We start from the raw sequence: 57,671 nt of genomic DNA, 5'->3' as shown, positions 1-57,671 counted from the left end.
CACCGGCGACCTGATGAAACAGTTGACTGATCAACAGGTACGTCTCTCCGTGGTAAGCGCACTGGAACAATACCTGGAAGATAATAAGAATGCTACGCATGTGGTACCATCCGCCCTCGTGGTGGCTGATCCTACCTTCGTTGGGTTGATAGGTAAGTACAATACCCTGCAGATGGAGCGCGACAGACAGTTGCTTACCAGTACAGAGGCCAATCCGTTTATAAAGAATATCAACGAACAGCTGGTAGGCTTGCGGGCAGATTTGCGGAGCAACCTGTTGTCCCTGAAGCAGGGCATACAAGTGAGCATCAATGAGCTGCAACAGAATGTTGGGGTGGTAAACCAGAAGATAGGAAAGGTACCGGCCACGGAAAGGGTGTTCCTGGATATCTCCCGGCAGCAGGCCATTAAACAGGAATTGTACTTATTCCTGCTAAAGAAAAGGGAAGAATCCGCGATCTCAAAGTCCTCTAACCTGGCGATCAGCAGAATCGTGGATCCGGCCAAGAGCGACGCCAAACCGTATAATCCTAATCCGTTGATTATCTATTTGTTGTCGTTTATTTTAGGGGTTGGTTGCCCGGCTACTATCTTTTACCTGAAAGAACTACTGAACAGACGGATTTTCCATAAGAAAGACGTCACCGACCAAACACCGGTACCAGTGATCGCGGAAATCGGGCATAACAACGGACAACAGCTCATTGTGGCCACGGCGAAGTCGAATTCCCCGGTAGTAGAGCAGTTCAGGGCTATGCGTACCAATTTACAGTTTATCCTTACCCGTGCCGGCGAAAAAGTGATCATGCTGACTTCCAGTATGAGCGGAGAAGGAAAATCTTTCGTAGCTACCAACCTGGCCGCAGTACTGGCTTTATCCGGTAAAAAGGTAGTGCTGCTGGAAATGGACCTGAGAAAACCCCGGATCTCTGCCAGCCTGGACATCCCCAACAACGTGGGTTTTAGTACCTACGTAATCGGTAAAACCCCGCTGGATCAGATTATCCGGCCTTCCGGTATACACGATAACTGTTGGCTGATTTCATCCGGCCCCATTCCGCCAAATCCGGCTGAACTATTATTGCAGGAGGAAACGGCGAAATTGTTTGAGACACTACGGGAACGGTTCGACTATATCATCGTGGATACCGCGCCCATAGGCCTTGTAACGGACGGGCAGCTGATCGCCCGGTTCGCGGATGCCACCCTGTTCTTAGTCCGTCAGAGCTATACTTTTAAAGAACAGCTGAAATTATCCAGGGATCTTTATATCCAGCATAAAATGCCCAAACTCAATATTATCATCAATGATGTGAAGACAGCTGGTACCTATGGATACGGCTATGGGTACGGTTATGGGTATGGGCATGATGGAATGGAGAACAAAAAAAGTACCTTTAGGAGATTAAAAAACATATTTAGAAAAAAATAACTACAAACGTACAACTCATATGGACGTAAAAATTGCAATTATTGGACTGGGATATGTAGGATTACCACTGGCGGTAGAATTTGCCAAAAAGTATAAGGTAGTTGGATTTGATATCAATGAAGCACGCATTAAAGAACTGAATGAAGGAGAAGACCATACGCTGGAATTGTCTTCCGCTGACCTGCAGCGGGTACTTACCACAGACAAAGCCGGTATCGGACTTTTCTGCTCCAATCAGTTGGACGATATAAAGGATTGTAATTTTTTCATCGTCACTGTACCTACACCGGTAGATAAAAACAACAGGCCGGATCTGACACCACTGATCAAAGCAAGTCAAACGGTAGGAAAAGTATTGAAAGCAGGCGACATTGTCGTGTACGAATCTACCGTGTATCCTGGCGCTACAGAAGACGATTGCGTACCGGTATTGGAAAAAACGTCTGGTCTGAAATTTAACAAGGACTTTTTTGCCGGCTATTCACCGGAACGTATTAACCCGGGAGATAAAGAACATACCGTATCCAAAATACTGAAAATTACATCTGGCTCTACCCCTGAAGTAGGAGACAAGGTAAACGATTTATATAAATCTGTGATCACCGCAGGTACTTACAAGGCCAGCTCTATCCGCGTGGCAGAAGCAGCCAAGGTGATCGAGAATGCACAACGTGACATCAATATTGCTTTTGTGAATGAGCTGGCAAAAATCTTCAACTGCCTGGGCATAGATACGGAAGAAGTACTGAAAGCGGCTGGCACCAAATGGAACTTCCTGAACTTCAGACCCGGTCTGGTAGGAGGACACTGCATCGGCGTAGATCCTTATTACCTCGCCCAAAAAGCGCAGGAAGCTGGTTACCATCCTGAAATCATCCTGGCAGGACGCCGGTTAAATGATAGTATGGGAGCATACGTATCTCAGGAAGTTATTAAACTGATGGTGAAAAAAGATATTGCTGTAAAAGGTGCGAAAATACTGGTGCTGGGCATTACGTTCAAAGAAAACTGCCCGGATGTACGTAATACCAAGGTAGTGGATATTCTCAAAAACCTGGCAGACTACAACACCAACATCACCATCCTTGATCCATGGGCGGAACCAGCAGAAGTAGAACATGAATACGGCTGGCAATCTGTAAAAGAACTTGCAGCAGGCAGCCAGTTCGACGCCGTAGTACTGGCCGTTTCCCATCATCAGTTTAAAACACTCGACATAAAACAATTGTGCAAACCTACCGCAGTGATTTACGATGTAAAAGGTACACTGCAGAGAGAGATTGTAGATGGCAGATTATAATTAAAAATAAACACAGGTATTTCAGGAATATTCGACAAACAGAAAATTATGTACAAACAGGCATATCATCAAAAGGACTTATCAGCATATAGCTTTTTAATCACAGGCGGCGCCGGCTTTATCGGTTCTAACCTGGTAGAATATCTCTTGAAATACGGTGCAAAAAAGGTACGGGTGCTGGACAATTTCTCTACTGGCTCCAGGAACAATATCGCGCCGTTTCTAAATAATCCGCATTTCGAACTACTGGAAGGAGATATCCGCCAGCAGGAAGATTGCCGGAAAGCGATGGACGGAATTGATTATGTATCACATCAGGCAGCCCTGGGCTCCGTACCCCGCTCTATCAATGATCCGGTAACTACCAACGAGGTGAACATCTCCGGCTTCCTGAACATATTGGTGGCTGCCCGTGATGCCGGTGTAAAAAGAATGATCTATGCAGCCAGCTCCAGCACATATGGAGATCATCCGGGATTGCCAAAAATAGAAGATCAAATCGGCAATCCATTGTCTCCCTATGCAGTCACAAAATATGTAAACGAATTATATGCGCAGGTGTTTTCCCGCACATATGATTTTCATACTGTTGGCCTCCGTTACTTTAACGTGTTTGGCCCCCGGCAAAATCCCAAAGGCGCTTATGCCGCCGTTATTCCCTTGTTTATTGATGCCGCCTTGCGTAAAGAAGTGCCCACTATTAATGGGGATGGCGAAACCAGCCGCGATTTTACTTTCGTTGAAAACGCAGTACAGGCCAATATTAAAGCCCTGTTCGCCGACGGGATCACCACTGCCGAAGTGATTAATATCGCCTTTGGCGAACGTACTACCCTCAATGAACTATGGGAAAAAATAGGTGCTATTACAAACTTTGTAGTACCTCCAACATATAAACCAGAACGTAAAGGCGACGTGAAACATAGCCTGGCAAATATCAGCAAAGCCCACCAACTGGTAGGATATCAGCCGGCATTTTCTGTAGCAAGCGGACTGGAAATTGCGGTGAACTGGTATCGCGATAACCCAACTTTTTTCTAACAAAAAAGACACGAATAGCAGCAAATAATATTTAAGCATTTTACTGGTATAAATTTGTTATGACAGGCAATCGAACTTACCTGAGGGGATACTATGGCCATAAAAACATAGGAGACGACGTATTCTGTGTAGTGGCAGACTGGACTTTTAAAAATAAGTTCGGCCTCCGGAACGCGCATGTGCAGGGTTTAAACCTGCCCCAACTGAAATATATACAGTCATCAAAGCTCTCTGCCAACAAGTATATCAAATACGGGCAGCTATATATGGAAGCATTGAAAAGCAGTAACATTATTCATGTTGGCGGCTCTACCTTCGGCGATGGCGCCACTTCCATCGTAGACGTGCGCAACATCTACCAATATAAAAATTTATACGCGCTCGGTATCTCTGTTGGACCTTTTAAAACAAAAGCGGATTTCAACTACATCAAAAACTATCTGAATAAATTCAGATACGTGTCTGTAAGAGATCAGCAGTCCATGGACTATATACAGGAAATGAAGCTGGAAGGTAAAGTGGAAAAGGGTTTCGATGTGGCTGCTTTGCTGCCGCTCATCGGCAATGATACTTCCTATGCCACCAGCGAATCTGCTGATACTTCCGACAATAGCCGGAAGGTAATCGGCATCAGCGTATGCAATTATGAGAAATACCATAACGGCAACCTGCAAAAAGAACAGGAACGGGAAGAACAACTCCTGCTGCTCTTGTCGTCACTACAGGAAATGTACTGTGGCGAAATAGAATTCCGCTTTTTCATTTTTAACGCCAATGAACACGTAGGCGATAAACCCCTGACGGAGCGCATCATTAGCCATGTGAAGGCATACAGAAGAGTTACCATCAGCCTCGTGGATTATGACCGCGATACACTCGGCTTCTGGGAGAATATGAAGAAATGTGATCTGTTCATCGGCTTCAGACTGCACTCTGCTATCATGTCGTACATCGCAGATATTCCCTTTATGTTGTTTGAATATCACGCAAAATGTACCGACTTCCTCAAGTCGGTAGGATATAACCCGGCATACCAGGTAGCAGCGCTTACTGCGCAGGACAACGCTGGCAGAAACAGCCTGCTGGACGACCTGGTGCATAAAAGAGCAACGCTCACTACCTTACCACAAGCCACCGCTACTAACATTGTATACAAAAATTTAGAAACATGCGCCAGTATCATTCAGCAGCAGTAGCTGATGCATCCATTGCATCCGAAGCGCCCAAACCGGCCATGGTATCCATTAAAACGGATATTGACTATAGAAGCAACTATAAAACAAACCTCTTTAGCAATGTAATGATCTTCGTATTGAATATCATCATCGGTTTGTTGTTGCCCTCTTTTTTTGTAAAATCACTCGGGGTAGCAGTATTCGGTATTGTATCCATCGGGTTGTCTTTGTATTCCTACGTGAACATTATCACTATTGCCATCAATGGTTCCCTGTCGAGGTTCCTCATGATGGATATGCAGCGCGATGATGTAGAAGGAATCAATCATACTTTCAATACCGCTTTCTGGACACAACTGGCCACCATTGTGGTGCTCGTCATCCCGGTGTTTTCTTTTTGTATTTTTTATGTAGACAGGTTACTCAACATCCCGGCAGGACTGGCAAATGATACCCGGGAGTTATATATACTGATGAGCGTTTCTTTTTCCCTGCTTATCATTGCTGGTGTATTTACCGCCATTGCGAATGCATACAACAAAGTATACCTCAAAAATATTGCGGACCGCATTGCCCTGCTGACCTACGCTATCCTGTCGCCCTGCCTGATCCTGCTGCTGGGTAAGTCTATTGTATACATCGGCATTGCTTATGCCATTGGTTCTGTAGCTACCTTGCTTTACAGTATCCGGATATGGAAAAGACTGTCGCCCTATATCAGCATCTCCATCAAAAGTTTCCGCAAGGAGAAACTGAAAGAAATTTTTGGTCTCGGAGGCTGGCTTACCGTGAATCATGTGGCTACGGTGTTATTTCTCAACATGGACTTGTTTATCATCAATATTTACCTCGGTCCTGCGGCGTCCGGGAAATTTGCAGCCGTAATGCAATGGGGCGTGTTGATCCGTGCATTGGGAGCCGTTGTATCCGGAGGAATTGGTACGGCACTGGTATTATTGTATACCCAGGGTAAAACAGAAAAGATGGCGGAGTTATCACAGCGTATTGTTCGGCTGCTGGCCATATTCCTGGCTTTCCCGGTAGGGATCATCTGTTGTTTCTCTAAATCTATTTTATTTTTCTGGTTGGGGAAAGACTACGTAGTGCTTGCACCACTCATGAATATGCTCACGCTGCACCTGATTGTAAATGTTTCTGTGATCCCGTTGCTCTCCATTTTCCAGGCATATAACAAAGCCAAAACACCTGGTATCATCACCCTGATATTGGGCGTGGTTAACTTCCTGCTAAGCCTGGGATTGGTGAAGTATACCAGCCTGGGTTTGTATGCAGTGGCAATAGCGAGCATGATTGTACTCACCATGAAAAACCTGCTCTTCACCACATGGTATGCATCGCGACTGATGCAGGTGAAAAACGGTTATTTCAAAGCCTTGCTGCCGGGGATTATTACGCTGGCAGTTATTGGTATACTAGGTACGGGGTGCTTATATTTTGTAAACCAGCACAATATTTTCCAGGTGGGATTATCGCTGGCAGTAGCAGGTGGGGGCGCTGCTTTGGTGGCCTATAAGTTTATTATTCCTGCAAACGACCGGCAATTTATCCTGGGAACATTTCTAAAAAAGAAAGCAGCATAGCAATGGCATATACACCTAAATTTTCTGTGGTACTTCCACTCTATAACAAGGAAGAAAGCATCGGAAAAACGATTCAATCCGTATTGGCGCAAACGCTGGGAGATTTTGAGTTGCTGGTAGTGAATGATGGCTCTAAAGATAAAAGCCGGGAAGTAGTGGCTGCTATTGCAGATCCACGGATACGGATTGTAGATAAGCCCAATGGCGGCGTATCCAGTGCGCGTAATACGGGTATCCGGGAAGCGCAGACCAGCTACATCGCATTCATTGATGGCGACGATTTATGGGCGCCGGATTTTCTGGCTACCATACAACAACTGATTATGAACTATCCAACCGCCAGCGTATTTGCTACAGGATTTGCCGGCATGACACGCAGCGGTGAAATAGGCAAACAACATATCGTGGCCGGCGGCGGCATTATTGGCAACTATTTCAAGCTGGTGCTGGATGGTGCGGTAATCCATTCTTCTGCTGTTTGTGTGAAGAAGGAAGCATTCAATAGCATACTGCCGTTTAATGAGAAAATTACGCATGGAGAAGACCTGGATGTATGGGCACGGCTGGCACAGCATTTCCAGGTGGCCATGAGCCCGGAAGTAAAGTCGTACTATATACAGGACGCGGAAAACAGGGCCTCCGGCAGGTTACCCGCCCCGGATAAGTCGCTGGTGTATTACATCGATACCGAAAATGTACAGGAACATTACCAGAAGAAATACTATCAGCAACTGATTGTAAGAAGGGTGATGAAATACCTGCAACATAAAAAAGTGAAATGGGCCCTGGTTATTGCAAAGAAATATAACCACTTTTTGGGAATAGGGGATTATATCCATTTCACATTTAGTATCATGAAAAAAGGATAGGTGTAAATAATATGCAGGTATTTTTTTGGGAAGATATTGTAGGCTACTTATTCGCTTTTTTTCTGGCGCTGCTATATGTGCTCAAGCTGGATATAAAGCGATGGAACGACAAGGGATTTGATAATCTCATTGCAGGCGTGATTGTGGCCTATATTATCCTGGTATTTGGTAGCCGTTCGGCGGATGTGGGAAAAGATACCGCGGCTTATATCGACACCTTTAACCGGGTGGCCGGTATGGGCAATCTCACCCTGGCTTTGCAAGGGGTAAAAGGGGATTTGCTCTTTTATGTATTTACGTATATCTGTAGCCGTTTCTTCAGCAGCCAGATCTACCTGGCTTTGATGGTAGTACTGCTGATGTGGCCGGTGACAGCCTTTACCTACAGGGTAACCGCTACCAAAAGATCTTTGTTGCTACTGACGTTTGTCAGCTTCTTCTTTTTCCAGGCGATTGGGATCAATATCATCCGTAATGGCGTGGCATTAGGGTTCACCATCCTGTACTTTGGGATGCACCGCAAAGAAGATACGTGGAAGAAAATACTTTGTGCTGTAGTGGCATCATTTTTTCACCTGTCGGTATTGGCTATTTTCCTGGCGGACCTCGGCATCCGGAAAATAAAGGATATCCGGCTTTTTTACGCCCTGCTGGCAGTAGTGTCTGTAGCGGCTTACCTGGGATTTGGATTTAATAACATTCCTTTTATATCAGAAGTAGCTTCACTGGACCGGATTTCAGGGTATACAGATAACGGGAGCGACTATAAGGTGGGGTTCCGTATTGATTTCTGGGCGTTCAATATCATTTTTGCGATCATTGGCCACTTCGGTAATCAGCTGGAGAAGAATGAATTTTACACGAGGATTTTTAAGCTGTACCTCGTAATGACAGCAGTGTTTTACCTCTGCTTTAACTTTGCTTTTTCTGATAGATTCGGGTTGTTATCCTGGATATTTATTCCGGTAATATTGTTTTACCCATTGTTGAAAATGCGGGCACCAGCGTTTAAACATTTTTATTACCTGCTTTTTATTTTAGCAATGAAACTGTTTTCGATTACATTTTTTAAATAAACCATCACTGACCATATCCGGTGATGACGCATAGAAGAACCTAAATAATTAAGTGATGACTGAGAAAATATATCAGCGTCTTCCTGCTGTGTTCCAGAACGGCCTGGTGACCCTATTTGATGTGCTGCAGTATAGGAAAAGGCATTCGGGCAATTATTCCAACTGGATGGAATATTATGAGGCCGCCCGGAAATTTGACCTCGCTAAGCTCCAGCGGTTCCAGCTGGAAAAACTGTTTGCCTTCGTAAATTTTGCTGCCAGGGAATCCGGCTATTATAAGCAAATATTTGCGCAACTAGGTTTAACAGAAATAACTACCCTGGAACAATTCCACCGGCTGCCGATACAGTCGAAGGAAGATATCAGGGCCAATATTGATGCCATCTATACCATTGGAAAAAAACAGGCAATTCTTTCCAAAACCGGTGGTACTACTGGTAAATCGCTCGAAGTAAGATTTACCTACGATGATATGCAGCACCGCTTTGCTACCCTCGACTTTTTCAGAAAAGGTTATGGATATAAGCTGGGAAGTAAGGTGGCCTGGTTCAGTGGTAAATCACTGCTCACCCAAAAAGATACTTTGAAGAACAGGTATTGGAAATATGACTGGCGCTATAGAATCCGCTACTATTCTACCTTCCATATCAACGCTGTTACAGCAAAATATTATATCGACGACCTGAATAAGCTGCAACCCTTGTATGCAGTGGGGTTTCCGTCCAGCATGTATGAAATCGCCAAATGGGGGCTGGCCAATAATTATCACCTGGCTTACCGCATGAAGGCGATATTTCCTACTGCCGAAACCGTGATGCCGCATGAACGCGAAGCCATCGAAACCTTTTTCGGCGGCGTAGTAGTGAATCAGTATGCTTCCTCAGAAGGAGCACCGTTTATACTGGAATGCGAGCAGGGAAAACTACACATGGAACTGCTCACCGGCTATTTTGAAATAATGGATGAAAACGGCCAGCCCGCCAATGAAGGAGAATTGGTATTCACATCCTTCACCACACACGGCACACCGCTGGTTCGCTATGCCATTAAAGATAAAATCAAATTGTCGGCCGAAACCTGCACCTGTGGCAATCATAACCCGGTAGTAGAAAGCATCCAGGGTAGGATCAACGATTTCGTGTATTCGGAAGAACGTGGCAAAATCAACCTGGGCAATATTTCCAATTGTGTGAAGTATGTAAAAGGGGTGGTGAAATTTCAGATCATACAAAACACCACAGATCATATCCAGGTAAAAATAGTGAGAGACAATACGTTTACGGACAAGGATGAGAAAATGTTTTTGCATGAATTAAGAGAACGCCTGGGTACCCGCATGAACATTGATGTTACCTATGTAAAGGAAATCCCCCGGGAGGCGAGTGGAAAGTATCGTATCGTAAAACAAGGACTAACAGTATAAGGTTGGAACTAAAATATTTTGGAGATGAAAAATGCACAACGGTTATTTATGGTGGTGAATGTTGACTGGTTCTTCCTTTCACACCGGCTGCCGGTAGCGCTGGCTGCCAAGGCGGCTGGATATGATGTAACAATTGTTACCTGCGATACCGGCAGGGGGAACGAGATTAAAAGCCATGGGCTCAATTTTATAGATCTCCCGTTTAAGCGGTCTGGTACAAATATCATGTATGAAATGAAGTGTATCCGCTTGCTGAGGGAGGTATATAAGAAACATAAACCAGATCTCCTGCACCACGTTACCATTAAGGTAGCGTTGTATGGCAGCATTGCTGCCCGGTTGAGCAAAACCGGTGGTGTGGTCAACGCCATTAGTGGCCTGGGATATAATTTTACCGGCGACCGGAAAGGCTTCACTCAAAAGGTACTGTTGATGATGATGAAGTTTGGATTTAAACGAAAAAATATGCACTTCATTTTTCAGAATGAAGATGATATCAATACATTCAAGTCGTTGAACCTGGTGGAAGACAAACAGGTGAGCCTGATCAAAGGTTCAGGAGTAAACCTGCAGGAGTTTACAGCTACGCCGCTGGGCCATGCGAACGGGAAAGTAAAGGTAGTATTACCCGCCAGGATGCTGTATGATAAAGGTGTGATGGAGTTTATTGAAGCTGCGAGGTTACTGAAAAATCAATTGTTGGATAAAGCAGAGTTTATATTGGCGGGTGATGTAGACAAAGAAAACCTCGCTGCCATACCTGATGAAAAAATACAGGGTTTGATGGATGGGAACTACCTGCGTTGGATCGGTTTCCAAAAGGATATGGTGGGGCTGTTACAGGCGGCAGATATTGTGGTATTGCCTTCCTACCGGGAAGGATTACCCAAATCGCTGATAGAGGCGGCAGCTATCGGTCGCCCGATTATTACCACGGATGTACCTGGCTGCAAGGAGTGTGTGGTAGATGGTTACAATGGATTCCTGGTGCCGGTGAAAGATGAACATCGCCTGGCAGGCGCCATGCTCGAACTGATTAAAAACAGGGAGCTGCAGGTCGAAATGGGGAAGCATTCCCGCCTATTGGCAGAAAGAGAGTTCTCTATCGATAAAGTGATCCGCGAAACAACCGCTATTTATTCAGCACTTACTTTAAACTAACTATGGAAATAGCCATCACCGGACACACGGGTTTTGTAGGCAACTATTTATTGCAGGCCAATGCGGGTCGGCACCTTTTTCATGGTATCGCCAGAATAAAAGACGACCATAACCCACTGCTGCAATCATGCACTACCTGGGAACAGTTGTCGGTGGCTGACCTGGACAAAGCAGACGCCGTATTGCACCTGGCCGGTAAAGCACACGACCTGAAAAATACCAGCAATGCGGAAGCTTATTTTTTAGTCAACCGGGACCTGACGATCAAACTGTTTGATCTCTTTTTGCAAAGCAGCGCCAGGGATTTTATTTATTTCAGCAGTGTAAAAGCAGTGGCCGATAAAGTAGAAGGCATTTTGCGGGAGGAAGTGATACCTGCGCCTGTTACGCCTTATGGTCAATCAAAGCAGGAGGCGGAAGCCTACCTGTTGTCCAAACAACTGCCCGCAGGTAAACGATTATTTATTTTTCGCCCCTGCATGATTCATGGGCCGGGAAATAAAGGAAACCTGAATTTATTATATGGATTTGTGAAGAAGGGAATCCCTTATCCATTGGCTGCTTTCCGGAATAAACGCTCTTTTTTATCGGTAGATAACCTGTCGTATATCGTAAACCAGGTAATCAGCGATGAAAAAGTGGCTTCAGGTATTTACAACCTGGCGGATGACGAAAGTTTGTCGACCAACGAAGTGGTACATATCATTTCCGGCAGTCTGCAAAAAAAGCCGCGTTTGCTGGCGCTGCAGGTAGGTGTTGTAAAGGCTATGGCGCGGTTGGGAGACGTGATAAAACTCCCGTTGAACACTGAAAGATTAAATAAACTAACGGAAAGCTATATTGTTTCCAACGATAAAATCAGGAAAGCCTTAGGCATCCGTGCCTTGCCGGTTAATGTAGCAGATGGTTTGAGTAAAACCATTGCCAGCTTTAGTCAGTCGTAATATTCAATTGTATGATGTACCTTATTTTAACCATACTCTTTTTTGCAGCTATGCTGGCATATTTCGGAATTGCCAGGCGTTTTAATATCATTGATAAACCTAATGAACGTAGTTCCCACCAAACGGTGACCATTCGCGGAGGAGGGATCATATTCCTGGTAGCGGCTATTGCGGCGGTGGTGTTGTATCCACAAACTTTTTGGCCGGCAGCGCTGGGTATGCTGGTGATTGGTGGGGTGAGCTTTGTGGATGATATGTATAGTTTACCTAACAAAGTGAGGGTGTTGTTCCATTTCACGGCTGTTACCCTGATGTTTTACTACCTGGCAGCATTTTCTTTGTTCCCGGTGTATGTGATCGCACTGCTGTATATATTGGTCATCGGCATTATCAACGCGTATAATTTCATGGATGGCATCAATGGTATTACCGGTTGTTACAGCCTGGTAACATTGGCTGCACTACAATATGTCAACTACCGGCAGGTACCTTTTATAGAGACAGATATTATTTGGTTGCCGATGTTGGCCAGCGCTGTTTTTCTTGTTTTCAATTTCCGCAAAAAGGCCCTTTGCTTTGCGGGCGATGTAGGTAGTGTTACCATTGCTTTTTGGATCATTACCTTGTTGCTGAAACTCATTTTTGTAACAGGAGATTGGAAATATTTATTGTTCCTGGCGGTTTATGGCGTAGATGCCATACTTACCATTGTGCATCGTTTGTTATTGAAGCAAAATATTTTCAAAGCTCACCGGCTGCATTTCTACCAGTTACTGGCCAACGAACGTAAGTTGCCACATTTGGCGGTAGCAGCGGGCTATGGCATATGCCAGTTATTGATGAATGCATTTATAATAAATAACCAGGCTTCGTTGTTGTGGACGATGTTAACGGTATGTCTGCCGTTGATATTGATTTATGTGCTGATCAAGCCCGGGTTGATGAATACTAAAACGATCTGATGATATGAAGGAATCAATTGTTATTTATGGGGCAGGCGGACATGCCAGTGTATTGTCGGACCTGGTGCGGAGCAACGGTGGTGAAGTACTGACGTTGTTTACTGACCAGGAAGGCCATGCCTCCGCTGTGCATTATGAAACATCGCTTTACCCGGATGCACCGCTGGTAATTGGTATCGGGAATAACCAGGCAAGGGAAAGACTGGCAGGCAGTGTAGCGCATAATATTGCCTCACTATTTCACGCGGATGCCAGTATCGCGACAGACGTTACCATAGGAGAGGGAACGGTGGTGTTAGCCAGGGCGGTGGTGCAGTCAAACTGCCACATTGGAAAGCATGTCATTATCAATGCCGGGGCTGTAATAGATCATGATGCCATCATTGGCGATTTCGTGCATGTGGCAGCCAATGCCTACGTAGGTGGTGGTGCGCAGATAGGAAAGGGTGCATCTATTGGCGCAGGCGCCATTATCATGCGGAATGCTGTTATACAGGCGGGCTCTGTGATTCCGCCACTTACAGTAGTGGCATAATATATGTTGCAATTACAGGTCTTAAAAATATTGTTTCATGAAAGGGTCTATTATTTTACTGTTTGCGGTATTGCTCGCCGGAGGCTACGCTTGTGAAGGGCAGGGCAATAAGTTTGATTACAGAGCACTGCCCAAAGCTTACCTCGCAGCAGATTCTCCGGCGTTTCGTCAGGAAGCTGCCACCCTGATGGGTAAGGCATTTGACCTGACTACTTTGCTGCCGCCAGGCTACGTGAAAGACGGCTCCGTAGATTATACCAGTTATCTACAGGCAGGAATAGACAAACATGAAACTGTAGTATTCCCGGATTTTCCGGTACTGATCAACGCAAAAGGCCTACAAACACATAGCAACAGCAACCTGGTTTTCAAGCCGGGCGCTAAATTATTACTGGCTCCGAATAATCAGGAACGTTATGCCATGCTAAGTATCACCGGCGTAGAGAACGTGAATGTGTACTATCCGGTACTAATAGGCGATCGCGACAAGCACCAGGGAAATACCGGTGAGTGGGGGATGGGTATTGATATCCGCTCCTCACAAAATGTCAATATCATTCATCCCAATATATCCAATTGCTGGGGCGATGGGATTTGTATCGGCCAACTAAAATTGAAAGATACCGGACCAGGTGTAAAATCATTCCCCGTACAAAATATCGCGATCTACAATGCGCAGCTGGATTATAACCGGCGCAACGGTATCTCGGTGGGATGTGTGAATGGCCTGAAAATCATTAAACCCGTTATCTCCAATAGTTATGGTACCTCACCAATGACGGGCATCGACATTGAACCCAACAGCAACCGCGATTTTGTAGATAATATTGAAATAGATGATCCCATCACGTTTAATAATGCACAACATGGTATTGCGGTACATCTCACTGCATTGCCAGGACAGCAGGCCAGGGAAGTAAATTGCTCCATCAAAAATCATATCGACGATGGATCACAAATTGGATTTTTTATTTCAGGATATAAAGAGAAGTATGCTAACCTTGCTGCCGTGCAACCACTCACAGGAAAGATAGATGTTTCCAACCCGGTATGGAAAAATAATAAATTCCCTTTCCGGAACGGGAAGTCTAACGGCTATTCACCTGCCGTAAAATTCAGCGGGGTATCTGTCATGAAAACCGGTACTGACGGCAGGATAGAACGGAATAGTAACTACATGATGGAGATGAAAAAATCATTAACGCAGGAAAAAAATATCAGTGTTCAATAAATCTTCTTTTAATAAATAATATATTTGCATAATCATAATATATATGAGTGGGAATATCTTTTAAAAGCAATAATTGAAAAACCGACGCGTTTAGTTTTTTACGAATAACTATCTATGAATAATTTGCTATGCTTAGTCCATAGCCTGAAATCATGTGAGAAGAACCATATCGGAAGACTATCAACTGGCCTGTATCTGCTACTAAGCAAAGTATTTATTTTAATAATGCTGCTAAGTATTGGTACCATTGTTTACGGCCAGGATATTCCTTTGAAAAATCCATCGCTGGAAGGAACGCCTGCGGAAGGAAGGGTACCTGTCTCCTGGATAAAGGCCGCAGGTACACCGGATATTCAACCGGGCGTCCATGCTATTAGTGTTCCTGCATCTGATGGCAACACCTATATAGGTTTGCACGGTCACGCGCAATGGGCAGAAGCAATTGCGCAAGCTGCGGCGCTGAAAGGAGGACACACCTATACCGTTTCTTTTGACCTCGCATTCATTATTCATTACACTTACGACGCCTGCTACGGCAATCTCGCGATTTATGCAGGCAACGCGCCTGGCGACTCTGCAGAATTATTATGGAAGTCCGGCCAGTTCTATCATACCAACTGGAAACAATATAACCCTGTTTTCAGGCCGTCGAAAGACTACCGGTACATCTCCTTCTGGGCAGATGGAAAGATACCTTGCGACAAAACGGAGTTTACTTCCAATGTGTTGATCGATCATTTTTCTCCTACTATCAGGGAAGTACCACAAGTAGTGATTACGGCCCAATCCACCTGCAAAGGAGTGAGTACGGGAATGGCTACCGCTAACGTAAATGGTGGGATTCCTCCCTATACTTTTCAGTGGCGGCCAGGCGGACAAACCAGCCCACATATTGAACAATTAGCTGTGGGTAATTATTCCGTTACAGTCACCTCCGCCAATGGTACCAGCACAACAGCAACGGTTACCATCAGGGAAACGGATTTGAAAACTGACGTCACAACGGTAGGCTCTCCCTGTCACGGTGATAACCTGAATGAAATTCAATTGGCTACCACCGGCGGCATACCGCCTTATCGTTATTATTTTAACGGCGCCACCACACCCAGTTATACGCCGTTGTTTAAAGCACTGCCACCAGGGAAATATAAGTTGATAGTGAAAGATGAACAAGGCTGTGAAGACAAACTAAACGACATCACACTCACGGAACCTGCGCCACTGCAAATTACCGCCATCAACACAAAAGATATCAGCTGTGATGAAACCACCGATGGAAAAATAACAGTACAGATGGCAGGAGGTACCACTCCTTATTCCTTTAAATTAACGCCTGGCAATTGGCAACCGGATAATGCGTGGCTACACCTCGATGAAGGGCATTATTATTTCGAAGTGAAAGATCAACACAATTGCGCTACGCATGGATCTGCAGGTATTACCAGGAATCATCGCAATTGCGCTGTATATGTGCCAACTGCGTTTAGCCCTAATAGTGATGGACTCAATGATTTGTTTCGCGCAAAGGTAAATGATGAGGTGAGTGATTATAAAATGGAAGTCTACAATCGCTGGGGCACGCTGGTGTTTCGAACTACTGATCCGGAAGGCGCCTGGGACGGAGGGCAGCAGCCTATGGGAGCATATATTTGGGTCCTCGTATACACTGATAGTAAAAAACAGGCGCGTAAACAAACCGGTAATTTGATGTTAGTGAAGTAAAGTCGTCTACAAGAAAATTTTGTAGCAATGCGACATGACAGAAGATCAGAAAAACGCATTTGAAAAAGCAGGCACTTCTACTACTACCATGGGTGGTATGACTATGAAAGTGACGACTAAATGCACCAAGAAATAATGGTAGCTGAATGATGTAATGGCAGTAATGGAACAGGATTTAAAGGTCTTGTTCTGTTACTGCATTTTCTTTTGACGACTCCTAATAGAACCAGGTTACGGTGCTCACAGTGTTGCATTCTTAAATGGATATTGCTCTAATACCATTCGCAGCTTTTTATTTTTACTGATATCGCTAATCGCCTGCAGGTGTTTTTCATGATGCAGGTCGGTGCCGATGTAATCGATCATATTTAGTTCCATTAGTTTTTCGGCCGCCTGCTGAATATGTTTGCCATAGTAGCCGGTGAGCGATAACAGGTTTACCTGGAACAAGCACCCCCATTGTTTAAACTGCTGATACAATTCAAAGTTTTTATGGCAATAATTATAGCGCTCCGGATGCGCCAATAAGGGAGTATAACCTTGTGCACCCAGTTCAAAAAGCCACCCATGTAACTGTGGAGGGGGCGACATGAAAGAAATTTCCACCAGTACCAGTTCCCCGTTGAGTGTTAGCAGCGGCGCTGTCATCAACGCTTCAAATTGTTCATCCAGGTAATATTCGGCGGCGTAATGGAAGGGGAGGGTCATATTTTTTTGAGACAGGGACTGCTGCACCACCTCGTAGGGGGCGGTCATCGTATCCGGGGAATTCGGATAACGATCCATCATGATGTGTGGGGTAGTAATAATTTTTTTGATGCCCAGGTGCTGCAGCTGTGCTATAAACTGCACAGCTGTAGCTACATCAGGTACCCCATCATCGATGCCGGGCAGGAGATGGGAGTGGATGTCTGTCTGCATAAAAGCCAACAAATCATTCGGAAGTGCTGTCTCTGTATTTTTTTTTCGAAAAAATAGCATAATGGTTTCTCCGTAAAATAATGACACAAAATGTGGTGGTCCTATAACACAATCAGTGCCACAATTTCTTCCAGGAATTGTTGATCTGTTGTATCAAAATGAGAAAGATGTTCGCTATCTACGTCCAGGATGGCTTTTACTTCACCGTCGCGGATCAATGGTACTACTATTTCAGACCTGGAAAGACTACTGCACGCAATATGTCCCGGAAACGCTTCCACATCGGGTACAATAAGGGTAGCTGCCTGTGCCCAGCTGCTGCCACATACGCCCCTGTTCTTACGGATACGGGTACACGCTACCGGTCCCTGGAAGGGGCCCAGCACCAATTCATCTCCTTTTACCAGGTAAAATCCCACCCAAAACCATCCGAACTGCTCTTTTAACGCAGCGGCTACGTTGGCCAGATTCGCCACCAGGTCTGTTTCTCCTTCCAGTAAACCCTTGATTTGCGGGATCAGGGAGGTGTATTGCGTGGCCTTATTCCCCTGGATAATATGTAAGTCTTCTGCCATAATCGTTGTTGTTGTACTGCAAAAGTCCGGAAATTTATATATATTTAGCGTAGTAACCGTTAAAGTCATTGTTGTTAACCATTCAACCAATATTTAGCTATAAACAGCGTTGTTTTTGGCAGTTTATCCTATTTTTCCATCTGCCGGAAGCGTAATTAAAATATATTTGTGATACTATGAAATCACCGGACGTAATTTTAGTGAACGAGCAAGACGAAGCTATTGGTACAATGGAGAAGATGGAAGCGCACTATAAAGGACTACTCCATCGCGCATTTTCCGTATTTATCATTAATGATGCCGGAGAGATATTATTGCAACGCAGAGCGTTGGAGAAATATCATTCTCCCGGGTTGTGGACCAATACCTGCTGTAGTCATCCTTATCCGGGGGAATCTACAGCGGCAGCCGCTCATCGCCGTTTGCAAGAGGAGATGGGCTTCGATTGCGACATGCAGGAAATTTTTACATTCACCTATAGAGCGGAATTCGATAATGGGTTAACCGAACATGAATTTGACCATGTGTTGCTGGGGACTTTTAACGGCAACATATCCCCTAATCCATCTGAAGTATGTGATTACCAATATTTGTCTTCGGGTCATATTATCGAATTAATGGAAAAAGATCCCGATTCATTTACCGTTTGGTTTCATCGTGCTTTGCCCTTGGTATTGAAGTATATGAATATCCCGATCAATGCCACCGGTGCGTAATTTGTTTTGTTTAGCTATGCCAGTTTAATATTTACCAAGCGTTGTTTAGGAAGTAAAATTTTCATCACCCATCTGCCGGCTGCCTGACAGGGCGGTCGTTGTTATGCCATTTAGCTTTCCTGCCGGGAAAAGCCCGGTTATGCCTATGCTTTTTTAGTACCCTCAATAATTAACTATTAAACCAAAGACACATGACAACCATTCAAATGCCTGATATCGGGTATCCCTTCCCCGCTGGTATTATTTTTATCGCCCAGCTGCCGGCTGCCTGAAATAGCGGTTGGTCGTTGCTATGCCATTTAGCTTTCCTACCGGGAAAAGCCCGGTTATGCCTATGCTTTTTAGTACCCTCAATCATTAACTATTAAATCCAAAGACACATGACAACCATTCAAATGCCTGATATCAGGTATCCCTTCCCCTCTGGTATTAACCAACATGTTAACCAAGCCCAGGATCACGTAGCTGCCTGGGTAGCATTTCACGGCTTGCTCACCACCGAAAAAGCCTGGCAACGTTTTCACAAGGCCCGCTTCGCCTGGCTGGCAGCAAGGGCTTTCCCCGATGCCGCCCTCCATGAGCTTTGTATTGTAGCTGATTTCAATACCTGGCTCTTTATTTTAGACGACCAATGCGACGAGGCCTCCGCCGGACGCAGGGCCGATTACCTGAAAAGTATCATGGCAGGGTTTATGGACATCCTGCAATCCAACCGGCTCGTAACACCGGAAACCGGTGGTCCCTTGCCGGCGGCCCTCAGCAGTATCTGGGAAAGGATGCGCGTCATTGGCAGCCCCGCCTGGCGCCTCCGCTTCATTCGCAGTATGGAGGATTATTTCAGGTCCTGTATCTGGGAAGCAGAAAACCGCGAAGCCGGACTGGTACCTTCCGTGGAAGACTATGTACACATGCGCCCCTTTACCGGCGCCCTCCTGGCGGATATTGAAGCCATCGAAATCATCGAGAAAATTTATCTCTCCCGTACCATTATTGAACAACCCTTGTTACAGCGCATGATCCAGGCCTGTAATAACATCGTATGCTGGTCCAACGACCTCTTCTCCTGCACCAAAGAAGCACGCCAGGGCGATGTACATAACCTGGTGCTGGTATTGCAGCATCACCGGCAGCTTAGTTTACAGGAAGCCGTGAACCAGGCCGCCCGCATGCACAATGAAGAAGTTGCCATTTTCATCACCCTGGAAAAACTGTTGCCACTAAAAGGAGATGAAAGAGATTATGAATTGCTCCGTTATGTATCCGTACTACGGTCATGGATAACCGGTAATTTCGACTGGAGTATCAGCGATACCAGTCGCTATGGCCTGGCGGCACAGCAAGTGGCCGTAGCGTAGAAGGCGCCTTTGACGCTTGTCTTTGTTCAGGATTATACTGATTATACTGATGTCAGTTTTGATCATTTAAAATCAAAATAAAAAAATCAGTTTAATCAGTCTAATCCTGTCCTAAGACAATATCCGTGGTATTATCCCCGCCTCATCCGCTTTTCTATCAGTCGCCCTACCCACCAAAAGGAAATGGCGAGTATCCCGAAGAAAAGCCCTTTATTCGTGTGATCCCAGAGATACTCGAAGTAACGGGTATACAAGTCCAGTAAAAGGAAAATAACGCCCAGGTCGCGTAAAAGGTCATCCTTCATCCGGATGCCCAGCAGCAGTACGCCCACACATAATACGGTGTAAATAATCACCCATTGCAACAAGTGTACCTGCCGTAGCTGTTGCCATTCGTCCCACGTCCCACAGTTACCGAAAATAGAGATGAGCCAGCCTGAAATGATCAGCAACAGCCAGCCGCCGCTCCAGGTAATATTTTTGATCGGTGTATATACTTTCAGGGGACGTAGTATCCAGGCTACACCCACCAGCAGACCGCCCAGCACCGCCATCCGGCAGGGGAGGTTCATACCCAGGAAATAAGGCGCATCGCTGGTAAGAAAGTAGGTAAGCTTCACATAAGCCGGTATCAGGCACAAAAGCGTGGCAATCCACATCAGCCGGGAATGAAGCGTAAGGCCCAGTATACCGAAAGAGGCCGTTGCCACCAGCCAGAAAATGCCATAATTGCCATCCAGGTAATTGACGCTTTTGCCCAGGTACACCACGCTAACGCCTATACTGAGTATGGGTAACAGCCAGAAAAGCTCTCGATTGAAAGAAAACACCGGCTGCCGCTTATTCCGCCGCCAGCCTTCATAACATAAAAAGATGGTGAGCCCGGCAAACAGGAGCGCAATCACGCTATCGGTCAGTGAAAACTTTTTCCGGATAATTTCTATCCACTTTTCATCCAGCACCAGTGAGCCGAAAGCCATCAGGGCACAGGAAATGGCGGCGATGAATATATACAGGGTAATGGTTTGCCAGTCGGTATTCACTACTTTATAGCTCTCCTGCAGCTTGCCAGCCTGCTCAGCGCTGATGAGTTGCTCCTCCTGCCATTGATGTATGGCACGGCGGAGTAGCTGGGCTTCCTTTTTATCCAGTTCCATCATAAGCTACCGTTTCTGTTTCAATTGTTGGCCTCTACTTTATGTACAAGGCGGAGCGTATTGCGTTTCTTTATCTTTAAACGAAAATAATTAAACAGCCCCAGCGCCGGAATAATCATATAACTGATACGCTGATACGCAGTATTCTCCGGGTACAGGAAATAGGTCATGGCAATACAGGTAAAACCCGTTGCCGCTGTGAGAAATCCATATTTACACCGCTGGTACAACAACTCCTTTTCTGTATGATGCCCCGCTACCGCCAGTTGAGGATTTTTCTGAAATACATAATAACTAATCCAGAATAAGGCGGCCAAACAGCCTGTCAGGTTACACAGGTAGATAAAAAAAGGCAACATAAAATGAGCCGTTGTATGCAAAATCGCCGAAGTGGAAAAAGGAAATGATACAATAAAAAATAAAAAGAAAAGATTGCGATGAATCAATCCTTCGTTGTAATTTTGGAAAAAGCGGCATAACTGAAGATGCCGTACCCAAAAATTTCCAATAAATACAAAGCTGGCTGCAAAAATCAGAAATTCAATAGCAGTTGGCCGTAACAGATCCCAGTAGCCACTGGCAGGCATTTTCCCCGGTATAGCAGGCAATTTGATTTCGATGATCAATAAAGTAATGGCAATGGCAAATACCGCGTCACTGAATAGGATTAACCGCTCCAGCTCAAACTCACGATGAAAGGGTTTGGGTTCTTTTATAACAGACATAGACATAGTTAACAGTAACTTTTCTGAAAGATACGAAAATAGCGATTAGCCAACTGCTATTAGCTATTAGCATGCAGCCTTCGTTTTTGTAGCCAGGTGGCCACAAAAAGGGCACAACCTTTTTACCTGTTCGTTGTTAAGTATTTATCAATCATCATATACTTTCAAAGTAATAAGTATGCATTGTCGTTTTTTTCTCTTCACCCTTCTTTTATTACCAGGAATAATAGCTTACGGGCAGGCAGATACGACGCAGCCTGGCAGCTATGCCTATAACCTGGTGAATTGCATACAATACGGACTGGATCATCAGAACGATGTGGTAAATGCCCGGCTGGATGTACAATTCTCCCAGGAACAGATAAAAGAGGCTACCGGTAAATTTTTACCCCACGTTAATATTACCGGGGGACTGATAGACAACATTAAACTGCAAACCTCCCTGATCCCGGATCTCACCGGCGCAGACCCCAATAAGAGAACGCCCGTACAGTTTGGTACCAAATGGTCTTCTTCTGCTACCGGGCAGGTTGATCAGGCCATCTTCAACAGCGACTACTTCCTGGGACTCAAAGCCTCCAGGGTGTATGGCGACTTGTCGAAAAAAGCCTATAAACGTACAGAAATAGATACCAAAGTAGCCATCACCAAAGCATATTATGCTGTGCTGGCCAATGAGGAGAATATCCGCCTGGCTAAATCCAATATGGCCCAACTGAGCAAAACCCTTTCCGATACCAAAGCCCGCTATGATGTAGGCGTTGCCGAAAGGGTAGATGTAGACCGCATACAGGTTTCTTACAATAATATTGTTACCGACATAGAAACCCAGATCCGTGTTCTCGTGTATACGATGCAGTTATTGAAGTTCCAGATGGGCATGCCGCAGGAGGCAAAGCTAACACTTACCGAAACCGTGCAGGACCTGAACGTGGATGCCTATATTGCTGATACACTCGATTACCAGGTGCAGGACAGAATTGAATACAGTATTCAAAGCACCCAGATTGCCCTGAATGAACTGAGCCTGAAAAGCAAAAAGCTGGGGTATCTTCCTACCCTTAACGCCTATGTGAACTATGGGTTTAACTATTTCTCCCAAAAATTCGGAGACCTGTATAAAACAGGTTATGGCGCTTCCGCACTGGGTTTAAGTCTTTCCTGGCCCATTTTTGCCGGTACAGAAAGGCTCCACCAGATCCGGGAAAACAAGATTACTTTAAAGAAGTCGCAAAACGACCTGGACTACCTGGCCCAGCAAATTAAAGTAGACGTGGCCAATTCAAGTACCCAATATCTCAATAACAAATCGCGGTTTGTAACACAGAAAACCAATATGGGCCTTACGCAGGGAATATATGACCGCATTGTACTCAAGTTTGAACAAGGTGTGGCTACCAGCCTGGATGTTACCTCCGCAGAAAGTGACCTGAAACAGGCGCAGGTAGATTATGTGCAGGCCTTGCTCAATACCCTGATCAGCAAAACAGACCTGGATAAAGCCATGGGCAAAATCAAATAAGCAGTTGTATTCGTAATTCGCAATTAATTTCTCCTATGTATCTAATAAACTATAAGCGGAACTTCTACGTGGCAGGTATGATACTCTGTGTAGCCTGTGGCAACAGCAAAAAACAGCAACAGGCCGGGATGATGGGAAAGATGAAACCTACGGTAGTAGCCGCGGATGTGGTGCCTGCCGTGTATACTGTGGCCGAGAAATTTCCGGCTACCCTCCAGGCACATGATGTAGTGGAACTCCGCCCGGATGTTTCCGGCTACCTCGAAGCCATCCGGGTACCTGATGGCAGCAATGTAACCAAAGGGCAACCTTTATATGATATAGACCGGAGCCGTGCCGCCGCTGCATACGGTCAGGTAGCCGCCACCCAGCAACAGGCGGAAGCCGATCTGGCCCAGAAGAAAAAAGATTATGAAAGGTATAAAACCCTGCTGGACCACGATGCCATTTCCAAACAAACCGTAGACCAGGCGTATACCGCCATGCTCTCTTCCCAGGCCAACCTGGCCGCCGCCAAGGCTGCTGTTGCCAGAGCCGGTACAGACGTGAACCACGCAGTGGTAAAAGCACCGGTCACCGGTAAAATAGGTATCGTACAAATTAAAGTAGGCGATATCGTGAATGCAGGCCAAACATTGATCAATACTATCGTGAACGAACACCCCATGTTTGCTGATATGGATATCCCACAGGCCCGCCTGCCGGAATTCCTCCGCATCCAGAAAGGTCAGGGCGATGAGAAATTCCTGATCCAGTTTGGAGACGGTACCCGCTATGGGGAAGAAGGCAAAGTACTTACCATCAACAATATCGTTGATGCACAAACCGGTACCGTCCGGGTACGCCTCGTATTCCAGAACAAAGACGGTATGCTGAAATCCGGGATGAGCATTGTAGTGGTGATGCAATATGGTACACCGGCTACCCAGCTCGCTATTCCCGCTAAGGCTATCATTCAGAATCTTTCTGAAACCAGCGTATATACTCTCAGTAAAGATAATGTAGTGACGCCCAAAGACATTGTGCCAGGCGCCGTTACAGACACCATGATGCTGGTACTCGACGGACTGAAAGCCGGCGACCGCATCGTAGTAGAAGGCATACAACGCGTAAAACCCGGTGACACTGTGAACATTGCAGGCGCAGGCGCAGGAGCGGCAGGGAAACAATAATAATAAATCACTATCACAGTATGATCTCAAAAACCTTTATAGAGCGTAAGAATACTACTATCGTAATTGCTATCATAATTGTGATTGTAGGGCTCATCTGCATGTTTAACCTTCCCATTGCACAGCTGCCGGACATTGCACCTCCGGTAACAGATGTAAGGGCCAATTACGTGGGCGCCAACTCCACTACGGTAGAAGAAACAGTGACCACGCCCATAGAAAACCAGGTAAACGGTACCCCCGGCGCTATGTACATACAGTCCGTGAGCGCCAACGACGGCTCCATGAGTATCACCGTCACCTTTAACCTGGGTACCAACCCCGATATCTCTACACTCGACGTACAAAACAGGGTGAGCCTGGCACTGCCCAGTACCCCCGATGAAGTACGGCGTGTAGGCGTAACGGTGAAGAAGCGCTCTAACGACATGCTAATGGTAATTGCGCTGAATTCACCCAAAGGAAAGCATAGCCGCGAGTTTCTCGATAACTACCTCAACATCTACCTGAAACCTGAATTGGCCCGTATCGTCGGAGTAGGGGATGTGAACGCTTTCTCACAGGACTATAGTATGCGTATCTGGCTCAACCCCGACAAGATGGCCGCCCTCGGACTTACTGCCGGAGATATTTCCAGGGCCATTACCGAACAAAACCAACAGGTACCCGCTGGTAGTATCGGTGCACCACCTATGGGCAAACAACAGGCATTTGAATATACTGTAAGCGTGAAAGGCCGCCTCGCCACTTCTGAAGAATTCGGCAACGTGGTAGTAGCTACCAGCAAAACCGGTAGCCTGGTAAGGCTCCGGGATGTAGCCCGCATCAACCTCGGCTCCTTTACCTATGCCATCGATGCAAAGGCAGATGGTAAAACCGGTAGCGGGATGGCTATTTACCTCTCGCCAGGCGCCAACGCCCTCGATGTGAACGATAAGGTAATGGCCAAGATGAAGGAAATGGGAAAGAATTTTCCGGAAGATGTACAATGGCTGGTGCCTTTTGAAACCACGTCCTTTGTGCGGATCTCTATTGATGAAGTAATCCAGACCTTTATTGAAGCCCTCGTACTGGTGGTAGTAGTGGTGTTCATATTCCTGCAGAACTGGCGGGCCACCCTCATTCCCATCCTGGTAATTCCTATTTCCCTGATTGGAACGTTTATATTCTTCCAGCTATTGGGCTTCTCTATTAATACCCTCACCCTGTTCGGTTTCGTACTCGCAATCGGTATTGTGGTGGATGATGCCATTGTGGTGGTGGAGGCGGTGCAGCATCATATTGATGCGGACCTGATGTCGCCCCGGGACGCTACTTTTAAAGCCATGTCAGAGGTACAGGGACCGGTAATTGCCATCGCCCTCATCCTGGCAGCGGTGTTTGTGCCGGTAGCTTTCATTCCCGGCGTGAGCGGACGTTTGTATCAACAGTTTGCATTGACAATCGCTTTTTCGGTGCTGTTATCCGCTTTCCTCGCCCTGACGTTTACGCCCGCATTAACAGCCATCCTGCTGAAGCCTGCCCATCTTACCCAAAAATCCCATGGCCTCAATAAGCTCTTCTTTAAATTCAATGAATGGTTTGCAAGAGTCACCAACCGCTACGGAAAGGGGGTGATGTTTTCTATCCGGAAAACGCCGGCAGTACTCATTATCATGGGATTGATCTTCGCAGCCGCATTCTACTTATTCAAGAAAACGCCTACCACCTTCGTACCGCAGGAAGATATGGGTGCTTTGTTTATAGCACTGGAACTGCCGGAAGCCTCTTCTACAGAAAGAACGAAAGAAGTGGTGGCGCAGATCAGCGAAATCCTGACGAAAGACAGCGCCGTAGCACACTTCTTCGGCATCACCGGTATTAACTTCGTGGCCAATGCCACCAAGCCCAACTCAGGTACCTTCTTCGTGAGTCTTAAGCCCTGGGATGAACGCTATAAACACGGCGATAATATCAACGCGGTATTAGGCCGTATCCAAATGTCCACGATGAGAATCATCGGCGCCAATATCATTTGTATTCCCGCACCCACCCTGCGTGGGTTAGGTACTTCCGGCGGGTTCTCCTTTATCCTGGAACAGCGGAGCAATCCGGACATTAACCAGTTCCTGCAAGTAATGGGACAATTCCTCATGGCTGCCAACCAACGGCCGGAAATAGCGCGGGCATACGCTTTCTTTAGCGCCAATACACCACAGTTTAATGTGGAAGTAGATCGTGATAAATGTAAGCAACTCGGTGTAGCCGTAAGCGATGTATTCAATGCGCTGCAAACTTTCCTCGGCGGATTGTATGTAAATGACTTCACCAAGTTCAGCCGCAGCTTCAGAGTAGTACTACAGGCCGATTCCCTGTATCGTACCAGCATCAATAACCTGAATACTTATTATGTAAGAAATAACACGGGTTCAATGGTGCCACTCAGCGCCCTTATCACCACCTCGAAATCCGCAGGAGCTCCAGTCATCAATCACTTCAACCTGTATCGTTCCGTGGAAATTGACGGGGATAGTAAAACAGGCTACAGTAGTGGTGATGCCATTGAAGCCCTGAAAGAGGTGGCGGCTAAAGTATTACCGGAAAACTTCGGTTTTGAGTGGGCCAACGTATCCTTGCAGGAAATTGAAGCGGGTAACAGTAGTGTACTGATTTTCGCCTTATCTATCCTGTTTGTGTTCCTGTTGCTCACCGCATTGTATGAAAGCTGGTCAGTACCATTTTCCGTGTTGCTGGCAGTACCTATTGCGTTATTTGGCTCTATCCTGGCCCTGTCGCTCACCAAACAGGCCAACTCCGTATATTCCCAGATTGGTTTGATTACCCTCATTGGTTTGGCCGCGAAAAATGCCATCCTGATCGTAGAGTTCTGTAAAGAACGTGTGGATAGAGGTATGCCGCTACTGGATGCTACTTTAGAGGCGGTGAAGTTGCGTTTGCGTCCTATCCTCATGACTTCCTTCGCCTTCATACTCGGGGTAGTGCCCCTGTGTTTGGCGAAAGGTGCTGGTGCTGCTTCCCGTGTAAATATAGGCTTTACCGTAGTAGGCGGTATGCTGGCCGCTACGTTGCTCGGTATTTTCACCGTGCCCGTGCTGTATGTGCTCATTACTAAAATGGCCTACGGTAAGAAGAAACTGGCCGAACTGGAAGAACATGGTAGTGAAGACAAGCGCCCTAAAGGTTTAGGAGAATAACCTTAACTTCAGTATCATGAAAAATACCGAACGTTTTAGTACCAGGGTAGATAACTATGTAAAATACCGGCCACATTATCCGGTGGCTATTATTCCTTACCTGGCTGCTGCTACGGGTTTAACCCGCGCAACGATTGTGGCCGATATTGGTGCTGGTACCGGCATTTCTGCCCAGCCCTTCCTCGATAACGGGAATAAGGTATATGCCATAGAACCCAATACAGAAATGAGAGAGAAGGCCATACAACTGTTACAACGTTATCCCGGGTTTACTGCACTCGCCGGGTCTGCAGAACATACTACCTTACCTAGTGCTTCCGTAGACCTCGTTGTAGCCGGCACCGCTTTTCACTGGTTCGATCAAACCGCCACGGCAGCAGAATTCCGGCGTATTGGCCGTAAAGATGCTTCAGTGGCGCTGATGTGGAATGTACGGCAGGCGGAGTTACCCTTCGAGAAAGGTTATGAAAAACTGCTGCACCAGTTCGGTACGGACTATAAAGATATGCAACACAGAAACGTTGGGGCGTCACAGTTAGCCGGCTTTTTTCAGCCGGGTACCATGCAGGAAAAAGTGTTTCAGAACGCACAGATCTTCGATTTTCCTGCGCTGAAAGGCAGGTTGCTGTCGTCGTCCTACGCACCGGAGAAAGGCCACCCGGTATATGAAGACATGATAAAAGCGCTCAAAGATTTGTTTGAGAAGTACCAGGAACAAGGCATGGTGAAGTTTCACTATGAAACCATGTTATATACGGGGAGAGTATAGCGGATATTGTCTTGTCCAGGATTAAACTGATTATACTGATTCTTTCATTTGATTTTATAAGATGATGGGAGATCGAAGCTGGTATATCCGCTTCGGTCTCCCATCATCTTTTTTAATCCTTTAAAATATAATCAGTATAATCAGTTTAATCCTGGACAAGACAATATCCGCGTTTATGCCAGACTGTTATACAATATCTCTACCGGATGCAAGGCTTTCACGCCGGTGCCATCTTTTACCTGGTGACGGCAACTGGTGCCAGGCGCAGCAATGATGGTGCCTGCTGCGGCATTACGTACGGCTGGGAACAGTACCATTTCACCTATTTGCATACTCAGGTCGTAGTGTTCTTTTTCGTAGCCAAAAGAACCTGCCATACCACAACAACCGGAAGGGATCACCTCCACGGAATAGTTCTGTGGTAATGATAACATCTTTTTGCTGTGCAATGCGGAAGACAACGCCTTCTGCTGGCAGTGGCCATGCAATTTGATATGTTGTTTGTTGCTGGTAAACTGAGCGGCGGTGATATGTCCTTTATCTGCTTCTGCTGCCAGGAATTCATCGATCAGGTATACATGTTTCGCCAGCGCTTTGGCAGATGTACGCAGGTTTTCCCGTACCAGGTCGGGATACTCATCGCGGAAACTTAAGATGGCAGAAGGTTCTACCCCAAGCAAAGGCACATTTTCATTGATAACGTTGCTGAATATACGCACATTGCTTTCCGCATAGTCCCTCGCTTTCCGCAGTAATCCTTTCGACATATAAGCACGGGCGCTTTCCGGGTGCTCAATCATTTGTACGTCATAGCCCAGGCGGTGCAACAGTTGTACAGCTTTGATGCCAATAGCAGTATCGTTATAGTTGGTGAATTCGTCGCAGAAAAGGTATACTTTTTTGTTGCCGGTAGCGCCTTGTTTTTCTTTGGGCCATTTTTCGTTGAACCATTTCCGTAAGGTAGTGCTGTAAAGGCCTGGTAAAGAGCGTTTGGCGGCAAAGCCGGAGAATTTACGGATGATGCCACCCGTAAAATTGTTATTGATCATCGCATTATATACCCCTGGTGCAATAGCGGCCAGTGAGGATAATTTGGAATAGTTCCCGATCATTTTTGCGCGCAGGGGTACGCCGTTGGCATCGTAGTAATGCTGGAGGAATTCCATTTTCAGTTTGGCCATATCCACGTTGGACGGACATTCAGACTTACATCCTTTGCAGGCCAGGCACAGATCCAGTACTTCGTAAATTTCTTTATGATCGAAGCGGTTTTCTTTGTGGCTATGTGTCAGGAATTCGCGGAGTATATTGGCCCTGGCGCGGGTAGTATCTTTTTCATTCCGGGTAGCCATGTAGCTGGGGCACATGGTACCACCGCTCAGTTGTGTTTTGCGGCAGTCGCCAGAACCGTTGCACTGTTCGGCATGTTGCAACATGGTTTGCTGCGGGAAATGGAAGATAGTATTGATTTCCGGTACCTTTTGGCCCGGTTCGTAGCGCAGCATGCTATTCATAGACGGTGTGTCTACGATTTTGTTGGGATTGAAAATGTTTTCGGGATCCCAGGTATATTTAATTTGCCGCAGCAGTTCGTAGTTTTTGTCGCCCACCATTTGTTTAATAAACTCTCCGCGCAGTCTGCCATCGCCATGTTCACCGCTGAGGGAGCCATGATACTTTTTAACGAGGGTAGCAATTTCTTCGGCAATTTTACGGAACAAGAGGTTGCCTTCTTCCGTTTTCAGGTTGATGATAGGGCGGAGGTGTATTTCACCACTGCCAGCGTGGGCATAGTGAACGGCGTAGAGTTTATATTGCTGCAGGATGGCGTTGAAGTCGCGGATGAAGTCCGGCAAATCTTCTACGGCTACGGCGGTATCTTCAATGACCGGTACGGCTTTCTCATCGCCGGGGAGGTTGCTGAGCAGGCCCAGACCTGCTTTGCGGAGCGCCCATATTTTTTTGCTGTCGTCGCCGAAGAGGAGGGGGAAGTGGTATCCCAGTCCTGCGGCGCGCAGCGTAGCTTCCAGCCGGCCGGCAATTTCTACTACTTCTTCGCGGGTATTGCGGCAAAACTCTACTACGAGAATGGCGCCGGGATCGCCTTGGACGAAGAAGCGGTTTTTACTTTGTTCGATGTTGTCTTTGGTACATTCCAGGATGTAGTGGTCAATCAGCTCGCTGGCGCTGGGTTTGTAGTCCATTACCAGGATGTTGGCGCGGAGCGACTCATCGATATTATTGAAGTGGATGCAGATCAGGCCTGTTTCTTTGGGAGGCACGGGATCTACATGCAGTTTTATTTCTGTGAGAAAGGCCAGGGTGCCTTCAGAACCGGCGATCAGCTTGCAGAAGTTAAAGTCTTCCGTGCCGGCGGTGAAGGGATTGGTTTCCAGCAGCATGTCTACCGCATAGCCGGTATTGCGGCGGGGAATGCTTTTCTTCGGAAACTCTTTCCTGATTTCGGTTTGGTAGTTATGATTGCTAAGGCTGCTGCGGATTTGCTGGTAGATTTTTGTTTCCAGTGTATCGGGGCCTTCGCATTTCTGGTGGAAGGTTTCGGCGTCCATGCTGCCGAAGGTTACTTCTTCGCCGTTGCTCAGCAGGGCTTTTACTTCCAGCAGGTGTTCGCGGGTGCTGCCGTATACCACGGAGTTGGAGCCGCAGGAGTTGTTGCCCACCATGCCGCCTATCATGGCGCGGTTGGCGGTAGAGGTTTCCGGACCAAAATAAAGGCCGTGTGGTTTGAGGAACATGTTCAACTCATCGCGGATCACGCCGGGTTGTACGCGTACCCAGCCTTCTTCTTTATTCAGTTCCAGTATATTGGTAAAGGTGCGGGATACATCGGTAATGATGCCGTTGCCAACTACCTGTCCGGCCAGCGAAGTACCAGCGGTGCGGGGAATCAGCGAGGTTTTATTTTCCCGGGCAAAGCTAATCAGTGTTTTCAGATCATCGATATGCTGTGGAATAGCTACTGCCAGGGGCATTTCACGATATGCCGACGCATCAGTGGCATAGAGTGTTCGCATGGTATCGTCTGTATAAAGCTTGCCTTCCAGTTGCTGGGCCAATTGCTCTAGCTTGTCGCGCATCATTTTAAGTACCGGTTTTGAAAGGGCGAAATTAATATTTCAGTCCGGCTTTTCTATGCCTTGTAATGTATTCGTCAAAAAAAGCGTTATTCTTTTACAAATTGGGGCTTTTTTACGTGGAGGCCACAAACGGCTTCCAGCTTATCGATCAGGTATACGGCCAGTTCCGGGGATTTGGCCTCATCGTGCATGTGCATGAAAAAGTATACTTCTTTCAAACCCATATCCAGCCAGTATTTGATGCGGTTGGCCCAGTCGTCGATCCGGGTATAGTCAGTAGGGTGGAGGCTATTGCCTACAAACCGGATGAATATTTTGGGAATGGTGAGGTGCATATGGGCTACATCCCGTCTGCCGGCGGTATCGGTGATGATGATGCCCACGTTGAGTTCCCGCAGCTTTTCAAATAATTCCAGTCGCACGGCTTCATCTTCGTACCAGGCTTTGTGCCGCAGTTCCACGAAGAATTGCAGGTCTTTCGGCAGGGAAGCGAGGTATTCGTATAGTTGTTCCCGTTTGGCCGGACCATATTTATCACTCAATTGTAAAAAGATGGGTCCCAGGTGTTTGCCGAAGGCCAGCACGCCTTCCAGGAAAGAGGTGGTTTTGTCGCCCGCGCTGATCAGGTTACTAAAATGACTGATGCTTTGGGGTACTTTAGGGCAAAACTTAAAGTCCATCCCGGCGGCTTTGGCGTCCCATTTGGAAATGGTGGCAGGGCCATAGATCTGGTAATGGGTGGCGTTCAGCTCTATGCTGTTAAAGTGTTTTACATATTCGCCGAGAAAGTCGGCTTCTTTGGTGCCTTTAGGATAAATTTTCCCGATCCATTCTTTCCGGCCCCATTTGGCGCAGCCCAGCCAGGCCTGAGGATTTTTAACGGGCTTGCCTTTTAATACCTGCTTATTAAAAACAGGTTCGGCAGGCAGCTTAAAATCGATCTCTGATAGTTCGGGGGTAGGAACACGACCAAAATCCATAACTGGTATGTTTAGAGGATGAACACATGACAATAACTACTACAAATATACCCCACGGATTTTGTCTGGGAGCAGGATTAAACTGATTAAGCTGATTAATTGATTATATTTTTTTGATTTTGAAAGATTTTGGAGATGTTCATGAATATATCTGTATATATTTTCCATATCTTTCAAAATCTTCTAAAATCAAAAAAAATAAAATCAGTCTAATCAGTTTAATCCTGCTCCCAGACAAAATCCGCGGAAATCATCTCCCTAAAAATCCACTATAAAATAAATTCTGCCCCGTCCTTTGTTTTCTTGTTTTTCCAGTTTAACTTAATAAAGCATTATCAATTATTTAGCATGGAGATTTTACACATTAGCGCGGAATGTTACCCGGTAGCCAAAGTAGGTGGACTAGGTGATGTGGTGGGAGCTTTGCCCAAATACCAGCACCAGTTAGGAAATTTTGCCAAAGTAGTGGTACCCGCCTACCGGACCAAGTATTATGATACCCACGAATTCGACGTGGTGCACCAGGCCGGTATGTGGCTGGGGCACGACTGGTATCATTTTAATGTATTGAAAGAACGTAGTAATGAGCTGGGATTTGACCTGTACCTTGTGGATATCCCCGGCTTGCTCGATACGCCCGGCGTATACGGATACTCCAATGATACCGAACGTTTCCTGGCCTTCCAGGTGGCGGTACTGGACTGGATCAACGAATGGCAGCACCAGCCGGATGTGATCCATTGCCACGACCATCATACCGGGTTAATCCCCTTCCTGATGGCCTATGGTTATAAATATGCCCGCTTAAAAGATATTCCTTCTGTACTTACCATTCACAACGCCCAATACCAGGGCCAGTTTGGATGGGATAAGCTATACCTGATTCCTTCTTTCGACTTATGGAAGTCGGGCCTGTTGGATTGGGGCGGCGCTATCAACCCCCTGGCCGCGGCTATTAAATGCGCCTGGCGGGTAACTACGGTATCTCCCGGTTACCTGGAGGAGTTGTTTGGAAATGCCAATGGCCTGGAAAGCCTGATTACCCAGGAAAAAGCCAAGATGGTAGGCATTCTGAATGGTATTGATACGCTGGTATGGGATCCGGAGTCGGACCAGATGCTGGTACAGAACTATGATATAGATACCGTAGATGCCGGCAAAAAAGAAAATAAGCAACGCCTCTGTGAGCGCTTCGGCCTGGATGCTTCCTTACCATTGATCTCTTTTATTGGCCGCCTGGTGGGCGACAAAGGCGCTGACCTGTTGCCGGAAATCATAGGACGCTCCCTGCATGAGCTGCCGGGAGAAGCCAACTTCCTGGTATTGGGCAGTGGAGATCCGCATATTGAGTGGTCATTACAACAAACCCGCCAGGTGGTGAGCTATGGTTTTAATGTACACATCGGGTACGATGAATCGTTATCCCATTTGATTTACGCGGGCAGCGACTTCCTGCTGATGCCTTCGCGGGTAGAGCCCTGTGGGCTGAACCAGATGTATGCCCTGCGTTATGGTACCGTACCCATGGTGCGTAGCACAGGTGGCCTGAAAGACACGGTTGTTGACTTTGGAGACAAGGATGGTGTAGGCATCCGCTTTAATCATGCCGGCGTTTGGGATGTTTGTTACTCCGTAAAAAGAGCCATAGAGTTATACCAGGACACGAGCCACCTGGAAGAAGTACGTTTACGGGGCATGAAGATTGATCATTCCTGGGGTAGTTCTGCACAACACTATGTAGACATGTACAGTAGCATGAAATAGTTTAGAATATTGAATGATGAAACATTAAAAACCAATTCCCATTATGACTAACGATGTAATATCCATTATTCTCGGAGGAGGGGCCGGCACCCGCCTGTATCCGCTTACCCGTCGCCGTTCCAAGCCAGCGGTGCCATTGGCCGGTAAATACAGACTGGTGGATATTCCCATCTCCAATTGTTTGAATGCTGAACTGAACCGCATTTTTGTACTCACACAGTTCAATTCGGCCTCCCTGAACAAACACATTAAGAACACTTATCACTTCAGCAATTTTGATAAGGGTTTTGTAGACATCCTGGCAGCGGAACAAACGCCTGATAACCCCACCTGGTACCAGGGTACAGCAGATGCCGTGAGGCAATGTATTCATCACATGGAGAATTTTGAGTTTGAGTATGTACTCATTTTATCCGGTGATCAGTTGTACCAGATGGATTTTAAAAAGATGATCCGCCACCATATTGACACGGGCGCGGAAATATCCATTGCCACTATTCCGGTAAGCGCAAGGGATGCTTCTGATTTTGGGATATTAAAGGAAGATGAGAAAGGCGCTATTGTTTCCTTTACGGAGAAGCCTTCCCAGGCGGTGCTACCGCCGTGGGCATCGGAAGTAAGCGAGGAAATGCAGAAAGAAGGCCGCGTTTACCTGGCCAGCATGGGTATCTATATCTTTAACAGGAAGGTACTCTTTGATATGCTCAATGACCAGCCCGAGGCCGCCGACTTCGGTAAACAGCTCATTCCACAGGCTATTGAAGCCCACAGAAGAATATTCAGCTACCAGTATGAAGGCTATTGGACAGACATCGGTAATATTGAATCTTTCTTCGAAGCCAATATAGGCCTCACGGACGAAATCCCGTTATTTAACCTCTTCGATGAATCACAGACCATCTACAGCAGGGCCAGAATGTTGCCTCCCGCCAAAATTTCGGGCCACATGGAGAAAACAATGATCGCCGATGGTTGTATTATAATGGCAAACCGGTTGGAAAGGGTGGTAGTAGGCATACGTACCCGCATCGGCAAAGGCTCTGAAATCAGCAATGCCTATATTATGGGAAGCGACTACTACCAAACGCTGGACGAAATTGAAAATGCAAAAGCTGCCGGACGCCCTACCATGGGCATTGGAGAGAATTGTATCATTAACAACGCTATCATCGATAAAAACTGCAGTATCGGAAACGGCGTACATATAAATGGCGGTAAGCATTTGGCAGACGGAGACTTTGAAAAATACACAGTCAAAGACGGCATTGTTGTTGTTAAAAAAGGTGTAGTCCTGGAAGACGGGTTCAGTATTTAACAAAACAGAAAACATGCGATTGTCAATAGAGCGGAAATCCACAAAGGTCTACCCTGACCTGAAACGCGTTGTGGCGAGATTTTTTTTTAACGGAGAGGCCAGGGCTAAATCTATTATCCAACAGGTGGCGGCGATGAGCGATGCTGAGGTTGACATAACGATTATGCCTATACTCAGGGAGTTTTCCCGTCGTCACCGGAATATTACCCGGATTTTTGAAAGACACGCAGACCGGCTACGGCACTTGTTTCCCAGCCTGCAAATTGATTATGAGGAGTGGTCACTGAAAAGGAAACTACTCGCCGGCTCCTTTTTCACCAACGAATACTCTATCGAATCCGCCGCTTTCTTCAACCCTTCTTTGATTGAAGATGTAGACCAGAGCGGTCTGGAAGAAGGACAGAAACGGGTAATCATGAGCTTTCGTGCAGTGGGGGAAGGACACGTATCTTCCATCGCTTTCAGATCCGGGATTGTGGACAAGAACAATGAAATATCCCTGATCGCTCCAGGCAATTACGTGGATGAAGCGGAGATTATCCGCAATTCCCTCTACCAGAAACATATATTTTTTCAAAATGCGGCCTCTATCCGCTTGCCGGATTCCGTGATGCAGGAAATACAAAGCAGTTTACCGGATCATTTCGAATACCAGGTACTCAAAAAAGTGATCCGCGAAACGCAGCAGCGCTTCCAGGTAGATCACCTCCTGAAAAAAGGCCTGGAAAGAGTGCTCTGGCTGGCGGACTCCTACTATGAACTGAATTTTTCACTGGACACGGACTTGTCGGACCGCGTTATTTTCCCTTATTCAGACGCAGAAAGCCGGGGAATTGAAGATGCCCGCTTCGTAAAATATACCAGCGAAAATGGCGGCGTTACTTACTACGCCACCTATACCGCCTACGACGGCATCACCATTCAGCCCAAGCTGCTGCAAACAAAAGATTTCTACAATTTCAAAATCATGCCACTGTATGGAGAAGGCGCGCAGAACAAGAACCTGGCGCTGTTTCCACGCAAAATAAACGGCAAATATGTAATGATCTCCCGTATAGATGGTATTAATGGATACATCATGTATTCAGATAAAATCAATATCTGGGAAAATCCGCAAATACTGCATACGCCCAAATATGCCTGGGAGTTTGTACAGGTTGGTAACTGCGGTTCCCCCATTGAAACACCGGAGGGGTGGCTCGTTATTACCCACGGGGTAGGGCCTATGCGTACCTATTGCATCGGCGCCAGCCTGCTGGACCTGGAAAATCCCAATATAGAAATAGGCCGTTTGCGGGAACCCCTGCTGATGCCCAACAAAGATGAACGCGAAGGATATGTTCCCAATGTATTATATTCCTGCGGCTCTATGATTCACAATGATGAGTTGATTATCCCATATGGCCTGTCGGACTACGCGTCCGGCTTTGCTACAGTCAACCTGGAGAAATTGCTGTCGCAGATAAAAGCGGACGGAGTGTAGAAATAGCATTTAGCCGTTAGCTTTTAGCTTTTAGCAAAATGCAGCGAAGATCATCAAATGTTGGTCTTCGCTGCATTTTGCTAAAAGCTAACAGCTAATAGCTAACGGCTAAATGCCGTTATACAAGGTCATATACGCGTCCGGCTTTGCTACAGTCAACCTGGAGAAATTGCTGTCGCAGATAAAAGCGGACGGAGTGTAGAAATAGCATTTAGCCATTGGCTATTAGCTTTTAGCAAAATGCAGCGAAGATCATCAAATGTTGGTCTTCGCTGCATTTTGCTAAAAGCTAAAAGCTAACGGCTAAATGCCGTTATACAAGGTCATATACGCGTCCGGCTTTGCTACAGTCAACCTGGAGAAATTGCTGTCGCAGATAAAAGCGGACGGAGTGTAGAAATAGCATTTAGCCATTGGCTGTTAGCTTTTAGCAAAATGCAGCGAAGATCATCAAATGTTGGTCTTCGCTGCATTTTGCTAAAAGCTAATAGCTAACGGCTAAATGCCGTTATACAAGGCCATATACGCTTCCACCATTTTTCCCGCACTGAATGTATTGTTGGCATGTAAATGACAATCGGCCCGTGTAATCAGGCTCAGGTCTTCCACGGCGGCAGTAGCCTCTCGCATATCATCTACGAGGAAACCTGTTTTGCGATCCAGGATTAGTTCCGGCATAGCGCCCCTGTTGAAGGCGATGACCGGGGTACCACAGTGCATGGCTTCTGCTACGCTCAGTCCGAAAGGCTCATTAAATCGAATTGGATGTAACAGCGCTTGTGCTTTGCCCAATAGTTCGCTGCGTTGCTGGCCCCCAACGGCGCCCAGGTAGCGGATTTGATCGCCATTTACATAAGGCTTTACTTTCTCCAGGTAATAGGCTTCATCCTGGATAATACCGGCTATAAGCAGCCGGCGATCCGTATGCAGGGCTATTTGTATGGCTTCATGGGTTCCTTTATCCGGATGAATACGTCCATAGTATAGAAGATAATCATCCGGGACAGGCTCAAACGGGAAGTCAGCGGGATTGATGCCATTATAAATGGTAGCCGCATAGTGGAGGCTGGGGTGCCGGTCAGCATTACTGATAGATACATAGCTGCATCTGTCGTTATAGCGTTGGTATACGGGTAATATTTTGGGAGATGAGAATCCGTGAATAGTAGTCACCATCGGCGTTTTGATCAACCGGGAATACGTGAGTGGAAGGAAGTCGAAATGATTATGGATGATGTCAAAGTCGCGCGCCTGTTCCATCAGGTAACTGATATGCATACACTCATTTACTTTCGCATCTGCATCCGGATCTTCTGCATAGCCTTTAGCACAGATGGCCGACAGATGCCCGGTCGTGACAGAATCGGCTGTGGCAAACAAGGTTACCTCCTGGCCCTTCGCCACTAATCCTTCGGCCAGGTTGCTGGCCATTTGTTCCCAGGGGCCATAATGCCGGGGTGGAGTACGCCATGCCACGGGTGCCAATATCGCTATTTTCATAATACACAGATTTCAATGAAAGTAATCGGCCATTCGGCCATCCATCCCATTACCTCTCCAAAACAAGCGCCAAAGACCCGATATTTCCGGTGCTATTCCCCTTTGTGGTACTCCTTTGCATGAAAGGACTCCCCTCTGAAAGATACCGGTCAACCATAAATTGACCAACCAATTAACTATTTACCTAACTTCGTACATTCAAAAATTTCGATGTATTGGCACTGCGTCGTTTTTTAATTGGTAATTTGTAATTCGCAACTCAATATGCTGGAGTATATTCCTTATGGGAAAACTGGTTACTTTAACCAGCTGGTAACAGATTTTTTAGCAGAGCATCCGCAGATAAGACCATTTTATACCTATTCTCCTGTACATCCGGACTTTGCAGCGGCTATTAAAGCCAGGCAAAATTTTGATACACCGAGAGCGGCCCTGGTAGCAGCGCTGAAAGCACAATACGCTTCGCTCGAACCCACAAAAGCAGTGCAGGATAATATCACCGCCCTGCTGCAACCCACTACTTTTACGGTATGCACCGCACACCAGCCTAATATCTTCACCGGCTATCTTTATTTCGCCTACAAAATTCTGCAAACCATCAAGCTTTGTAGTACCCTGAAGGAGCAATTCCCGCAGCATAACTTTGTACCGGTATATTATATGGGCAGTGAAGATGCCGACCTCGAGGAACTGGGCAGCATTTACATAGATGGTAAAACGATTACCTGGAATACCAGCCAGCAGGGCGCTGTAGGACGCATGCATCCCGAAGGACTGGAAGCTATGCTGGCAGAGGTAAAGAAAGCCGTTGGCTATGCCCCCTTTGCAGATGAGTTGATGGAATTATTCCGTAAGGCTTACCTCGAACATAGCAATATCCAGGAAGCTACGCTGTACCTGGTAGATGCCTTGTTTGGCCGCTTTGGACTCGTAGTATTGGTACCAGACAGCCCGGCTTTAAAACGTTTATACCTGCCCGTTATAAAGGATGAACTATTTAACCAAACTTCTTATGGCATCGTAAATAATACCCTGGAAAAGCTGACCGAGCATTATAAAATGCAGGCCAACCCCAGGGAAATAAATCTTTTTTATTTACAGGAGGGTATGCGCGAACGCATCGTGCGGGAAGGCGATCAGTGGAAAGTATTACACACCTCGTTGACTTTTACCGCTGATTCGCTGGAAGCTGAGCTGGAAGCACATCCCGAACGCTTCAGCCCTAACGTGATTTTGCGTGGTATGTTCCAGGAAACCATTTTGCCCAATTTGGCCTTCATTGGCGGAGGCGGTGAAATTGCCTACTGGTTGGAGTTACAGCAATTATTTGCCCACTACAAAGTACCATTCCCCATTTTGTTATTGCGCAATTCCCTGTTACTCACCGATGAGTTTTCCAGGCAGAGAATGCAGAAGCTGGGTATCAGTATCAACGAACTGTTTAAGCGCACGGAAGATATTGTCAACGACTATGTAAAGCAACATACCAATGCTTCGCTGGTGCTGAAAGACGAATACGCTGCCGTTGAACAGTTGTTTGATGCACTTGAAGCAAAAGCCCGCAGTATTGATGTAACACTGGTAGCAACTACCGGCTCCGAAAGAACGAAAGCATTGAAATCGGTCGGGAAGCTGGAGCATAAATTTTTGCGCGCAGAAAAGAAAAAGTTTGCATGGCAAACAGACCAGATCCGCCAGTTGAAGAATAAATTGTTCCCGGCAGCTTCCCTGCAGGAACGCAAAGAAAATTTGCTTCCCTGGTATGCTGCGGAAGGTCCGGCCTTCTTCGACCAGGTGTTGGCGGCTATCAACCCGGTCACTGATCAGTTTACCATTATGGATATCCCGGCAAAGTAGGCCACTACACTATACTATATTTGGAGGCACACAGCACCGCGGCATGCGGTGCTGTGTCGTTAATACGTAGCCGTTACAACTATAGCTATCATGTTATATATGCGAACGGGTACTGTGCAGTTTCGAACAGGTTACGTATAATTGTTATTTGTATAGCATTGTTGGCTATGTAAAATGTGCATGGCATTTCCTTTGTCCACCCAGGAATAAGCAATATATCCTTATGTTTAGAAACTATCTGGCAATTGCCTGGCGTAATCTGATAAAAGATCGCAGGTTTGCTATCCTCAACCTGATTGGCCTGTCCACGGGTTTGGTCTGCGCACTGCTCATTTACATCTGGGTAAATGATGAACTGCAAATGGACCGTTTTCATAAAAAAGATGCTAACCTCTACCAGGTAATGGAAAACCGGGTACAGGCCAGTGGTATATGGACAGCCCAGTCCTCTTCTGTTCCTATGGCTGACGCCCTGGTGAAACAAATGCCGGAAGTGGAATACACGGCCATTACAGACTGGATCCCTAAAGCTACCCTGTCTGTAAATAATGAAAAGAATATTAAATCGAACGGGAAGTATGCCGGCAAAGATTTCTTTAACATGTTTTCTTATGACCTGCTCCAGGGCAATGCAGCCCAGGTGTTGCAGGAAAAGAAGTCGATCGTGTTATCTGATCAATTGGCGGAGAAATTATTTGGTACCACCACCAATATTATCGGCAAAACGGTAGAGATGCAGCATGAAGAACAGTTCATGGTAACAGGTATCTTCAAATCGCCGGGACAGCATTCGTCCGATCAGTTCGACTTTGTATTGCCTGCAACGGCGTATTCCAGGGTCACAGAGAATTTAGATAATTGGGGAAGCACAGGCCCCTCAACTTACCTGACGCTGAAGCCAGGTACAGACCCGGAGAAATTCAATATAAAACTGGCAGACTTCATTAAGCGAAATACCAATAATGACATTACCCACCGTACGCCTTTTATCCAGCAGTACTCTACCCGGTACCTGCACGGGCGCTACGAAAACGGGATACAGGTAGGAGGAAGAATAGATTATGTACGACTCTTTTCCCTCATTGCCATTTTTATCCTGGTCATTGCCTGCATTAATTTCATGAACCTGTCAACCGCCAAAGCATCTGGCAGGGCCAAAGAAGTAGGTGTGAAGAAAGCCATGGGCGCCGGCCGCGGCTCACTGATGCTGCAATTCCTCGGAGAATCTGTGCTGATGGCTTTCCTGGCGCTTGCCTTTGCCTTAGTACTGGTCATGTTTGCATTGCCCGCCTTCAATAATATCACCGGGAAACAATTGGCATTGTCGCAGTTGCAACCCGGATTAATAATATCGGTATTGGTCATCACCTTGCTGACCGGACTCCTGGCAGGCAGTTATCCCGCCTTGTATCTTTCTGGCTTTAAACCCGCGCTGGTATTGAAAGGAAAGCTGAGAGGAACGATGGGAGAACTGGTAGTGAGAAAAGGACTGGTGGTGTTTCAATTTAGCCTCTCTATTGTGCTAATCATTGCCGTGCTGGTGATTTATCGCCAGATCAGCTTCATACAAACAAAGAATCTCGGTTACGATAAAGACCATATCATCACGTTTACGAAAGAAGGAAAGCTGGATAATAACAAGGTGCAGGATGCCTTCCTGGCAGAAGTGAAGAACATACCGGGTGTTGTTGATGCCTCCAGTATTGCGCATACCCTCACTGGCCATAGCTCCGGTACTTCCGGCGTGATATGGGAAGGAAAAGATGTGAAAGACAAAACAGAGTTTGAGGCAGTACCCATCGACTATGATCTGCTGAAAACGCTGGACATCAAAATAAAAGAGGGCAGGGGATTTTCCCGCGACTTCGGTACAGACACCTCCATGATCATCTTCAATGAAGCGGGCATTAAATTCATGGGAATGCAGCATCCTATTGGGAAAGAGGTGGAATTATGGGGAACGAAAATGCATATTGGCGGTGTGGTGAAAGACTTTCATTTCCAGTCGCTCCACGATAAAGTAAAACCGTTGTTTTTTATTCTGGACAGATCTTCTGCCTACAAGTTTGTAGTGAAGCTGGAAACGGGGCGGGAAAAGACAGCACTTGCCCAATTGGGGCAACTTTATCAGCAGTTTAACCCGGGCTTTTCTTTCGATTATAAATTCCTGGACAGCAATTACGACAAGATGTATGCTGCAGAAAAACAGGTGTCTTTGTTATCCCGGTATTTCGCCGGACTGGCCATCCTGATTTCCTGTTTAGGTTTATTTGGACTGGCGGCCTTTACGGCTCAGCGCAGGTTGAAGGAAATCGGTATCCGGAAAGTATTGGGCGCCACGGTGAGTGCCATTGTAGTAATGCTATCAAAAGATTTCCTGAAGCTGGTGGGAATTTCCATGCTTATTGCATTTCCGGTGGCCTGGTGGGCCAGCAGCCAATGGCTGAAAGGCTTTGCCTATAGCATTCATATCAGCCCGGGTATATTTGTGGCCGCCGCTGTTTTGATTGTACTGATTACTTTGATGACCATCAGTTTTCAATCGGTGAAGGCAGCGTTGACGAACCCGGTGAAGAGTTTAAAAGCAGAGTAACGCGGGTATTGTCTTTGTACAGGATTAAACTGATTATACTGATTTTTATATTTGATTTTATAAGATGATGGGAGATCAAAGCTGGTATATCCGCTTCAGTCTCCCATCATCTTTTTTAATCCTATAAAATGTAATCAGTATAATCAGTTTAATCCTGTACAAAGACAATATCCGCTTCCGTCGCTTTATGCTTTCTCCTTTATGCTTTCAGCTCTTGTCAGCGCCTTGCCCATATCCCTTATCAGCGACAGGATGGCAATCAACTGATCATGTACCTGTTTGGTTTCCAGCATTTCATCGCGTGTAGGCGTTGGGCCCATCCCATCGTTGATTTCCTGTTGCCTTTTATGTACCAGCGATTCCAAATGATCGTCCAGGCGATCGAAGGCATGTACCTGTGGCGAAATGCTGGCATTGGCGTGGGTAGCAGGATCGAGCATCAGTATGAGTTGATCCATGTTGTGCAGCAGGTAATCAGCTATTTCGCGGTATTCTGGCCTGGGAAACTGTACACCATGGTGCATGTTGTAAGCCGCCAGGGCGGCTGTATGGGAGGTGAGGGTATGATTCAGTACTACGTAGTGATACACCTGCGACCCATTTTTTTGTTTGCTTTTAGGCTCGGAGAGCATACGCTGGAAAGCCGCCATCATATTAGCACTTGCCACATAGGTATCTTTTCTTGCCAGCTTAAAATCCGTGACGGATACTTTTTCATTGGAATAAGCCCGCATCACCAGTTCAAAATATTTCCGGTTGGTTTCCATCATTTTCTTCATGTAGTCTGGCAGGAAGTTGTGTTCCCAGGCAGGCCACAGCAGCATATTGGCAAAGAAGGCGATGCCTCCGCCAATGAAGGTATCCAGCACCCGTTGAGTAACGTTGGCCAGGTCGGATGGATGCAGGAAATGCAGCAGGAAAATAATAAACGGCGTTACAAAAAATACACTGAGCGTATACTGGAAACTCATAAAACTATAAGATCCCAGGATGCATAGCAGCATGGCAATGAAAATAACGGAGTTGTTATGTGTTACGTAAAGCAGGCCGGCAGCAAACAAGGCCCCGGTAACGGTGCCGATTAAACGTTGTATGCTGCGTGATTTGGTGAGTCCAAATCCTGGCTTCAGGATTACCACAATGGTCAGCAGAATCCAGTATACCCGGTCAAGATGCAATACCACGCCCAGGCCGTAACCCAATACGGTAGCCAGGCTCACACGGATGGCGTGGCGGAAAATATGCGACTTGAAGGTGAGGTTATCGCGGAAAGTTTCGAAGTCATATTTCTGCCGTGTAGTGAATTTGGACAGCTCCAGTTTAGGATCAATGGATTCGTCTTTCAGTCTTTCCAGGCGGGTGAGGCGGTGCAGGTTATAAATACGCTGGGCCATGTCCTGCAGGTTTTGCAGGATATTGGTGAGCGGTATGGTGCGTGTTCTTTCCTTGAGGGTTGGGAGTTGCATGGTAATGTCGGCGATGGCCTGTTTTACCTTCTCCATTTCAAATTTCAGGTTGGTTTTGGGCAGGGAGCGTTGTCCGGATGCTACGGCCAATCCGATATTTTGTAACTCTACGGTGAATTCCAGGATGAGGGCATGGAATTTCTCCAGTATTTCCTTGTCTTTGAAATCGGCCTGCAGGGCGTTGTAGTCCGTTTGTGAGGCCATGATTTGTTCCTGGAGGTCTACCATGTCGAGGAATATCAGTACCATGCTTTTGTTGATACTGGTGGTACCTTGTTGGGCGGAGCGCCTTTTCAGGAGCAGTTCCCGTACCTGTTCCTGTTTTTCGTTAACGATTACCTGTTGGGCCAGTACGGCTTTATAGTTGTCGGCTACATTTACGCCGGGGGTATAAAAATTGGCCCTTGTTTCGAGGTAGCGGGCAGTTTGAATGATACAGTCGCCCAATGCCTGTTGTACATTGAGGTAAGGACGGATCTGCCATAGGGTGAGGGCCAGTACAGCATACCAGATGCTGCCCAGCAACGCCATAGAGGCGTGCAGCAGAGTCAGTTTGGGTGTAAGCTGTGTTTCACCCAGGATGGATACCATCACCAGCAGGGCGGCAGTACCGATGTTGCCACCACGGTTACCATATACTAACAACATGGCGAACATAAAGCAGCAGCCGGCTATCCACAGCGCCATCGGGATAGTGTAGGGGATGAGGAGTCCGGTGCCCAGGGCGGTGATAAAAATAAGAATGGTACTAATGATCAGTCCATTCCGTTTATGGATAATCGTGCCCGGAACATCACTGAGCGCAGTACACAAGGCTCCCATCGACATGGCAATGCCCAGGTCCAGCTTGCCCATCCAGGCAAATACCATAGAAGGCACCACCACACTGATAGTGGTGCGCATGCCGTTGCTGAAATGATAACTGTAAAGAAAATTCTTGATATTGTTGATCAGCTGTTCTGTTCGCAAACGAATACGGGTTTTTGTGCCGCAAAGATAGGAAAGCAGAAAGCATAAAGCGTAAAGCAAAAAGCTATTTTCCCGATTGATGAGTGCGAATTTTGTCTTGGTACAGGATTAGACTGATTATACTGATTTTTAATATTTGATTATCAGCGTTAGAGAAGATAGAAAATGAAAATCTTTGCTAAGATCCTCTGCCATCTTCTAAAATCAAAAATAAAAATCAGTATAATCAGTCTAATCCTGTACCAGGACAAAAACTCGCTAAGATCATCCGCGACAATAGCTTTTTGCTTTACGCTTTACGCTTTCTGCGCCTGTTTAGCATTTTTCTCACACCCAATTTAATTCCAATTGATCTTTTTACTATATTTATAACCAGTCTATTATAGTTTTGAAGCGTGCTGCGTGCGGGAGTAAATGACACCTGATTGTGTATAAATAATCAGGTGATATTATCGCATCTCACTTAAATTACTTTTTGATTCGGGTAAAATTATATCTTTGACGCCTTAAAAAACCTCGGAGTACGACGTGCGCTTAAAAACACTAGAAATTAAAGGCTTTAAAAGTTTTGCAGATAAAACCGTTTTGCAGTTTGATGAGGGCATCACTGGGGTGATTGGGCCAAATGGTTGCGGCAAAAGTAATATCATCGACTCCATTCGCTGGGTAATCGGCGAGCACAAAATCAGTAACCTGCGCTCTGATAACCAGGCCGGGTTGGTGTTTAACGGCTCCAAAAGCCGCTCCGCAAGCGGTATGGCGGAAGTTAGCCTTACCTTCGAAAATACCAAAAACGTACTCCCCACCGAATTCACCACGGTGACGATTACACGCAAATTTTATAAAAACGGCGACAGTGAATACCGGCTCAACGATGTTGCCTGCCGCCTGAAAGATATTCATAACCTCTTCATGGACACCGGGGTGAGTACCGATTCCTATGCCATCATTGAGTTGGGCATGGTAGACGATATCATCAAGGATAAAGAAAACAGCCGTCGCCGGATGCTGGAACAAGCGGCAGGCATCTCCATATACAAAACCCGTAAAAAGGAAGCTAAATCCAAGCTGGACGCCACAGAAGGGGATCTTAACCGTATAGAGGACCTGTTGTTCGAAATCAATAACAACCTCAAAACACTCGAAAGCCAGGCCCGCAAAGCCGAACGCTTCTACGAAGTAAAAAAAGAATACCGCGAAGTAAGTATAGAACTGGCGAAAGCCGCACTGGAAGGCTTCAATATCAACTTTAAAGAACTGTCGGAAACCCAGCAGGCGGAAAGCGACCGCAAACTGGCCCTGGAAACAGAAATCCTGACAGCCGAAGCCGCCGTAGAACAAGATAAACTGCACTTCGTGGCCAAAGAAAGAGAACTGCAAACCCTGCAGAAATCTTTCAACGAACTCGTATCTACCATCCGTACCAAGGAAAACGATAAAAACCTCGCTACCCAGCAATTAACTTATTTGCGGGAACGCGAAAAAAGTATCACCGACTTCCTCAACAATGCAGAAGGACAACTGCAGGGCCTCACTACCTCCATCGAATTTACCGAGAAACAGGTAACCGAAGAAGGGGAAGTGTTTGAAACCATGGCAGACGAACTGGACACCCTCCGCGACATGGTGGAGGAAAAGAAAGAACGTTTTCACCAGAAAAAACAAGCCCTCGAAACCCTGCGTAACGACCAGCAACGCTGGCAACGCCAACAGTTTGAAGCAGAAAAGAAGGTAGCGGTAGCCGATACCTCCGTTCAGAACCTGCAACGTAGTATGCAGCAACTGCAGGAAGAAAAAGCCAGCCGCCTGCAACAAATCGCCCAACTGGAAACAGAAAAAGAGGCGCTGCAACAAACCCTCACCGGCAGCAAAACGGACCTGGAAGCCATGGTAAAGTTCCAGGAAGAAACCAAAGGGAAAATCCTCGCCACCCAATCCGATATCGAAGGATTAAGGGATAAGCTGGTAGATGAGAACCGTACCCTCGATTCCAAAAAGAACGAGTTCGACCTCCTCAAATCCCTGGTAGACAGCCTCGAAGGCTATCCGGAGAGTATTAAATTTCTGAAGAAAAATCCCGACTGGAATAATAATGCCCCCATCCTGAGTGATATATTTTTCTGTAAAGAAGAATATCGCACCTGCGTGGAAAACCTGTTGGAGCCTTATCTGAGCTACTATGTGGTGAATAACGTACACGAAGCGGTACAAGCCATACAGCTGCTCGATGCCAACAAAAAAGGGAAAGCCAACTTCTTTATTCTCGACCAGTTCCGTACAGACAATACCCCGCTGCTGGCGCCTCCCGGTACCATCCCGGCCCTGGAAGTAGTGGAAATTGAAGAGAAATATAAAGGCCTGGGTCAACACCTGCTGGGCAAAGTATTCATCGGGGAAGACCTGACCCGCCTGGAATTTAGCCAGCTGGCCGACGAAAGAATGCTGCTGGTGGAGAAATCCGGCCGTATGCACCGCGGTAAATACAATATCAGCGGTGGATCTGTAGGACTATTTGAAGGAAAGAAACTGGGCCGGGCCAAAAACCTGGAGAAACTGGAAGTAGAGATCAAAGATCTCGAAGCAGTGGTAGGCCGCCTGAAAGTAGCCCTGCAAAATAAACACGACGAAGTATTAGGCTACAATAGCCAACTCAATGAAAATAACATCAATGCTGCCAGGGAAAAGGTAAACCAGTTGAGCAATCAGCTGTTTGGCCTCCAGAACAGGATTGAAAACTTCCACCACCTCATCGAAGCCGGCGATAAACGCCTCGATGAAATGCAGCAATCACTGGCCACCAACCAGGAAAGCATTTCCGGTGTCAGGGATGAACTGGAAGGACTCAATGAAAGAGTGACTGAACTGCAGGACAGCATTACGGACGCCGACCGGATGTCGCAGGAAGCAGAGCAGCAGTTTAACATGGCCACCGTGCAGTTCAATAACCAAAACCTGCAACATACCCGCCAGCAAAGCAAAGTACAGGCCCTCAGACAGGAGCTGGAGTTTAAACGCAAGCAACTGTCGGACCTGCACGTGCAAATTACCAGTAATAAAACGCAGTTGGAAGATGCCGTAGGCCATATTGCCGCTGCCGTTGAAAAACTGAGCCACGCAGACGACGGACTGGTAGAACTGTTCCGCCAGCGCGAAGAAGAAGAAAAAGCACTCAACGAAAAAGACCAGGAATACTATAATTTCCGTAACCACCTGCAGGAGCTGGAAAGCACGCTGAGAACCAAACAGCGCGCCAGAGAGCAGCTGGAACAACAACTCAACACCATCAAGGATAAAGTGAACGAGCTGAAACTGCAACTGACCACCATGAAGGAACGGCTCAGCGTGGAGTTCAAAGTGAACCTCGATGAAATCATTGATGAGCAACGCAGCTCCGAACTGCCAGTGGAAGAGTTGCAGGGTAGTGCAGAGCGACTGAAAAAGCGGATGGAGAATATGGGAGAAATCAACCCCACCGCCATCGAAGCTTATCAGGAAATGAAGAAAAGGTATGAGTTTATCCTGGAACAAAAAACGGACCTGGTGAATGCGAAAGATTCCCTGCTGGCTACTATCCAGGAGGTAGAAACTACGGCTAACCAGAAGTTCCTGGATACTTTTAACCAGGTAAAGGAAAACTTTATCCGGGTATTTAAAGCCCTGTTTACAGAAGAAGACCAGTGCGATATGATCCTGAGTGATCCCGCCAACCTGGCGGATACCGGTATTGAAATCATCGCGAAGCCGAAAGGTAAGCGTCCGGCCGCCATCACACAGCTGTCCGGAGGAGAGAAAACACTCACCGCTACGGCGTTGTTGTTTGCCATTTACCTGATTAAACCGGCGCCATTCTGTATCCTCGATGAGGTAGATGCGCCACTGGATGATGCCAACGTGGGTAAGTTTACCAACATGATCAGGAAGTTTTCTGATAATTCACAATTTATTATTGTAACGCACAACAAACAAACCATGGCCGCTGTAGATGTGATCTATGGCGTAACTATGCAGGAGCCGGGTGTCAGCAAACTGGTGCCGGTAGATTTTAGAAGTTTGAACTAGCAGGTTGGTTTGGTTGTTGTAAAAAGAATCGATTACTTTTATTCTTTATTCGAAAAAAATAAAAAAACGTAAACACTATGGGCGCATGGGGCACCAGGAATTTTGAAAATGATGGATCACAGGATTGGGTATTTGACGTGATTGAAAGCAAAGACGGTGGTTTAGTGACGGATACACTGGCACGTATCATCAACAACATTGAAACACTGGAAGTATCGGATTGCGAAGAAGCATTAGCAGCTGCAGAACTGGTGGCAGCATTGGTAGGCAAACCTAGCGAGGATTTCCCGGAAGACCCGCTGGATCAGCTGGATGTATTGAACCTCATCGCAACCCGCGCACTCAGAAATCAGGCCATTACCGCAGTCAACAAAGTGACCGCTGGTTCTGAAATGAAGAACTATTGGGAAGGAGAAGGACAAGGCGAAGCATGGTCAGCTGTACAGGCCGGCCTGATTAAGCGTTTGGAGTAGTTGTAACACGAGACAGGAACCGCCGGGAAACCGCGACTGTTCACGAAGATTGCCGCGGATATGGTCCGGGGGCAGGATTACACTGATTATACTGATTTTTTATATTTTAAAAAAGAAGGGAGATAGAAGCGCATCCGCTTATATCTCCCTTCTTTTTTAAAATATAAAAATCCAAAAAACAAAATCAGTACAATCAGTCTAATCCTGCTATCAGACAATATTCGCTTATATCAGTATCCCTGCAATAGCCGCCGACATATAAGACGCCAGGGTACCACAGAGCAACGCTTTCAATCCCAGCTTAGCCAAATCAGCTCTTCTGTCTGGCGCCAGTTCCCCTATACCACCAATCTGCATACCCACGCTGCTGAAGTTCGCAAAACCAGCAATGGCAATGGTCACAATGGCAATCCCCTTAGCGGTTACAATGGGAACCGTTTTATCGGTCATGCTCTTGAAGGCCACAAATTCGTTGATGGTCAGCTTTTGTCCCAGCAGGGTAGCCACATTCTGCACATCCGCCTGAGGAACGCCGATCGCCCACGCCATTGGCATAAATAACTTACCGAAAATCCAGTCCAGGCTCAGGTTAAAGTTAGGGTTGAAAAGATGTCCGATATGTACCAGGCACCAATCGATACATGCAATAAAGGCGATAAAGCCAATCAGCATGGCAATAACGTTCATGGCTATTTTAAAACCATCGCCGGCGCCATGTGAAATCGCGTCAATTACGTTGGTATAGTTGCTTTTTACTTCCATTTTAACACGGCCCATGGTCACGCTTTCCTCGGTTTCCGGGAATACGATTTTGGAGATCACCAGTGCGCCCGGCGCCGCCATGAGACTGGCGGTAATCAGGAAAGGAGCAATATGCAATCCCGCCTGTAATCCCATGTTTACGTATACCACCAGGATCCCCCCGGCAATACAGGCCAAACTACCACTCATAGAGGCCAGTATCTCGCTTTTAGTCATGCTGGAAAGGTAAGGACGGATCATCACCTGGGCTTCTACCTGCCCCACAAAGGCGCTGGCTACGTTGCTCAGTGCTTCTGCACCACTTACACGCATCACAAAGTTCATGGCCCGGGCAATCACCGCTACTACACGCTGCATAATACCATAATGATATAAAACCGCTACCAGTACACATACCAGGATGATGGTGGCCGTTACGTTAAAGGCAAATACAAACCCACCGCCTGCATAATCTTTTACACTGCCATCATGCTGGGTTATACCAATACCACCATAAACAAAGGCGGCTCCCTTGCGGGCAAAAGCTTCCAGTTTCCCCATGGCATCACCTACCCGCTGAAAAAACCATGTAATAGGAGGCACCTTAAAAACCAAAAGCCCAATAGCTACCTGCAACCCAATTCCACTCAATACCAATCGGTAGTTGATCTTTTTTTTGTTGTTAGAAAACAAAAAGGCGATGCCCAAGATAAGTACAATGCCTATGATGCCCTGAAAGCGTTCCATAAATGCAAATAAATCGTAAAATGTATGCAATAAAGCGACGAAGATAAGGCTTTTTGAAGTGGTGCAAATGCGAAACTGTTATCTCATATAATTTTTAAAAAAAAATATTTTCAGAAATGTATTTTTACTTTTCGCAATCGATTTATAACAATGCAGCGTACCCACTATTTAATGACCACGTTATGTCTCGCGCTCTTTGCCTGTGGGCAGCGGGATCAACACCAGGAAGGAAATAAACACGAACAGGATTCTCTGGCCATGCGGAAGCAGTATGCTGCTTCACCCGTTCTGGATGCGCAAACGGCCATCAGTCATATGACGTACGACAAAGGCCTGAAGGTACAGTTGGTGGCAGCAGAACCTATGGTAGTAGCCCCGGTAGCCATGACGTTTGATGAACGTGGCCGCATGTGGGTGGTGGAAATGACCGGCTTTATGCCCGATACCGTTGGTACCGGAGAGGAGAAACCTGATGGCAAAATTGTGATTTTGGAAGACACCACCGGCGATGGCGTCATGGATAAAAGAACCGTTTTCCTTGACTCGCTGGTACTCCCCAGGGCTATTTGCCTGATAGAGAATGGCATACTCGTAGCCACGCCTCCTCAGCTGTGGTTTGTGGAAATTAACCACGACAAACCCGGTAAGAAAACACTCGTAGATGATCAATACGCTGCCGGCGGTAACGTAGAACACCAACCCAATGGTTTACTAAGAGCCATGGATAACTGGATCTACAATGCAAAATCGGATAGGCGTTACCGTAAGGCAGGCAATAAATGGCTGAAAGAAGCTACCCATTTCCGGGGGCAGTGGGGTATCACCCAGGACAACCAGGGACGCCTCTATTATAATAACAACTCAGAAAACCTGCTGGGCGACTACTTCCTGCCCGGATTAGGTGGCACCAACCCGCAGCAGCAGAATGATGCAGGCTTTGATCAGCGAATAGTACCAGATAACCGAACCTATCCCATTCACCCCACACCGGGCGTAAACCGCGGATACCAGAAAGGTACGCTGGATGATAGCCTGCGCCTCGTTAACTTCACTGCCGCCTGTGGCCCGCTGATTTACCGGGGTAATCTGTTGCCAGCTACTTACCAGGGCAACGCTTTTGTGGCAGAGCCTTCTGCCAATCTCATCAAAAGAAATATGCTGTCGGATAGCAGCTTTGTGGTGAAGGGCGTACAGGCATATCAGGGCAAGGAGTTTTTAGCCAGTGATGATGAACGTTTCCGTCCGGTGGATTTGAAAACAGGCCCCGATGGCGCGCTGTATATCGCTGATATGTATCGCGGGATCCTGCAACATAAAACGTACATCACCGAATACTTAAAGAATGAAGTGAAAATGCGGCAGCTCACACAGCCGCTGAATGCGGGTCGTATTTATCGCATTATCCCGGCGGGGACTTTGCCTGCCGCATCGCCGGCAGATCACAGTCCTGCGGGATTAGTGAAGCAACTCAGCTCCCCCAACGGTGCATTACGTGACCAGGCGCAGCAGCTGATCATTGATCGCCAGTTAAAAGAAGTATTGCCGGCGTTAAGGGAATTGCTGCATTCGGATATCGCTTCTGCCGTACAGGTACATGCGCTCTGGACACTGGAAGGATTACATCTGTTAACTGCGGCAGACCTGGAAGGTATCTGGCGAAATAACAACGCCATGCTGAAAATGCAGGCGCTGGCCGCGTTGCCGTCTGTGTTGAATAGCGGTAATGCAAAAGCCATGGCCACTGCGTTAGACACCTTATCCGATAATGCTTACCTGGCGCCGGCTGTGGGTTACCTGCTGCCAGCCCTTGGAAAAGCGGACAAAGCGGCCGCAGCGCGACTGGAAGAGAAAATGATAAAAGCGTATGCGCCTGACCGTTATGTGGCATCTGCATTGGTCAATAATGCTGTAAACCGGGAACCTGCTTTACTGAAACAGGTGATTGCCTGGAATCCGGATACTACACTGGCATTGCGCCGGCAGCTGGAAAAGGTGTTAAAAAACCTGGATAACAAGGCCAATGCTAAAAAGATGGAAGCATTAAGGACTGCATTGCCCCGTGGCTATAAAATATTTAATACCGTTTGCCAAACCTGTCATGGTAAGAACGGAGAAGGTATTGCCGCTATGGCGCCTCCACTGAATGAAAGCAACTGGGTAAATGGCAATAAGAAAGCCTTTATTTCTATTGTATTGTACGGCTTAACCGGACCGGTGGAAGTACACGGAAAAGTATACAAAGCGCCGGAAATAAATGGTGATATGCCAGGCATTGGCGGCAGCGATGAATTCAATGATGCAGATATTGCACAACTGCTGACCTTCCTGCGTAGTGCCTGGAAAAATAGTGCCGATAAGGTCACTGCTGCCGACATACAGCAGGTGCGTAAGCAGTACAACGGCCGGCAGAAGCCGTTTACAGCACCTGAGCTAGCAAAATGATAGTTTATTGGAAATAAATCCCTTATATTTGCCGGATTACAATTAATAATTAATTGAATCCGGCAAATACCATATTACTATTTCAGAACACTTCCCTTACGTGCAAGCGTATCGGCGGGTTCTTATTGCCGTTCTTATCCTGCCCCAAAGACTTCAACACTTAATCCCGGGCAACTTTTAGTATATAAAGCGTTGTACCCGGGGGAATGACTACCTGTATCTGTGTAGTTTTATTCCATTCGTATTTTTTCCAAAACAATCTTATAAAAACAGTTTTATGAATCATCGGATAGCACGATGGGCAGTTTACCTTTTATGCCTGTTGCTGGATGTGAGCGTCGCTACAAGTCTTTATCGTGGATACTTAACCGGATGGTTCCTGTTGCCCGTGGCAGTAGGACTCACCCTGTTAACCCTTTATGACCGGCTGCAAAGGAAGCATGCGTTGTTGCGTAACTACCCTTTACTGGGACGGTTGCGTTACCTGTTGGAGCAAATCAGGCCGGAGATGCGTCAGTATTTCTTTGAATCGGATACCGATGGAAGGCCATTTAATCGCCGTCAGCGTGCGGTGGTGTATCAGCGTGCAAAAGATGTTAAACAAACTGTGGCTTTTGGTGCGTTGGACAACATGTATGAGCCAGGCTATGAATGGGCCGCTCATACTGCGTTCCCGATGAAAGTAAAAGCGGAAGATTTGCGGGTGAACATTGGTAACGCCCAATGTACACAGCCTTACAACGCCAGCTTGCTGAACGTGAGCGCCATGAGTTATGGGGCGTTGAGTAAAACGGCCATTGCTTCGCTGAACGGAGGTGCACAGTTAGGAGGTTTTGCGCATAATACCGGAGAGGGAGGGATTAGTCCTTATCATTTGCAGCATGGTGGCCACCTGATCTGGCAAATTGGTACCGGTTATTTTGGTTGCCGCGATGAGCAGGGGAATTTCTCTGCGGAAGTATTTGCGGTGGCAGCTGCGGAACCATCTGTAAAAATGATTGAATTGAAATTAAGCCAGGGAGCCAAACCCGGTAAGGGAGGGGTGTTGCCTGCTGCTAAAAATACGCCTGAAATTGCGGCGATTCGTAAGGTAAAACCAGGTACCAGCGTATTATCGCCTGCTGCGCATACCGCTTTTAGTAATGAATATGAGATGCTGACTTTCTTACAGCAGTTACGTAAACTTTCCGGTGGCAAGCCGGTAGGGTTTAAGCTGTGTGTGGGCCGTGCAGATGAGTTTGAACGTATTTGTATCGCGATGGTAAATACCGGTATTTACCCGGATTTTATCACCGTGGATGGTGCGGAAGGTGGTACCGGTGCGGCGCCACTGGAGTTTACGGACTCCATCGGGATGCCTTTATATGATGCGTTGGCGCTGGTTGTAAACCTGTTGCGTCATTACGACCTGAAACAGCATATCCGCATTATGGCGAGTGGTAAAGTTATTACGGGTTTCGACATCCTGAAAGTGTTGGCGATAGGAGCAGACGCGTGCTACAGTGCCCGTGGTATGATGCTGGCGTTAGGTTGTATCCAGGCATTGCAATGTGATAGCGGCAGTTGCCCGGTAGGCGTAGCCACACAGGATCCTACCCTTTACCAGGGGGTGAATGTGGCCGATAAGCGGGTACGTGTAGCCAACTATCACCGTAACACCATTGCGGCATTGGCGGAACTGATGGGGGCCTGTGGCTTTGCTTCACCAGAGACGGTGAGTCCTGCAGCCCTGTTCAGAAGAATAACGAGAACGGAGGTACGATCTTATCAGGAAATATATGCACCGAAACAGCTTTTAGCTTCTATTAGCCATCAGCTATTAGAAGCTAAAAGCTAGCAGTGAAATGCTAAAAGCTATTAATCATCAAAACCCGGTCATCATGAAAAAGAAACAGATCATTGTGTCCCTACATGATTACGAAATCCTTAAAACCCTGTGCTATGAAGCGCCGGCTACCCACAAACTTAAAGAGGAGCTGGACAGGGCTGTTGTTAAAAAGGGCAAAGTACCTGACCATGTAGTGCAGGTAAATTCAACGTTGCAGTTCAGGGATGAGCGCAGCGGACAGGTCAGGAGTGTACAGCTGGTGCTGCCGGCATTAAGCAATTTGCAGGAAGGTAAGTTATCGATCCTGTCGCCCATTGGTACGGCCCTGTTGGGGTATAGCACGGGTGATGTAATTGATTGGGAAGTACCTGCGGGGAAAACACAGTTGCATATTCTTGAAGTAGTAAATGCTGCAGCGCAAGTATAAAGAGGCTATTAGTGTTAGCGATCAAATATGTATCATAGAGCAAAAAAGCCCCCCGCGTCTGCGGGGGGCTTCTCTTTTAATATTATTGCTGGTAAACGATTTTATCTCCGTAGGCGATGTGGTATTTATCGGAGAAACCACCATTTACTTCGAGTACATATTTGGCTTTCTTGTAGGAAGGCAAACTTTCTTCTGATAGTGGTGTGGCGTATTTCTGAATGGATACGATTTCCATATTATCTGCTATATAGATAATATCCAGGGAGATGTAGGTGTTTTTCATCCAGAAGGCGCGTTCTTCCATGTCCGGAAAAATGAAGAGCATGCCCTGATCATCTGTCATTGATTTACGATACATCAATCCATCGGCGCGTTGCTCGTCGGTTTGCGCCAGCTGTATATCAATTTTGCGCAGGGTGTCTGCACCGGATTTTCCCAGGAAAGCGAGGGTACCTTGTTTTTTGAAGGTGGTGCCATTGGAAGTTACCGTGGCTGCTTCAGGGGTAGTTACTACAGGGGTATCTACTGTATTGTTGTTATTGTTGTTGGTACTCTGGTGACAGCCGGCAGCGTATAAACTGGCAATCAATATACATTTCAGGTGTAATTGCATAAGATAGAAATACTATTTGGTCAGCAATTCTTCATCAGAAAAAACCACGTTTGTGTAGTCCTGTATTTCGTTGTATACGGTATCTCTTTCCACGGGTCTTCTGCCGGCCTGTTTAATCAGTTGGGCCAGTTGCGCCGTGTTCATAGATGGATTTTGTTCTTCTGCACCGGCCATTGAATAGATCTTGGTGGTGTCATCAATGGTGCCATCCAGGTCGTTTACACCGAAAGAGAGGGTTAGTTGTGCGGTATTTCTTCCCAGCATAGGCCAGTAGGCTTTCAGGTGGGGGAAGTTATCCATGTAGAGGCGGGCTATTGCGTACAGGCGCAGATCTTCCACGATGGAGCTTTCCGGGATATCAGACATGTCGTTGCCTTTATTACGGAATTTCAGCGGGATGAAGGTATTGAAACCACCGGTTTCATCCTGCAGGCTACGTAAGCGTTCCATGTGATCAATGCGGTCTGCAAAGGATTCGATATGGCCATACAGCATGGTAGCGTTGGTGTGCATGCCACGGAGGTGAGCAGCTTTGTGAATGGCGAGCCATCCGTCGGCATCTACTTTATCGTGGCATATTTTGGCGCGTACTGCGGGGGCAAATATTTCCGCACCGCCGCCAGGCATGGATTGCAGGCCGGCCTCGTTGAGGATGCGCATGCCTTCGTCTACGCTTACTTTGGCTTTACGGAACATATAATCGAGTTCCACGGCGGTAAATCCTTTCACGTGCAGGTC

At 46.7% G+C, this 57,671-nt stretch carries 41 protein-coding genes (2 of these 41 cut by a window edge); 30 read left to right on the top strand and 11 right to left on the bottom strand.

The genetic code is table 11. The annotated features are described in order from the left end of the window. The 14 genes from AC5ZC7_RS17215 to AC5ZC7_RS17150 all read left to right on the top strand — a co-directional run. Positions 1–1,432: the 3' portion of a polysaccharide biosynthesis tyrosine autokinase gene (locus AC5ZC7_RS17215; RefSeq protein WP_496157674.1), read on the top strand. 959 nt of this gene lie to the left of the window's left edge; only the last 1,432 of its 2,391 coding nucleotides appear in the window; its start codon lies off the left edge, out of view; its stop codon occupies positions 1,430–1,432. Positions 1,433–1,451: 19 nt separating this feature from the next. Further along, positions 1,452–2,732, top strand: coding sequence for a nucleotide sugar dehydrogenase (locus tag AC5ZC7_RS17210; protein WP_496157675.1), 1,281 nt, complete (start codon positions 1,452–1,454; stop codon positions 2,730–2,732). Between the two features lie 48 nt (positions 2,733–2,780). After that, positions 2,781–3,773, top strand: coding sequence for an NAD-dependent epimerase/dehydratase family protein (locus AC5ZC7_RS17205; RefSeq protein WP_496157676.1), 993 nt, complete (start codon positions 2,781–2,783; stop codon positions 3,771–3,773). Positions 3,774–3,832: 59 nt separating this feature from the next. Then, positions 3,833–4,969, top strand: coding sequence for a polysaccharide pyruvyl transferase family protein (locus AC5ZC7_RS17200; protein WP_496157677.1), 1,137 nt, complete (start codon positions 3,833–3,835; stop codon positions 4,967–4,969). Next, positions 4,942–6,549 (top strand): oligosaccharide flippase family protein, encoded by a 1,608-nt coding sequence (locus AC5ZC7_RS17195; RefSeq protein WP_496157678.1) that lies wholly within the window; start codon positions 4,942–4,944, stop codon positions 6,547–6,549. Before AC5ZC7_RS17200 ends, AC5ZC7_RS17195 begins: the two co-directional genes overlap by 28 nt. 2 nt (positions 6,550–6,551) lie before the next feature. Next, positions 6,552–7,418, top strand: a complete 867-nt coding sequence (locus tag AC5ZC7_RS17190; RefSeq protein WP_496157679.1) for a glycosyltransferase — start codon at positions 6,552–6,554, stop codon at positions 7,416–7,418. Positions 7,419–7,429: 11 nt separating this feature from the next. Continuing rightward, a complete protein-coding gene (locus AC5ZC7_RS17185; protein WP_496157680.1) occupies positions 7,430–8,494 on the top strand; it encodes an EpsG family protein in 1,065 nt (354 codons plus the stop codon). Between the two features lie 55 nt (positions 8,495–8,549). Then, positions 8,550–9,917, top strand: coding sequence for a phenylacetate--CoA ligase family protein (locus tag AC5ZC7_RS17180; protein WP_496157681.1), 1,368 nt, complete (start codon positions 8,550–8,552; stop codon positions 9,915–9,917). Positions 9,918–9,941: 24 nt separating this feature from the next. Beyond that, positions 9,942–11,078: a glycosyltransferase gene (locus tag AC5ZC7_RS17175; protein ID WP_496157682.1), complete on the top strand. Its 1,137-nt coding sequence runs from the start codon at positions 9,942–9,944 to the stop codon at positions 11,076–11,078. 2 nt (positions 11,079–11,080) lie between these two features. Beyond that, the gene (locus AC5ZC7_RS17170) at positions 11,081–12,022 is read left to right on the top strand and encodes an NAD-dependent epimerase/dehydratase family protein (RefSeq protein ID WP_496157683.1); all 942 of its coding nucleotides are present in this window, start codon (positions 11,081–11,083) and stop codon (positions 12,020–12,022) included. 11 nt (positions 12,023–12,033) lie between these two features. Beyond that, positions 12,034–12,984 carry an MraY family glycosyltransferase gene (locus AC5ZC7_RS17165; protein ID WP_496157684.1) on the top strand — a complete coding sequence of 317 codons (951 nt, stop codon included), beginning with the start codon at positions 12,034–12,036 and terminating at the stop codon, positions 12,982–12,984. A 4-nt stretch (positions 12,985–12,988) separates the two neighbouring features. Then, positions 12,989–13,519 (top strand): PglD-related sugar-binding protein, encoded by a 531-nt coding sequence (locus AC5ZC7_RS17160; RefSeq protein WP_496157685.1) that lies wholly within the window; start codon positions 12,989–12,991, stop codon positions 13,517–13,519. A gap of 37 nt (positions 13,520–13,556) precedes the next feature. Then, entirely contained in the window at positions 13,557–14,750 is a 1,194-nt protein-coding gene (locus tag AC5ZC7_RS17155; RefSeq protein WP_496157686.1) for a glycoside hydrolase family protein, read from the top strand. 225 nt (positions 14,751–14,975) lie between these two features. Next, positions 14,976–16,472 (top strand): T9SS type B sorting domain-containing protein, encoded by a 1,497-nt coding sequence (locus tag AC5ZC7_RS17150; RefSeq protein ID WP_496157687.1) that lies wholly within the window; start codon positions 14,976–14,978, stop codon positions 16,470–16,472. A 240-nt stretch (positions 16,473–16,712) separates the two neighbouring features. Here AC5ZC7_RS17150 and AC5ZC7_RS17145 read toward each other — a convergent pair whose 3' ends face one another. Next, positions 16,713–17,393, bottom strand: a complete 681-nt coding sequence (locus tag AC5ZC7_RS17145) for a CpsB/CapC family capsule biosynthesis tyrosine phosphatase (protein ID WP_496157688.1) — start codon at positions 17,391–17,393, stop codon at positions 16,713–16,715. A gap of 101 nt (positions 17,394–17,494) precedes the next feature. Beyond that, positions 17,495–17,968, bottom strand: a complete 474-nt coding sequence (msrC, locus tag AC5ZC7_RS17140) for a free L-methionine (R)-S-oxide reductase MsrC (RefSeq protein ID WP_496157689.1) — start codon at positions 17,966–17,968, stop codon at positions 17,495–17,497. Positions 17,969–18,144: 176 nt separating this feature from the next. On the opposite strand from msrC, the gene idi reads away from it, so the two are divergent. Next, the gene (gene idi / locus AC5ZC7_RS17135) at positions 18,145–18,684 is read left to right on the top strand and encodes an isopentenyl-diphosphate Delta-isomerase (protein ID WP_496157690.1); all 540 of its coding nucleotides are present in this window, start codon (positions 18,145–18,147) and stop codon (positions 18,682–18,684) included. Positions 18,685–19,064: 380 nt separating this feature from the next. Continuing rightward, positions 19,065–20,039 (top strand): terpene synthase family protein, encoded by a 975-nt coding sequence (locus tag AC5ZC7_RS17130; RefSeq protein ID WP_496157691.1) that lies wholly within the window; start codon positions 19,065–19,067, stop codon positions 20,037–20,039. A gap of 131 nt (positions 20,040–20,170) precedes the next feature. On the opposite strand, the gene AC5ZC7_RS17125 is transcribed toward AC5ZC7_RS17130, so the two are convergent. Beyond that, positions 20,171–21,199, bottom strand: a complete 1,029-nt coding sequence (locus AC5ZC7_RS17125; RefSeq protein WP_496157692.1) for a hypothetical protein — start codon at positions 21,197–21,199, stop codon at positions 20,171–20,173. Between the two features lie 17 nt (positions 21,200–21,216). Continuing rightward, a complete protein-coding gene (locus tag AC5ZC7_RS17120; RefSeq protein ID WP_496157693.1) occupies positions 21,217–21,921 on the bottom strand; it encodes a TMEM175 family protein in 705 nt (234 codons plus the stop codon). A 178-nt stretch (positions 21,922–22,099) separates the two neighbouring features. Here AC5ZC7_RS17120 and AC5ZC7_RS17115 point away from each other — a divergent pair, with 178 nt between their 5' ends. From AC5ZC7_RS17115 to AC5ZC7_RS17100, 4 genes are read left to right on the top strand one after another with little or no spacing between them, the layout of a single operon-like run. Further along, on the top strand, positions 22,100–23,443 hold the full coding sequence (locus AC5ZC7_RS17115; protein WP_496157694.1) for a TolC family protein: 1,344 nt from the start codon (positions 22,100–22,102) through the stop codon (positions 23,441–23,443). 35 nt (positions 23,444–23,478) lie between these two features. After that, positions 23,479–24,615 (top strand): efflux RND transporter periplasmic adaptor subunit, encoded by a 1,137-nt coding sequence (locus AC5ZC7_RS17110; RefSeq protein WP_496157695.1) that lies wholly within the window; start codon positions 23,479–23,481, stop codon positions 24,613–24,615. A 20-nt stretch (positions 24,616–24,635) separates the two neighbouring features. Further along, entirely contained in the window at positions 24,636–27,809 is a 3,174-nt protein-coding gene (locus tag AC5ZC7_RS17105; protein WP_496157696.1) for a multidrug efflux RND transporter permease subunit, read from the top strand. 16 nt (positions 27,810–27,825) lie between these two features. Next, on the top strand, positions 27,826–28,578 hold the full coding sequence (locus AC5ZC7_RS17100; protein WP_496157697.1) for a methyltransferase domain-containing protein: 753 nt from the start codon (positions 27,826–27,828) through the stop codon (positions 28,576–28,578). Between the two features lie 173 nt (positions 28,579–28,751). Here AC5ZC7_RS17100 and AC5ZC7_RS17095 read toward each other — a convergent pair whose 3' ends face one another. Together AC5ZC7_RS17095 and AC5ZC7_RS17090 are read right to left on the bottom strand one after the other, a co-directional pair. Then, positions 28,752–31,676 carry an FAD-linked oxidase C-terminal domain-containing protein gene (locus AC5ZC7_RS17095; RefSeq protein ID WP_496157698.1) on the bottom strand — a complete coding sequence of 975 codons (2,925 nt, stop codon included), beginning with the start codon at positions 31,674–31,676 and terminating at the stop codon, positions 28,752–28,754. Positions 31,677–31,762: 86 nt separating this feature from the next. Next, positions 31,763–32,656, bottom strand: coding sequence for a DUF72 domain-containing protein (locus AC5ZC7_RS17090; RefSeq protein ID WP_496157699.1), 894 nt, complete (start codon positions 32,654–32,656; stop codon positions 31,763–31,765). Positions 32,657–33,004: 348 nt separating this feature from the next. Between AC5ZC7_RS17090 and AC5ZC7_RS17085 the strand changes: the two genes are divergently transcribed. Genes AC5ZC7_RS17085 through AC5ZC7_RS17075 form a run of 3 tightly spaced genes read left to right on the top strand, consistent with a single transcriptional unit; the run spans position 33,005 to position 37,218 of the window. Next, the gene (locus AC5ZC7_RS17085) at positions 33,005–34,420 is read left to right on the top strand and encodes a glycogen/starch synthase (RefSeq protein ID WP_496157700.1); all 1,416 of its coding nucleotides are present in this window, start codon (positions 33,005–33,007) and stop codon (positions 34,418–34,420) included. A 43-nt stretch (positions 34,421–34,463) separates the two neighbouring features. Then, the gene (locus tag AC5ZC7_RS17080) at positions 34,464–35,735 is read left to right on the top strand and encodes a glucose-1-phosphate adenylyltransferase (RefSeq protein ID WP_496157701.1); all 1,272 of its coding nucleotides are present in this window, start codon (positions 34,464–34,466) and stop codon (positions 35,733–35,735) included. Positions 35,736–35,748: 13 nt separating this feature from the next. Then, on the top strand, positions 35,749–37,218 hold the full coding sequence (locus AC5ZC7_RS17075) for a glycoside hydrolase family 130 protein (RefSeq protein ID WP_496157702.1): 1,470 nt from the start codon (positions 35,749–35,751) through the stop codon (positions 37,216–37,218). Positions 37,219–37,716: 498 nt separating this feature from the next. Here AC5ZC7_RS17075 and AC5ZC7_RS17070 read toward each other — a convergent pair whose 3' ends face one another. After that, positions 37,717–38,718: a glycosyltransferase gene (locus tag AC5ZC7_RS17070; protein ID WP_496157703.1), complete on the bottom strand. Its 1,002-nt coding sequence runs from the start codon at positions 38,716–38,718 to the stop codon at positions 37,717–37,719. 264 nt (positions 38,719–38,982) lie between these two features. Between AC5ZC7_RS17070 and bshC the strand changes: the two genes are divergently transcribed. Continuing rightward, positions 38,983–40,575: a bacillithiol biosynthesis cysteine-adding enzyme BshC gene (gene bshC, locus AC5ZC7_RS17065; protein ID WP_496157704.1), complete on the top strand. Its 1,593-nt coding sequence runs from the start codon at positions 38,983–38,985 to the stop codon at positions 40,573–40,575. Between the two features lie 223 nt (positions 40,576–40,798). Then, complete coding sequence (locus tag AC5ZC7_RS17060) at positions 40,799–43,168, top strand: ABC transporter permease (protein WP_496157705.1); 2,370 nt, start codon at positions 40,799–40,801, stop codon at positions 43,166–43,168. A 185-nt stretch (positions 43,169–43,353) separates the two neighbouring features. On the opposite strand, the gene AC5ZC7_RS17055 is transcribed toward AC5ZC7_RS17060, so the two are convergent. Then, entirely contained in the window at positions 43,354–45,603 is a 2,250-nt protein-coding gene (locus AC5ZC7_RS17055; protein WP_496157706.1) for an FUSC family membrane protein, read from the bottom strand. Positions 45,604–46,131: 528 nt separating this feature from the next. Here AC5ZC7_RS17055 and smc point away from each other — a divergent pair. Together smc and AC5ZC7_RS17045 are read left to right on the top strand one after the other, a co-directional pair. Continuing rightward, positions 46,132–49,662 (top strand): chromosome segregation protein SMC, encoded by a 3,531-nt coding sequence (smc, locus tag AC5ZC7_RS17050; RefSeq protein ID WP_496157707.1) that lies wholly within the window; start codon positions 46,132–46,134, stop codon positions 49,660–49,662. A gap of 77 nt (positions 49,663–49,739) precedes the next feature. Next, positions 49,740–50,135: a DUF4259 domain-containing protein gene (locus AC5ZC7_RS17045; RefSeq protein ID WP_496157708.1), complete on the top strand. Its 396-nt coding sequence runs from the start codon at positions 49,740–49,742 to the stop codon at positions 50,133–50,135. A 225-nt stretch (positions 50,136–50,360) separates the two neighbouring features. On the opposite strand, the gene AC5ZC7_RS17040 is transcribed toward AC5ZC7_RS17045, so the two are convergent. Next, entirely contained in the window at positions 50,361–51,623 is a 1,263-nt protein-coding gene (locus tag AC5ZC7_RS17040) for a nucleoside transporter C-terminal domain-containing protein (protein ID WP_496157709.1), read from the bottom strand. A gap of 171 nt (positions 51,624–51,794) precedes the next feature. Between AC5ZC7_RS17040 and AC5ZC7_RS17035 the strand changes: the two genes are divergently transcribed. The 3 genes from AC5ZC7_RS17035 (at position 51,795) to AC5ZC7_RS17025 (ending at position 56,320) form a co-directional block, all read left to right on the top strand. Continuing rightward, positions 51,795–54,065 carry a DUF7133 domain-containing protein gene (locus tag AC5ZC7_RS17035; RefSeq protein WP_496157710.1) on the top strand — a complete coding sequence of 757 codons (2,271 nt, stop codon included), beginning with the start codon at positions 51,795–51,797 and terminating at the stop codon, positions 54,063–54,065. A 277-nt stretch (positions 54,066–54,342) separates the two neighbouring features. Further along, a complete protein-coding gene (locus tag AC5ZC7_RS17030) occupies positions 54,343–55,902 on the top strand; it encodes a glutamate synthase-related protein (RefSeq protein WP_496157711.1) in 1,560 nt (519 codons plus the stop codon). Positions 55,903–55,945: 43 nt separating this feature from the next. Further along, positions 55,946–56,320: a GreA/GreB family elongation factor gene (locus tag AC5ZC7_RS17025; RefSeq protein ID WP_496157712.1), complete on the top strand. Its 375-nt coding sequence runs from the start codon at positions 55,946–55,948 to the stop codon at positions 56,318–56,320. An 82-nt stretch (positions 56,321–56,402) separates the two neighbouring features. Here AC5ZC7_RS17025 and AC5ZC7_RS17020 read toward each other — a convergent pair whose 3' ends face one another. Both AC5ZC7_RS17020 and mqnE read right to left on the bottom strand, forming a co-directional pair. Continuing rightward, positions 56,403–56,933, bottom strand: a complete 531-nt coding sequence (locus tag AC5ZC7_RS17020; protein WP_496157713.1) for a DUF192 domain-containing protein — start codon at positions 56,931–56,933, stop codon at positions 56,403–56,405. 12 nt (positions 56,934–56,945) lie between these two features. After that, positions 56,946–57,671, bottom strand: the 3' portion of a protein-coding gene (gene mqnE / locus AC5ZC7_RS17015; RefSeq protein ID WP_496157714.1) for an aminofutalosine synthase MqnE. 456 nt of this gene lie beyond the right edge of the window; the window shows 726 of its 1,182 coding nt (coding positions 457–1,182); the start codon falls outside the window, past its right edge; its stop codon occupies positions 56,946–56,948.

The sequence above is a fragment of the Chitinophaga sp. 9-1-y genome (assembly GCF_059511905.2).
This window is presented reverse-complemented; position numbering and strand designations above follow the sequence as displayed.

What these genes read in the sequence shown, in the direction of transcription:
- AC5ZC7_RS17210 (WP_496157675.1), top strand. Translation starts at nt 1,452, where the DNA reads ATGGACGTAAAAATTGCAATTATTGGACTGGGATATGTAGGATTACCA.
- AC5ZC7_RS17205 (WP_496157676.1), top strand. Translation starts at nt 2,781, where the DNA reads ATGTACAAACAGGCATATCATCAAAAGGACTTATCAGCATATAGCTTT.
- AC5ZC7_RS17200 (WP_496157677.1), top strand. Translation starts at nt 3,833, where the DNA reads ATGACAGGCAATCGAACTTACCTGAGGGGATACTATGGCCATAAAAAC.
- AC5ZC7_RS17195 (WP_496157678.1), top strand. Translation starts at nt 4,942, where the DNA reads ATGCGCCAGTATCATTCAGCAGCAGTAGCTGATGCATCCATTGCATCC.
- AC5ZC7_RS17190 (WP_496157679.1), top strand. Translation starts at nt 6,552, where the DNA reads ATGGCATATACACCTAAATTTTCTGTGGTACTTCCACTCTATAACAAG.
- AC5ZC7_RS17185 (WP_496157680.1), top strand. Translation starts at nt 7,430, where the DNA reads ATGCAGGTATTTTTTTGGGAAGATATTGTAGGCTACTTATTCGCTTTT.
- AC5ZC7_RS17180 (WP_496157681.1), top strand. Translation starts at nt 8,550, where the DNA reads ATGACTGAGAAAATATATCAGCGTCTTCCTGCTGTGTTCCAGAACGGC.
- AC5ZC7_RS17175 (WP_496157682.1), top strand. Translation starts at nt 9,942, where the DNA reads ATGAAAAATGCACAACGGTTATTTATGGTGGTGAATGTTGACTGGTTC.
- AC5ZC7_RS17170 (WP_496157683.1), top strand. Translation starts at nt 11,081, where the DNA reads ATGGAAATAGCCATCACCGGACACACGGGTTTTGTAGGCAACTATTTA.
- AC5ZC7_RS17165 (WP_496157684.1), top strand. Translation starts at nt 12,034, where the DNA reads ATGATGTACCTTATTTTAACCATACTCTTTTTTGCAGCTATGCTGGCA.
- AC5ZC7_RS17160 (WP_496157685.1), top strand. Translation starts at nt 12,989, where the DNA reads ATGAAGGAATCAATTGTTATTTATGGGGCAGGCGGACATGCCAGTGTA.
- AC5ZC7_RS17155 (WP_496157686.1), top strand. Translation starts at nt 13,557, where the DNA reads ATGAAAGGGTCTATTATTTTACTGTTTGCGGTATTGCTCGCCGGAGGC.
- AC5ZC7_RS17150 (WP_496157687.1), top strand. Translation starts at nt 14,976, where the DNA reads ATGCTGCTAAGTATTGGTACCATTGTTTACGGCCAGGATATTCCTTTG.
- AC5ZC7_RS17145 (WP_496157688.1), bottom strand. Translation starts at nt 17,393, where the DNA reads ATGCAGACAGACATCCACTCCCATCTCCTGCCCGGCATCGATGATGGG.
- msrC (WP_496157689.1), bottom strand. Translation starts at nt 17,968, where the DNA reads ATGGCAGAAGACTTACATATTATCCAGGGGAATAAGGCCACGCAATAC.
- idi (WP_496157690.1), top strand. Translation starts at nt 18,145, where the DNA reads ATGAAATCACCGGACGTAATTTTAGTGAACGAGCAAGACGAAGCTATT.
- AC5ZC7_RS17130 (WP_496157691.1), top strand. Translation starts at nt 19,065, where the DNA reads ATGACAACCATTCAAATGCCTGATATCAGGTATCCCTTCCCCTCTGGT.
- AC5ZC7_RS17125 (WP_496157692.1), bottom strand. Translation starts at nt 21,199, where the DNA reads ATGATGGAACTGGATAAAAAGGAAGCCCAGCTACTCCGCCGTGCCATA.
- AC5ZC7_RS17120 (WP_496157693.1), bottom strand. Translation starts at nt 21,921, where the DNA reads ATGTCTGTTATAAAAGAACCCAAACCCTTTCATCGTGAGTTTGAGCTG.
- AC5ZC7_RS17115 (WP_496157694.1), top strand. Translation starts at nt 22,100, where the DNA reads ATGCATTGTCGTTTTTTTCTCTTCACCCTTCTTTTATTACCAGGAATA.
- AC5ZC7_RS17110 (WP_496157695.1), top strand. Translation starts at nt 23,479, where the DNA reads ATGTATCTAATAAACTATAAGCGGAACTTCTACGTGGCAGGTATGATA.
- AC5ZC7_RS17105 (WP_496157696.1), top strand. Translation starts at nt 24,636, where the DNA reads ATGATCTCAAAAACCTTTATAGAGCGTAAGAATACTACTATCGTAATT.
- AC5ZC7_RS17100 (WP_496157697.1), top strand. Translation starts at nt 27,826, where the DNA reads ATGAAAAATACCGAACGTTTTAGTACCAGGGTAGATAACTATGTAAAA.
- AC5ZC7_RS17095 (WP_496157698.1), bottom strand. Translation starts at nt 31,676, where the DNA reads ATGCGCGACAAGCTAGAGCAATTGGCCCAGCAACTGGAAGGCAAGCTT.
- AC5ZC7_RS17090 (WP_496157699.1), bottom strand. Translation starts at nt 32,656, where the DNA reads ATGGATTTTGGTCGTGTTCCTACCCCCGAACTATCAGAGATCGATTTT.
- AC5ZC7_RS17085 (WP_496157700.1), top strand. Translation starts at nt 33,005, where the DNA reads ATGGAGATTTTACACATTAGCGCGGAATGTTACCCGGTAGCCAAAGTA.
- AC5ZC7_RS17080 (WP_496157701.1), top strand. Translation starts at nt 34,464, where the DNA reads ATGACTAACGATGTAATATCCATTATTCTCGGAGGAGGGGCCGGCACC.
- AC5ZC7_RS17075 (WP_496157702.1), top strand. Translation starts at nt 35,749, where the DNA reads ATGCGATTGTCAATAGAGCGGAAATCCACAAAGGTCTACCCTGACCTG.
- AC5ZC7_RS17070 (WP_496157703.1), bottom strand. Translation starts at nt 38,718, where the DNA reads ATGAAAATAGCGATATTGGCACCCGTGGCATGGCGTACTCCACCCCGG.
- bshC (WP_496157704.1), top strand. Translation starts at nt 38,983, where the DNA reads ATGCTGGAGTATATTCCTTATGGGAAAACTGGTTACTTTAACCAGCTG.
- AC5ZC7_RS17060 (WP_496157705.1), top strand. Translation starts at nt 40,799, where the DNA reads ATGTTTAGAAACTATCTGGCAATTGCCTGGCGTAATCTGATAAAAGAT.
- AC5ZC7_RS17045 (WP_496157708.1), top strand. Translation starts at nt 49,740, where the DNA reads ATGGGCGCATGGGGCACCAGGAATTTTGAAAATGATGGATCACAGGAT.
- AC5ZC7_RS17040 (WP_496157709.1), bottom strand. Translation starts at nt 51,623, where the DNA reads ATGGAACGCTTTCAGGGCATCATAGGCATTGTACTTATCTTGGGCATC.
- AC5ZC7_RS17035 (WP_496157710.1), top strand. Translation starts at nt 51,795, where the DNA reads ATGACCACGTTATGTCTCGCGCTCTTTGCCTGTGGGCAGCGGGATCAA.
- AC5ZC7_RS17030 (WP_496157711.1), top strand. Translation starts at nt 54,343, where the DNA reads ATGAATCATCGGATAGCACGATGGGCAGTTTACCTTTTATGCCTGTTG.
- AC5ZC7_RS17025 (WP_496157712.1), top strand. Translation starts at nt 55,946, where the DNA reads ATGAAAAAGAAACAGATCATTGTGTCCCTACATGATTACGAAATCCTT.
- AC5ZC7_RS17020 (WP_496157713.1), bottom strand. Translation starts at nt 56,933, where the DNA reads ATGCAATTACACCTGAAATGTATATTGATTGCCAGTTTATACGCTGCC.